The organism is Pseudomonas sp. NPDC089396, assembly GCF_044749545.1.
In the GTDB taxonomy this organism is placed as follows: domain Bacteria; phylum Pseudomonadota; class Gammaproteobacteria; order Pseudomonadales; family Pseudomonadaceae; genus Aquipseudomonas.
Genome location: NZ_JBIVIC010000013.1, coordinates 109,305 through 150,300 on the forward strand (window position 1 = coordinate 109,305; position 40,996 = coordinate 150,300).

Here is a 40,996-nt window from a genome sequence, read left to right on the forward strand (position 1 = left end):
CGAACACCTTTGCGTCGTCCGGCTCGCGGGCCAGGCGCTTCATGTTCGGCTGGTGCTCCAGGCATACCTTGTCAACCAGGCGCCGTGCCAGCCTGCGCAGATGATCAGCGCTGTCGTGAAAGCGCAGGCTCAGCGCGAAGGCCAGCGCGACCTCATCAGCACGGTACTGGCCGCCGCTGCGGGTGTTGTACAGCTTCTTGACCGGCCGATTCATCCAGGCCGGCAGGGTTACGATTCCAGAGGGTGCTTTCTGCATTTCGGTGCTCCGTGAGGCCGCTGGGCGGCAGGTGGAACTGGTCTTGCCGGCGGCGCTGGCGGACCTGATTTTTTAGACCGGACCGTCGCATCGCTTGCCCTCAACCTTGGGATAGTCGACGCCGAAGAGGTGGATGACCCGGCAGAACTTGCGATCGGAGATGCCCAGCTTTGTCTTGGCTTCGTGCCTGTTCAGTCCAGCATCGCGCAACTGGGTGATCTTGGCGGCCAGGGCCTTGTCCGCTTCGGGGTCTGCATAGGCCCTGTTCTTCTCCCCGCGACCGCGCTTGGGATCGGGCCTGAAGCAGAAGCAGCCTTCCATAGCCGCCCGGTACAGCGTGGTCTGGGCCAGGCCTGTGTGCTCCATGGCTTCGGCATAGGTCATGGTCTTGGCCAGCTTGCGCAGCTCGGCCAGCTGCTCTTGGCGCTTCTGTGCCTTCTGACTGATCGGCTCTGGCTGCACGGCTCGAACTTGCTCGATGTCGCGGTGCGGGCGGTGCGGCACGTACTGGAAATCGTCGAGCACGATGATGCTGCCTCCAGAGGCAAGGAAGGCCGCTTTTGCGGCCTCAAGGTCAATGGATTGGTTCATGCTCACCTCACTTGATGCGAATCGAGCTCTCGCCGCGCTCCAGGTGCGCCCAGGCTGGCTCGGGTCTCAGTTCGTGTTCGCAGCCTTCGCCAGCGGCCATGCGCTTGCGGACGGCGTCGTTGTGCTCGCGGTTGGCCTTGAGCTTGGCGGCGATAGCGTTCTTGTCCGGAGCGATCTTGGTCACCACCGAAGTCAGCTCATCCGGTACCGCCTGCTCGTTGTCGACGATCACCTTTTCCTTACCGGTGACCAGGCTGATGGTGAACAGAGGACGCTTGATCGACTTGATGTTGGCGGCGTCCATGTTCCGACGCAGGTAGTCAGTGATCGCCGTGACGCTGTTGGTCTTGATGCGCTTGAGCTCGCTCAGGCGATCGATCTCGGCGTCGATGGCGCCGATGTCGCCCTCAATGTTTCGCCGCAGCATGACGATGTTGTCGGCCTTCACATCGAACTCACCCTGGATGCCAGCCATGGTGTCCTGAATTGCCTGCTTCAGGCCTTCATCATCGGTGTCGCACATGGCGGCCAGTTCGGCCATTTGCCCGGTGAGCGCGTAGAGTTGGGTCATGCTGCTGCCTCCTGAGGTTTGCCCGACTCGAGGTTCTTCAGCTCGAGCGAGATCCGCGCCGCGCCTTTCTCATCCTTGCGGCCAATGAGCTTGCGCACCGCGTGGTCGTGGATCTTCTTGCGCTCATGCGGCGTAACGGCCTTCTGCATGGTCTCGATCGTGTCCTTGATGAAGTCCAGGCGCTCCTGCTGCTGCCGATCGATCTCTGCCTGCCGGTCCTCTGCCTGCTCGATCGCCTGGTCAGCTTGGAGCTGCTGGACGTAGTTCACGTCGTCGAACATGCCCAGGAACACGTCAGCGCTGAAGCCGAGCATGGAAAGGGCCTTCTTGATGGCGTCGGTCAGCGACTTCTTCGGCGCCTCGCCGTCGGTGGTGGTGCCGTACTTCGACTTGTAGAGGTATTGGGTGCACCCGTACTGCTCGATCTCGCCGCGCTGGCCATCGAGCACAAACCAGAAGTTGATCTTGATGGTGTGGTTGAGCTCGTGGCCCAGGCTGACGCGCTTGTCGCCTTCACCGCTGAACATCTCGGCGCCCTTGTCAAAGCGCTCCTCGACCACATTCCAGCCAAAGCCGATACCGGCCGGCCCGAATACCTCGGTGGCCTTCATAATCATGGCGGTGCCGTTCAGGCTGGTGATCTGCTGGCCGCCGACCTTGGCGTCCTTGGTGAATCGGGTGTCGGTCGTCTGGACCTTCTCCCAGATGCGCAAGTTGGTAGTGGACATTGGAAAACCTCGCGCCAGGCCGGCGCCGTCAGTGGAGTAGGGGAAATGCCAGGTCACCCAGGACTGGAGGTATTGCCCAGGCCCTGGCTGCGGTGGATGGTTGCGCGCTCTCGCCGCTTACGCTCCCGAAGGGGTACGGTTATCCCGAAGGCCCGCCGTGCTCGGGTGTGAATTCAGGAAGTGATGGTGCCGGCCAGGGCGCTTAGGAGGAGCCAGCCGGTGCAGAAGGTGAGGGCGATGAACGAGCCGCGCCAGGTAGCGATGCGGCGGGCGCGCTGGTAGCCGGTCATGGCCGAGGCCTCACAGCGATGCGCCCGGCCTTGATGGCGGCTACGAGCTTGGGCGGCAGGGAAGAGACAGGAACCTCGCGCGGTAGCCCTGCGCCGATGATGGCCAGGCTGCGCTCGATCTGCTCAAGCTGCTCGTCGATCAGGGACTTAACCGGTGCAGTGCTCATGCAACCTCCTTGCGCCCACCAACGATCTTGTTGAGGCGCCCGCAGTAGTGGTTGAACTCTTCGATGGTGATGCGCTGGTCGGCCATCATTTCGGTGAGCTGCTTCTGGATCATCACGGACCAGCTCACCGGAGTGGATGGATCGGCCAAGGCATCCAGCTCGTTGTCGAGCAGGACATGCGGGCTCATAGACCGGCCTCGTCAGCCTCATGCCTCAGGCCCTGCTCGACGTACTGGTCGAGCATGCCCTCGGCTATCTCGTACAGCTTGCCGTTGACGTGATCGCTCGTACCGACGATGTCCTCGACCATGCTTTTCACCGGTCCGCCGGCCTTCGCCTGGAGCAGGAGGAGGGCGAGGGCGGTGATGTCGTCCTGCTCGGCTTCCTGCAGCGACCGCAGGTGCTCGGCGACCTTGGCCACGAACTCATCCTGGCGAACCCCAACCGGGCCGCCGAAGCGCTGCGGGATCAGAACGTCGCAGCCGCCCACCAGGGCCTCGGCGTTGCTCTCGATCCAGTTCTGAGCCGCTGCCTGATACGCAGAATCATCGTCAGGCTCGGCATAGTCATACCGCCATTGTGCTGCTCGAAGTGCGCCCATGGCGTCCTCCTGTTGGGTTGTGCGGCCGCATTGGTCAGGAGCCAGGCGCGGGTGACCAAACCCACCGTGAAGGTGGCCTGGCGCCTGCCAATGCGGTCGATGTGAAGGGAAGGGGATGCAGCAGGATTCAATCGACGCTGATTTTTCCGCCGCCAGGCTTTGCGATGGTCTTGAGCATCTCGCGCTGAAGTTCGCCGATAGCCCAGGCGGCGGCCATCACAGCCACGTCACGGCACATCGCGCCTTTCACGTCGAAACCCTCAACGCTGATGCCTTCCTTGGTGATGCTCACGCGCCCGAATTTTCGGATCTTCATCTCATCGTCAGTTGCGTACATGGCTTCCTCCAGAGTTGATTCCCAAAGCACCCGGTCGCCCAGGTGCTTCAGTGAATCGTTCTGTCCCATTACCGCCGGGATGGCGGGGCGCATTGCATGCCCGGGTCGTTCTCTCAGTTAGGGCGTTTCACCTTCGTCAGCCGTACAGGGTGATCCCTGTCGTGGGCAGCCTTTCGGGGCTGTCTGGCGCCGGTCGCCGGTAGAGGCAATGCGGTCTGTTGGTTGTTGCGCTGGTTGTTAAAGAGCGGTGGCCTTTGAGGGCCTCTGCAGTCCCAGGTGAGTGACTGCTTGAAATGAAATTTAGCCAAGCGCTAAAGCTGCGTCAATAGCTGTGAGCTAAATTATTTTCGCTGGGCGACAAATTACCGCAGAGCGAAAATTTTCAGAGGCAGGGCTTTACGCGAGATTTAGCACTGAGATATGCTTCCCAAATCACTGTACGAATATACAGCATTCTAGGAGGGAGCCATGGAAAAGCGGAACAAAGTCGCATCCAATCAGCGTCATGAAATGACCGGTCTAGAGCGCCTAGGGCTGCGCGTTTCGTCGATGATCAATCATCCGATCGCGCAGATGCAGCGCTGGGTTACGATCCATCGCTTAGACACGGATGGCGAAGCAGAGTGGGAGGAGGTGATGGGATTGCTGGCCGAAACGCCAGAGCTGGACCTGACTTTCAACGACGACGAAAGCGTGACGGTTCGGTGGGAGCCGCAGAGCGCCGACGATCGAGACGACCTGATTGTGGATAAGGATTGCGAAGCGGAGAAACTGGAAGAGGAGGCGCCTTTCTGACAGGCATAAAAAGCCCGCTTTGCTGCGGGCCTCACACTTAATGCTGGTTAGTGACCGACAAATTTTGCTGCAGTGAAAGCCAAGCCAGCTAACGCGGCAGCAACACCGATGAATTTCCATGTCTGATCGTTGAGCGATTTCTGAAATGCTACCGCCAGATCCTGAATGTCCTTGCTACTCGCACGGACAAACCCGTTGAGGTCGTCTTTGGTAGCGATTGCGGCTAGGTCCGTTTTCGTTGCCATGGACGACTCTATGGAGTCGAGTCGCATCTCAATACGAACAAGCCTCTCCCGTAAGTCAGGAATTGCTTTTTCCAGTGCTGCAACGCGGGCGTCCAAGTGATCTCCTCCAGGTGGTTCTCCCCCGCCAGTGTAGCTTCCATCGCCGCGATTCCCATTTTTTCCGCCGTTAATGCCGAAAAGGGAGGGCTTTCGATCTCCGCCGCTCATTGATGATCCTTGTTCTGAAGCCAATCTAAAAGCGTGCTGCCGATGGTGAGCCGCATGTTTCCACACTTGTTGCAATGGATAGCAAAGGCTAAGGCGAAGGCAGTATCCCTGTTGAATGCGGGAAGGCGGAGCGATACTGGTCCTTCGCCATCGCCGATATGAGTCCATTCATTAGACCCACAATTATCACACGGATGTTCAGTTCCCATTTCAGCGTAGAAGGCATCGAGCTCATCAAATGTGACTGCTCTTAGCCGCGCTAGCTGTTTCGTTTCGGCCGTTTGTTCAGTGATCTGTTCATCGGTCATTTCTTACTCCACACCGTGTAGCTATAAGGCCGATCACGTTAAAAAATGATGAGCCTGTGAAAGCGTTGTAGATGCTTGGCTAAACCAAATGCGCGTTCCACACCAGCAGCACCCTGGCTTGGATGTATGTCATATCCCGGCGGATCAGCCGGTCCTTGTGCCTGGTGTTATCCGAGATCATCTCAAAATGGTCTTCATCAGCTACCTGCAGGCGCTTGATGTAGATGTGGTCATCCCAGTAGAAGAGGTAGATCCCATCGCCCACGAACTCGCGGACGTTGATGTTCACGATCAGCGGGTCGCGGTGCTTGATCGTGGGCTCCATAGACTGGCCCCAGCCGGTAACCACCTTCAGGTGGTAGTGCTCTTCGAACTCAACGCCTAACTCGCGGAGATGGCTCGGGCTGATTCGGACGTCCTTGAGTAGCTCAGGGAAGTCGTGGGCGTTCTGACCCCCGCCCATTGCCGCCCTGACGTCGTAGTGAGCGATCCACACCTCATCCCCAACCAGTCCCGGCCGATCGAAGTCGGCTTTCACTACACCGCTTTCGCCTGCTTCGGCTGTAGTAGCAGGTTCTTCCGCGGCAGCTAGAAGCCTTTGGCGCGTTTCCTCAGGAATGCCTTTTCCGCTTTTGGCCAGCATCTGTTTAACCAGCTCGGCAGCTGAAAGCTTGCTGTCCACAGCTTCGACTTGTGGCTGGAGATCGTCGCTCGCTGGAATCGAATCAAACCAACCCCGCGGCAACCCCTCGACCTCCTCGATTCTCCGGGCAACGTCATCGCCCAGGTTCTTCGCCGTCTTGTCCGAAAGGATCTGGCTAAGGTGCGCAGGCGCCATCCCCCAACGCTCAGCGCAGGATCCCTTTCTCTGGCTGCCGATCAGCTTGACCAGGTTGTGCTTGCGAATCTCATAGATATCCATGACGCGAAGAATGCCAGTGTTTAGCTCGGTGCTAAATGTGCGCAAAGCTAAATTCTCCTTGCCTGAATATTAGCCATAAGCTAAATTTCGCCCTATATGTAAGGAGAACCCACATGAATGATCACCTCCGTGATTGGTTGGGCAGGGCCACAAATGAACGACGCCAGCAGGTAGCTGCTGAAGCGAGGACCACCGTCGGCCATCTGTGGCAGCTCGCAGGTGGTCATCGGAAGGCCTCCACCGAACTCGCCGAACGACTTCAGGACGCCTCAAACGGCGAAATCACCATCGCCGGGCTGCGTCCCGACCTGATTCCGTTTGCACGTAAAGCGCTCAAGGGCGCTGCGTAACCAATTCCATAGCCGCAAGGAGCTACCCAAGCATGTACACAGACCCCAGCCAGAAGCGCGACATTCCGGTCAAGGTTCGTTTCGAGCCAGTCCTTGACCGAATCCTTCGGAAGGCTGCGAGCAGAACCCGCATGCAGCACGCCACGTATCTGTACGAAATCATCGAGTGGGCCGTCGAAAACGGCGTGATCGAGGAGCTGATGCAGCCCAAGAAACAAGATATCGCGGGCTGAGGCCCCTTTGGAGGGCCGAATGTTTTTTGAAATGAGCAAGTTGTCGCCTGGCGCCAGACGACGGATCGAGGCCCTGATGAGGGCCAATGAATGGACCCTCGAAACAGCGCTGAACGAGATGGCATTGGAAGCCGTCTCGGCTGGAGCTACATCCGCCGCCGGGCGGAGGAAAGCCAAGGTGCTACAGCTGGTGCCCCTAAAAAGGGCCTCAGAGAGGGACTCTTCAGGGTAGGGCAGAGGCCCTCTCTGAATTACAGGCACAAAAAAGCCGGGATAGCGGCCCGGCTCTCTGCAACACAAAACTCTGAGGTGAATTATGCATATGCAGACCCAAAGTGTACAGGCCCTCTCAAGGGTCGCGCCACAAAATGCGAACCACGATTCCGTGGCGCGCACGATGTCATCCCGCGAGATCGCGGAGCTGACCGGCAAGCGTCATCCGGACGTGAAGCGCGACATCCAGGTAATGGCTGATGACCTTCACGAAGATGTGAGCAGTTTTGCGCGCATCTACCTGGACAGCATGAACCGCCAGCAGACTGAGTACCTGCTGGATCGTGAGCACACCGACTGCCTACTGACTGGCTACAGCGCCGCGATGCGCATGGCGGTAATCAAGCGTTGGTGCGAGCTGGAGGAGGGCGCTGGTAGGGTGATCGCAACCTTGCCCGATTTCTCCAATCCTGCCGCCGCGGCCCGGGCCTGGGCTGAGCAGTATGAGCAACGCCAGGTCGCCCAGCAGGCCCTGGCCATCGCTGCACCTAAGGTGGAGTTTGTCGACAAGTACGTAGACTCGACCGGCCTCAAAGGCTTCCGCCAAACAGCCAAGCTGCTGAGGGCCAATGAGGCCCGCTTCCGCGAGTTCTTGCTCGACAAGAAGATCATGTACCGCATGGGCGGCGAGTGGCAGGCCTACCAGCAACATATCGATGCTGGCCGTTTCGACATCAAGACCGGTACCAGCGAAAGCGGTCACGCCTTCAATCAAGCCAAGTTCACCCCCAAGGGCGTCACCTGGGTGGCTGGCCTGTGGGCGCAGTACAACCTGGAGGTCGAATGATGGCCCGCTCAAGAAACATCAAGCCAGGGTTCTTCTCGAACGAACACCTGGCAGAGCTCGATTTTGCTACACGCCTACTGTTCATCGGCCTCTGGACCGAGGCTGACAGGGAAGGGCGCCTCGAGGATCGTCCCCGGCGCCTGAAGATGGCCCTGTTCCCCGCTGACAACGTGGACATCGATCGCATGCTCGATGACCTGGATCATTTGGGGTTCATCAAGCGTTACACCGTTGGCGACGTGAAGGCCATTCAGGTCATCAATTGGTCGAAGCACCAGAACCCGCACGTCAAGGAGGCCAAAAGCACCGTCCCTGAAATGCCCGTATTAGACGCATGCCAGGGAAAGCATGAGGAAAGCACCGTGCAAGCACCAGACTCGCACAGTTCTTTCCCTGCTGATTCCCTCTCTCTTGATTCCGGATTCCTGATTCCTGATTCCCTCAACCCGTCGCCCGCGCCGGTCGATTCCGCCGAGCTGTTCGCGCGGTTCTGGAAGCTGTATCCGCGCAAGGTTGGGAAGGACAAGGCCGAGAAGGCCTGGGCAAAGCTCAAGCTCACTGCGGACCTGTTCGACACCATCGTCACCGCCCTGGCCAAGCACCGACAGTTGCCCGGCTGGACCAAGGACAGCGGCCAGTTCATCCCGCATGCAGCCACCTGGCTCAACGGGAAGCGCTGGGAGGACGAGGTCGAGGTTCCTGCTGACAACGTCCACCATCTGCCCACCAGCCGCCACCACGGCTTTGCTGATCGCGACTACACCGCAGGCCTGAAGCAACGGGAGGACGGCAGCTATGCGCTCTGAAAAAGTCGTCCAGATCGATCAAGGCGCGGTCGTTGCCCGCATCCAGCCAGCCGAGTGCGAGAAGCACGGCGCCTTCGAGCAGAAGGTCACCATCCTGCTGGGCAAGGCTCTGCGCAGCCACTGCCCTGAATGCGCTCGCATCGCCAAGAAGGAGCGCGAGGCGCGCGCAGATGCTGAGCAGGCCCTGTACGTGCGCCTGGCGATCTCCCGCAAGCTGGGTGACTCGCTGATTCCGAAACGCTTTGCCGACCGCTCGCTGGCGAACTACAAGGCCGAGCAGAAGGGCCAGGCCGAGGCGCTGCGCTTCTGCCGCCACTACGTGAAGACCTTCGACCAGATCGCCGAGACCGGCCGGTGCATGGTCCTGCTGGGCAAGCCTGGTACCGGCAAGACCCACCTGGGCGCCGGCATGGCCAACGACCTGATGCGCAGCACGTCGCATTCGGCTGTGTACCGCACTGTCGGCTCGATCCTGCAAGCCATCCGTGCCACCTACGACCGCTCCACTGAGGCAACTGAGGCCAGCATTCTGGCCAGCCTGATCGAGCCATCCCTGTTGGTGCTGGACGAGGTAGGCGTGAGCAAGGAGCAGCCCAGCGACTTCGAACTGACGACCCTGTTCGCGATCATCAATGGCCGCTACGAGCAGGTTAAGCCAACCGTGGTGATCTCCAACCTGGACGGCAGCCAGCTCCCGATGGCCATGGGTGAGCGCTGCGTCGACCGCCTGCGCGAGGGCGGAATGATCGTGGTCCCGTTCGAATGGGAATCGCACCGCGGCAAGGAGGGTGTGTGATGACCGAGTACGCCATCCGCTGCACCCAGGACCTCAACCGGGTATACGGCGCCCTGCACGGGATCGACCTGACCAAGCCCAAGGTCATCGTGATCAAGGACGAGAAGCGCCCCGACGTCTGCAACCGGAAGATGTGGGCCATGCTCCGCGACGTCTCCCAGCAGGTGGAGTGGTACGGCCGCAAGCTCACCGACGAGGACTGGAAGCACATTTTCAGTGCGGCGGTGCAGAAGCAGGACGCGGTACCCGGGATCGATGGCGGCTTCGTCGTGCTGGGCGTCCCGACCCGAAAGCAGTCGCAAAAGTGGTTCAGCGATTTGTTCGAAGTGATGCATGCCTTCGGCGCCGAGCATGGCGTGCGCTGGACCGAGCCTGATCGGTGGGGAGGGCGGTACTGATGCTTGCCAGGGAGATCAAGCCGAAAAAGTGCCAGGCACGAGGTTGCGGTCAGCGCTTCAAGCCTGCCAGGACCACGCAGAAGGTTTGCAGCATCGCCTGTGCGCTGGCCATGTCGAAGGATTCGAAGGTGCAGAAGGTGGCTGCCAAAGCCATCACCCAGCAGAACCGCAAGGACACCCAGGAGCGCCGGGAGAAGCTGAAGACCCGTCGCGAGCACATGGCCGAGGCGCAGACCGCATTCAACGCGTACATCCGCGAGCGCGACGCCGGCCTGGCGTGCATCAGCTGCGATTCGCGGCCAAGCGATCACGACCTCATCACCGGGAGCCGCTGGGACGCCGGTCATTACCGGTCGGTGGCTGCCTGCCCAGAGCTGCGTTTCGAGCCGCTGAACGTCCACCGGCAATGCGTGAAGTGCAACCGAAACCTGTCGGGTAACGCTGTCGAGTACCGGATCCGGCTGGTGAAGCGCATCGGCGCCGACCAGGTGGACTGGCTCGAAGGGCCTCATAAGCCCCAGCGCCTGACCATCGAAGGCCTGCAGGCCATCAAGGCCACCTACAGGCAAAAACTCAAAGACCTACGGAGGGCAGCAGCATGAACTGGACACCAATCGACAGCGGCCAGCTGCTGCTTCTGGCCATGGCAGTCTTCGGTGGCTATTCCATCGTCCTGGGGATGGTCGTCAAGGCTAAGCGCAACCGCGAGGAGGGCGGCCCATGCAACTGAGCAGCGCAAGGAAGGCGTGGCATGACGCTCTCTACATCCCGCGGGACAGCCAGGGTGCGGTGATGCAGGAGATGGGCCTGCTGGGCCGCATGATCCAGAAGACCGACAAGCAGCGGAAGGCCGGCCACCAGGCTCACCAGGCGATCGCCGGCCGCATCCAGCAGGCGATCGACACGCTCCCGGCCCACCTGAAGGCGTTCGGCAACCACATGTACAGTCCGATGGCCACGGCAGACGATGCCGATGACGCGCACCAGGCGGTGTTCAACGTGGCCTATGCCGCTGGCCCGCGCATGTACGCCAAGAAGTTCGAGAAGGCGCACCTGGTCGCACTGGGCGTGCTTTACCGATACCGCCGTATGCACCAGGGAGGACAAAGCGAAGGGATTGATCCAAGCCCGACGCCTGAGGGCTTCCGCGAGTGGCTACTGCGCATGCTGGGTTTGGAGTTGAGCAGCGTGGCCTGGGCCCGGGAATGGGAGGGGTTCATCGAGGCCTGCTTTGCTGCCTGTAACGACCTCGACAGAGACGCATTGGTGCCCGTGGCGAGGGCGATTTCAGTGATGCGAGAAGTAGCTTGAAATCGCATCGTTATAACGTATTGACAAAATGCACGGCTGGCTGTAACTTTTCCCCATCGTGACAATTTTGCCTTTGCCAAACATCACCAAAGAGCCCGGCCTTAGCGCTGGGCTTTTTTGTCTCAGCCGAAATTAGCAGGGCGTGAACAATCAACCGTCTTCCCGCATGGCGCTTTCAATGTGGAGCGGCAGATCGTTGATGTAGTCGCTCAGTTCCGTCCGCAAATTGCGGATGCGGCTGTCGGACAGCAACGCGCCGCGAATGTGCAGGATATGGCCGTTCACATGCTGCCTGAACGAGCTGTACTCCCTGATTACTGAATGCGGTATCGATACAGCTTCGACCACCTCGTATGATTCGTTGAAAATTACTGCCACGAGTTCGTCGAAGTCGTTCTTGTCCAAGTTGCGTATAACGCCAAGCTGCCTGGACTTGTTGTCTGCGGTTACCCGGCGCGCTTTGATCTGTATCTTCTTGCCTGCATCCGTCTCTGCGTCATGACCCGCTGACGAGTTTTTGGCAAGCTTCATCGATAGAGCCGAAGCAACCAGCCATTCGGCATAGTCGCCGGTAGGGTTGTTCTTGGTTCTGAGAATTCCGCGGTTTTTGAGCTCGTCGATGACATCGGACTGGAGCTTCAGCAGGTCCTTGATTTCCATGCTGGCAAGATTCATTCGCTATTCCTTCAGGGTCTTTGTGATGGCGAACAGGATCATCTAGCTCACTTGCCAAACCCTTCACTGGTCGCTTTCAGCCCCGGCTGTCTCCAGCGCCACTACTAGGACAGGGCAACGGTGCGGGGCTAACTTCTCCAACCCAATTCTGCCCGGTCCCTCATTAGGGCCTCAAGCGGACCTTTTCTTCCAGGAACCATCTATGGCCGAACCAGCAAGCACGACTGCCGGCGTCTTGCTGGTGAAGTACGGCGTGATCATTGGTGGATTCGCAGGGGCGATACTCTCGCTGACCTTCCTGCGAGGCCTCACTCGGGGCCAGGCTGTAGCGGCCTTCTTCACCGGTTTCGCGTCCGCAATATTCTGCACCCCGCTAGCCATCAGCTACTTCAACCTCGGCACAAGTGGAGAAACCCAATACGGCGTGGCCTTCCTGATAGGCCTTCTGGCAATGAACATCATCCCGGTGCTTAAGTCGCTTGTGGGTCAGTTCGGAGCCAAAGGAGCTACCTGATGAGCTCGACCCTGATTTCCATCCTGATCGGCGCCAATGCGTTCCTGAGCGTGCTGGTGGTGATCGCGGCTTGTGACTATCTTCGGCGCATACGCCCGATGGATCACCCGCTGCTGGCCGTGGCGTTCTACCTGGTCGCCATTGGTGCGTTCGGTTCGTTCGTCCTGGCCATGAACGCGCATGTGCCCACTTTATACGGCGTGCTCCTCAAGCTGGGCATCGTCCTGTATGCGGTTGCCCGGCGGGGGCATGTGTTTCAAGCCAAGTAGCGCGCCACAGATTCAAGATGTGCCATTTCGTGGCGCGGAGACTTCCATGGCGAATATCACTAGCCTGCACCATGCCTTGCCGATACTGGCCTAAGTGGTCACCGTAACCAATGATTTCGAATGATGGTGGCATTGCTGTACGGGCATGCGCATGCAGAGACGCACAGGATGGTGGTCAAGTGACGATGTTCTGTTCATCGAATACGGAGCGTTTCGCAAGATCGACAGCGGCGCTGATGGCTGCTCGAGCTTGAGGGCTGTTTCTCCAGCATGTCGATCCCAATGCAGCGGATGCTCGAGCGAGGATGTCAGTGACGTTGGCCCTGCTCAGCTCCGACAACGATTCGATACCCATCTGTTCAAGCCTGGTAATGACGGTAGGGCCAACGCCCTTGAGCTCAAGTAGTGCAGCGCGTTCCTTCGGTGGAAATGGCATTTGTGAAATCCTTTTCTGATCAATGGAGCTTTTGAAGATTGCCCTATATTGGTGGTCGCCGCATGTAGGTTATAGCTTTGGAAGCGATCATACCGGCACCGGCTACTGCTTGTTCTTTTTGTCGCACTCGGCCTGGGCCTCTTCGCGATTCTTGAACACGCTCGGGAGCCTGCGGTTTTCTATCGTATCGAGAGTGTGATAGCCACGAGCTTTCCAGTGTGGCACCTCGGAAATATCGAAATCCCTCACACCCTCAAGGGGCCGAGCATTAACGACGATGAACCGATCTTGCATATCGGAATTCCGTCTGAATGTTCCATAACCAGTACTGACCCCTTTTTACCGTTTCAAGTTTCAGGGACAGCCATGACAGCCATGACAACCAAGCAACCCGACTGGGAGGCGATCGAACGTGCCTAGCAGTCAGATTTATCGTTGGGGTTGGCGTTCACGGAGAGTATTCGCGAAGATATTCGCTGATCCTTGGCGGCAATTGCGTCTATAAGGTCGAACACCCTAGTTGCATCGGCAAACACGTTGTCTCGACTCAAGGGTAAGCCGAATTCATCAAAGTCAGGCCACGGCGACTCGTCAGAATCCAGCACTGTGTAGCTGATTGACTCTGCTCCCACTTTTCCAGCAAGTGTTGCTATTCCGGGAACAAGAAGGCCGTCTTCAAATCGGGCTACAGCCAAATAGAAACGATCATGACCGTCTGCCCACTCATACCAGTAGGCTGCGATTTCTGTATGGTCGGATTCAAGCCATCCCATGCCAGAATAGACCCTAGAATTGCAGCATCCGCAGATTGCTTCGGTCTCAACTCCTTCGGGAGTTGCGTAGGTTGACTCCATAAGAGTTTGGTTCATTTAGACGCTCCAGTGTTGGAAGCGTCTAATACCGGCAACACGCCATCATTTCAAGTGCGGGGGACCTAATGAGCAGACCGATGCCTCCGGCCGACCTGCTCGAATCGCTCTGGTTGACCCTGCGTCCAGCAACAGGTGTGTGGGACTGGGTGCAAAGCGAGATCCTTGCAGTCACCGGCAGCATCCATAACCCCGAGCACGCCCATCTGATTGACGCCCACGTCGGCGTGCTGTGGGCATCCAGCGGGTTCGCCAAGCAGGGGCGGGTTGTTCTTGGTCAGGCCGAGCAGCTGATGTTCCGCGCTGGCGGATGGCAGAAGGCCCGGCAAGAGCAGCAGATGCGGGACTGGTTCGGAGAAGAGCCTTCGTTTCTCATTACTCTAGCGGGCGACTACTGCGCCCAGTGCTCTGACACCGAGTTCTGCGCCTTGGTCGAGCACGAGCTGTACCACATCGCCCAGGTGAACGATGAGTACGGCGCACCCAAGTTCACCCAAGACGGTCTTCCCAAGCTCTACCTGCGCGGCCATGACGTCGAAGAGTTCGTCGGGGTGGTGAGGCGCTACGGTGCCAGCGAAGACGTTCAGCAGCTGATCGACGCTGCAAGCCGGCCGCCTGAGGTGGCCAAGATCAACATTTCGAGGGCCTGCGGAACCTGCCTGCTCAAGTCGGCCTGATTTTGACGGGTCCTGACGGATGACAACTATATGGCAGCACTACGAAGCGAGGTCAAAGCCTTCATTGTTCAGGCTCTGGCCTGCTTCGATACGCCTTCTCAGGTGGCGGAGGCTGTCAAGAAGGAATTCGGCCTGGATGTGAGCCGGCAGACGTGCGAGGGGCACGACCCCACGAAGTACGCCGGTCGCGGCCTGGCCAAGCGCTGGGCTGACCTGTTCCATGCCTGTCGTGAGCGGTTCACTGCCGAAACGGCCGACATTCCCATCGCGCATCGTGCCTTCCGCCTCCGCGCCCTCGGCAGGATGGCCGAGAAGGCCGAGAGCATGAAGAACATGGCCCTGACTGCCCAGCTGCTGGAGCAGGCGGCCAAAGAGGTCGGCGACGTCTACGTGAATCGCCAGACCAAGAACGAGAATCCTCACGACAACGTGCCGCCTATCAGGGTGCAGGTCGACGTGGTGGACGCGAGGAAGCCTGATGCCGTCGCTTAACGTGCCTCAGGCCAACTTCCTGCGCATGGAGAACAAGTTCCGCGGCTTCGTGGCCGGGTTCGGTTCCGGCAAGACCTGGGTGGGCTGCGCGGCACTGTGCAAGCACGTATGGGAGTGGCCCCGGATCGACTCCGGCTATTTCGCCCCGACCTACCCGCAGATCCGCGACATCTTCTTCCCGACCATTGAGGAGGTCGCCTTCGACTGGGGCCTGAAGGTCAAGACGAAGGAGAGCGACAAGGAGGTCGAGTTCTACAGCGGCGGCCAGTATCGCAGTACAACCATCTGCCGCTCGATGGAGAAGCCGCAGACCATCGTCGGCTTCAAAATCGGGCACGCCCTAGTCGATGAACTCGATGTTCTGCCCGCGCTGAAGGCTGAGCACGCCTGGCGCAAGATCATTGCCCGGATGCGCTACAACGTGCCCGGGCTGAAGAATGGCGTGGACGTGACCACCACCCCCGAGGGGGTCAAGTTCGTCTACCAGCAGTTCGTGAAACAGCTGCGTGAGAAGCCGGCACTGCAGGGCATGTACGGCCTGGTGCAGGCCAGCACGTTCGACAACGAACTGAACCTGCCGCCGGATTACATTCCATCGCTGATGGAGTCATACCCGGCCCAGCTGATCATGGCTTACCTGAACGGCCAGTTCGTCAACCTCAATGCTGGCTCGATCTACCACGCTTACGACCGCAAGCTGAATACCTGCTTCGATACGGTCGAGGCTGGCGAGCCGCTGTTCATCGGCATGGACTTCAACGTCGGCAAGATGGCGGCGATCACGCACGTCAAGCGCGCAGACGGCAAGCCTAGGGCAGTGGATGAGCTGATCGATGGCTTCGACACCCCGGACATGATCCGGCGCATCAAGGAACGCTACTGGCGGCACAACGGCCGGGATTTCGAGAAAACCTGCGAGATCAGGATCTACCCGGACGCCTCGGGCGGGTCGCGTAAGTCGGTGAATGCCAGCGAGACGGACATTGCCATCTTGCGGCAGGCCGGCTTCAGCGTGATCGCGCCCGACGCCAACCCGCCGGTCAAGGACCGCATCAACGCCATGAACGCGATGTTCTGCAATGCCAATGGCGAGCGGCGTTATCTGATCAACCCGCTGCGCTGCCCGACCTATGCGGACGGACTGGAGCAGCAGGTATGGGCGCCCAATGGCGAGCCTGACAAGAAATCAGGTGTCGATCACGCGAACGACGCCGGCGGCTATTTCATCCATCTCGACTATCCGATCAGCAGGCCGGTCACTCACGTGCCGATCTCGTTCACTTTCTGAGGCCACCCATGCCGAATTTCACTCCCCGGGCAGAGTACTCGGAGGCCTTGCCCGGCTGGCAGCTAGTCAAGCGCTGCGTGGCGGGCGCCCGCGAGGTGCGCAAGCACGATCTCTACCTGCCGATGCCAGACCCTGAGAACAAGTCCCCGGAGAACCTGGCGCGGTACAAGCAGTACAAGAAGCGGGCAATGTTCCTGAACATCACCGGGCGCACGCGCACCGGCCTGTTGGGCGCGGTGTTCCGCAAGACGGCCGAGTTGGACCTGCCCGCCGGCGTTGAATACCTGAAGGAGAACGCCAGCGGCGACGGCACGAGCCTGGAGCAGCTTTCGAAGAATGCCGTAGGGGAATGCCTGGATGCTGGCCGTGGCGGCTTCTTGGTGGACTTCCCGGCCGTTGAAGGCGTGTCCTCGATGGCGGACATGCAGGGCCGCAGCGCGCTGATCCACCACTACGGCGCCGAGTCGATCATCGACTGGGACGAGCAGGTAGTCGATGGCGTGAAGCGCCTGGTGTACGTCTGCCTTGATGAGTGCGTCTCGGAGTTCAACCCGGACACCCTGGAACGGACCACTGACACCCAGTATCGGGTACTGCTGCTGGTCGGTGGCAGCTATCTGCAGCGTGTTTACGGCAAGGACGGCAACACATTCACAGAGGTCCAGCCGCTCGACAAGAACGGCCGGCCATTCGATCACATTCTGTTCAGCTTCTACGGCTCCCAGAACAACGACGCCAGCGTCGACAAGTCGCCACTAGAAGACCTGGCCGACGTGAACATCTTGCACTACGGCAACAGCGCAACAGTGGAGGAGAGCGGTTTCATCAGCAGCCAGCCTACGCTGTTCATCACAACCGACATCAGCGCAGACGAGTTCGCCAAGGTGAACCCGAACGGCATGCATATCGGCTCGACCCGCGGCTACAACCTGGGCAAGAGCGGCACTGCCACCCTGGTCCAGGCAACGGAAAGCCAACTGGCCCGCACGCTGCTGAAGGACAAGGAAGAGCAGATGCTGATGATCGGGGCTCGCATCGTCCAGAAGGCGGGTGGCGCCGAGACGGCTGAGGCGGTGCGCATCCGCTACAGCTCGGACAACAGCGTACTGGGCACCATCGCCGGCAACGTGTCAGAGGCCCTGAAGCGGGCCATCCTCGATGCCGAGCGCTTCATGATGGGCGAGCCGGATGAGGCCGGCACGGTCTTCTGGCTCAACCAATCGTTCTTCGACGAGACGATGACCGCTCAGGACATCCTGGCCCAGGTCCAGCTCTGGCAGCAGGGCTTGATTGCGAAGTCCGACCTGCGCACAAACCTGAGGCAAGGTGGTGTGCTTGAGGCTGACCGCACCGACGAGTTGATCGACGAGGAGTTGGCCCAGCAGCCGCCGGTGACCGGCAACGACACCGGAGGCGGCGATGAGCAGTGACGGCTACCTGTCCGACGCAGCGACTCGCCACCAGGTGCACGTCCAGCGCTACGCCGGGGGCAGCCTCAAGCGCCTGGCCAAGTTCATCACGAAGGCCATCAGTACCGCCAAATCTCGCGTATCAGAAGGATTGAGCCGTTACGGCACCCAGCGGTACGAAAGGCAGATCCAGGATCTCCAGGGTGAGCTGGCAGACGTATACGGCGAGATGAAGCAGCAGGCCGTGCTCGACCTGACCGAGTTCGGCGGTTACGAGGCCGAGTTCAACATGACCCTGCTGGGCAAGGTCGTGAAGACCGTCGTGCAGCTGAACAGGCCCAGCATCGAGCAGGTGGCTGCGGCGGCTCTGGCCGATCCGCTCGATCTTGAGGTCGGCAAGGGCCGCCAGCGCATCAGCATCAACGGCGCGCTAGACCAGTACGGCACCAAGAAGAGCGCCGAGATCATCAGCGAGATTCGCATGGGATCGGCACTGGGCGAGACGACAGGTCAGATCACCCGCCGGCTCACCTCGCTTGGCGTGCAACAGCGCGACCAGGCAGGCGCACTGGTTCGAACCATGACCAACCACATCGCCACATCGGCGCGTGCCCAGGTCATGGCCGACAACGACGACATCCTGAAGGGTAAGCGCCGGGTCGCCACGCTGGACGGCAGGACCACGCCGCTTTGCCGGGCGCTGGACGGCACTGTGGTGCCCATGACTGCGCCGTCGCCGCCCTTTCACTGGAACTGCCGCACCACCGAGATACCGGTGCTCAAGGATGAGTTTGCCCGGAATATCCCCGGCTCGACTCGCCCGGCGGTAGGTCCTGACGGTGCCGAGCAGGTTAGCAGCAAGACCACCTATGGCGAATGGCTTGCCCAGCAGCCAGTAGCGTTCCAGAAGGACGTACTAGGGCCCGCGCGCTATGAACTGTTCAGCAAGGGCGAGCTGACCATCGACCGATTCGTCGATGACGACGGCCGAGCCCTGACCATCAAGGAGCTGCGCGAGCGTGAGCCGATGGCTTTCGAGCGTACTGGATTGGTACCTTAAGGGGTCAGTTAGCTATGGATGGATGATGATGTTTAAAGATTTGACTGGTCACGAGATTAAGAATGTCAGGAAGCATTTCCGAAAGGCTGTAACGGTCGCTGCAAGCCCCAGAGAAGTTGATGAGCAGCGCCAGGAAATTCATAAGATCACCAGCAAAGCCTTGAAGGCAGGGCGGCTCGAAGATCACAGTCTAAACCGAGCTTTCGAGCAGGTAATTTCGAACAACTGGCTGCACGGACCGATCATGATGCGTCCGATGAAAATCATCATAGCTTTAGAAAGCGCCGACTCCGACGAGGCGCTAGCTGAGCTGCACCTTCAGCTCGACCTAAACCTCTAGCCTCGTAAACCTTCTACAGCCCGCCATTGAGCGGGTTTTTTTATGCCAGCAGGCAGGGCCTGCTCAACGTCTCTGGGAGACAGCAATGACCTTGAAATTCCAATTGGACAGCCTCGAAGGCGTCGAAGAATCGGTAGCAGCCCTGTACGTCGAGAAGGACGGCAAGTTCGTCCTGGGCATCGAGGGCCTGCCGCAGCAGGAAGACGTCACCGGCCTGAAGGCCAAGGTGGAAGAGCTCCTTGGTGAGAAGAAGGCTGCCGAGAAGGCGCGCCGCGAGGCCGAAGACAAGGCTCGCGCCGAGGCCGAAGAGGCAGCCCGCAAGTCCGGCAACGTCGAGGAGCTGGAGAAATCCTGGTCCGAGAAGTACGCCCGCCGAGAGGCGGAGCTGACCGGCCAACTCGAAAGCACCAACAGCACCCTGCAAGGCCAGATCCGGGATCTGACCGTGGGCCGCACCGCGACCGAGATCGCCACCACGCTGGCTGTTCCAGGCAGCGCCAAGGCATTGCTTCCCCACATCGAACGCCGGCTGAGCGTCGAGCATCGCGACGGTAAACCCACCGTTGTCGTGCTGGATGCCGCCGGCAAGCTCTCCGCGGCAACGCTGGACGAGCTGAAAGCAGAATTTACCAACGATCCGGCCTTTGGCCCGCTGATCGCTGGCAGCAAGGCATCAGGCGGCGGGGCCGGTGGTGCTGGAAAGGGCGGCGGGGCCGCAAAAGGAAATATCGGCGGCACCAAAGAGGAACGCACGGCGGCACTTGCCAGCCGGTTCCCAGACCTTCCATTGAAATAAGGAAATACACCCATGTCCCTGTCGCAAATGCAGGTTTTCAACGAATACATCATGCCGGCGACCATCGAGACGCTGGATCAGATGCTCGTTGCCTTCAACGCCGCCAGCCGCGGCGCAATCGTGCTGTCTCCGGACGGCTTCACTGGCGACTTCCTGCAAGAGTCGTTCTTCCAGACCTTGGCCGCTGCTCAGCGCCGTGTTGACCGCTACGCCGCCAACGGCGCCGCGCCGATCACCGACCTGACCGAGCTGAAAAACACCTCGGTGAAAGTTGCTGGTGGCTTCGGCCCGATCCGCTACGAGCCGTCGCAAATGACCTGGCTGGAGCGCCCGACCGCCCAAGGCATCGAGGTAGCGTCCCGCGCGTTCGCCGAGATCCTGCTGAAGGACCAGCTGAACACCGCCATCGCCGCCCTGGTTGCCGCGATCACCGCCCAGGCTGCTGCCGTGAACGATGTGTCGGCCACCGCCGGTATCACCTATGCCGGTCTGAACAACGCCCACGCGAAGTTCGGCGATGCTAGTCAGAACCTGATCACCCAGGTTATGCAAGGCACCACCTACCACAAGCTGATCGGTCAGAACCTGGCCAACCAGCAGCAGCTGTTCCAGGCGGGCAATGTCCGCGTGATCGACATTCTCGGCAAGGTGTCGGTGGTTACCGATGCTCCTGCCCTGATGCAGGCTGGTGTGGATCCTGCGCCGGACAAGGAAATCATCCTGTCCCTGGTCCAGGGTGCGGCTCTGGTGCACGACGGTCGCGACATCATCAGCAACGTCCAGACCACCAACGGCAAGGAGCGGATCGAAACCACGCTGCAGACCGACTACACCTTCGGCCTGGGTCTCAAGGGCTACACCTGGGATGTAACCGCCGGCGGCAAGTCCCCGACCGATGCCGAACTGGCCACCGGTACCAACTGGGACAAGACCGCCACCAGCATCAAGCACACTGCCGGTGTGGCTCTGATCGGTGACGCTTCCAAGTAACCTGATGGTGGGCTGGGCCTACGGCCTGGCCCACTGAGGACGTGAGCATGAGCAAGAACAACATCTGGTACTTGGCCGGGCCGTTCCACCAGTACCAGGAAGATGTGAAGGCCTTGGCCAAAGAGCATGGTCTGGTCATCGTCGACGCCAACGCCGCTACCAATCGCGACGGTGAGGCCAAAGACGTACCAGAGGTCAGCATTCGGCCCGAATTGAAGGCCGTGGCCGTGGTTGTCGAGGCGGGCGGTCTGAGCCAAGACGTGGTCGATGAACTGACGGCTGAGCTGGCTGCCGTTGGCGTGATCGTCGAGTCCTTCGCGGAGCAGGCCCTGGAGCGTCCGCAAGGCGAACTGGGCGAAACCGCAGGCCGCCTGTTCCAGGTGCTGGAAGCGGTCAATGCCGGAATTGCCAGCCTGCAGCGCGAGCGCGACGGCGAAGTCCAGAAGGTAATCGACCAGGAGCAGGAGAAGGCTGAACTGCTCAAGCAGATCGAATCCCTGAAGGGTGCGGCTGCCGATCCTGAGGTCGAGGCGCTGAAAGCTGCGCTGGACAAGGCCGGCGTCACCTACCGCGCCAACGCCTCGAAAGAATCGCTGCAGAAACAGGTCGTCGAGCTCAACCAGCAGTAACACCGGGGCTGCGGCCCCACTCATACAAGCGGAGGCCTGATGGCTACCTACATCAACGTGGCCGACGTGGATAGAATCCTCGGGGCTGACTGGGCGCCGGACGAGGCCAAGGAAGAGGCGGTATTCGAAGCGAACGCCTATTTGACGTCGCTCAACCTAGTCGGCATCGACATGGACGACATCCCGGACGACGTGAAGCAGGCCGGCGCCCGGCTGGCCAAGTGCGCATCCCAAGGAAAGCTGTACGTGCAGCAGACCGAGGGGGCGCTCGAGGCCAAGACGGTCAAGGCCGGCTCGGTTTCGACCAGCAAGAGCTTCGGATCGATCGACAAGACCAGCACGGCAGCCCAACCGGCCTGCGTGCAATTGGCCCTGTCCCTGCTCACGCCCTGGCGTAGCAATCCATTCGCCTTCGCAGTGAAACGGGGGTAGCCATGGGGTTGCGAGATGACATCCAGGTCGATCTGGCCGAGGCCTTCGACGACGATCTGGCTGATGCGGTATCGGCATTCACCGGTACCTACATGGGTCCAGGTGTATGGGATCCGGTAAACGAGACCACCACCGCCCAGCCGGTCACCTACACCGGGCGCGGCGTCCTCGACAGCTACGACAGCCGGCGCATCGACGGGCTGAACATCTTGGTGGGCGACGTGCTGCTGATCTGTCTGGCCAACGAGGTCACGGATCGTCCGGCAGTAGGCCACCAGATCACTGCTCAGGACCTCCTTACCGGCCAGCAGGCTGCCTACCGCATCGTCAGCCCAGGCATAGGCCCGGCCAAGGTGCATTACGAGATCCAGCTGAGGAAGTGACCCATGGCCAAGGGAAGAGGGTGGAGCACGCCACCAAGTGCATTTGCCGGCGTGGTTGAAGATGCGCTGACGCAGCGATCTAGGGCGATAGCCATGGCGATGCTTGGGGAGATCGTTCTGCGGTCACCCGTGGGCAACCCTGATCTCTGGAAGAGCCCACCGCCACCCGGCTACTCGGGAGGAAGATTCAGGGGTAGTCACATCCTCAGCATCGGGACGCCTGTCTACACCCAGACGACCAAGATCGACAAGGTAGGATCTGAAACGATCGCAGAAGGGCAGCGTCAGCTTTCCGGTCTTGAGCCTTTCACGGTCATCTACATCCAGACGAACCTGCCCTACGCCGAGAAACTAGAGGACGGCCATTCGACCCAGGCGCCTGGTGGCGTCTATGCGGTTTCGTTCAATGGCGTCTCGCAGGCCTATTCATGACCTTCGAACAAATCCGCGCCATCGTCATTGGACGCATGGCTCAATGGACCGGGATCCCTCCGGACGCAGTGGATTACCCAAACCCACCAAAGCCGTTCAATCCGGCAGGCCGGAGCATATGGGCTCGGCTTGCCGACATCCCCGGTCTGAGCAGCACGCTAGAGGTCGGAATCGGCCCCTGCGTGCGCCAGACAGGCATCGTGGTTATCCAGCTGTTCGTGCCGAGCTACAGCGGCACCCTGGCAATCACCAGGGCAGTAGACACGCTGGTCACCCAGTTCCAGTTCTACAGCGCACCAGAAGGGCCCTTCGACTTCTTCGAAGCCTCCCCGCAGGTCGTCGGCGACGACGGCAACAACTGGTACCAAGTCAACGTCCGGGTTCCATACCGGGCCTACTGAGCCCTCAACATCCACCGCCACATGGCGGTTTTTTTACGCCTATCGATAGGAGAAACCGCATGTCGAGCGGAGCCAAGGTCCAGCTGGCCTGGATCAAAGAAGTAACCCCCGGCGTGACGCCGGCCGGCGACTGGAGCGTGCTGACGCGCATCAGCAATGGCTTGATGCCGACCTTTAACTCGGAGGAGAACAACGAGATCGGCTTCACCCGCATGTCGCAGGGCACCGCCCAGACTACTGTGGATGTGGGCGGCGACATCGAGACCAAGTGGCGCTATGGCGCGCTGGACGAGTTCATGGCCTCCTGCTTCGGCAAGGCCTGGGCCAGCAACCAGCTCACCATGGGCGACGACCGCATCACCTTCTCGATCGCCTCCTACGCGACCGACATTGGTGTATCGGCCATCGCCCGCGGCGTGCAAGTCGCCACCATGAACTTCGATTTCCCTGGCGACAACGAGGTCACGGTCACCACGACCATGGCCGCGCGCGCCTGGGATGACAAGGGCGACAACACGTCGTTCATCATCAACGCCCAGCCCGAGACCAGCCAGCGCCGCTTCAGCTTCAAGGACATCAGCGGCCTGAAGATCAACGGCGTCCAGGTGGGCGAAGACAACGCCTGCGTCGACAGCTTCAACCTGCAGTTCGACAACGCCGTGCAAACCCAGCGTTGCATCGGCAACGGAAACCCGTACCCGGGTAACATCATTGCCACCACCTTCACCCCGTCCGGCGCAATCACCATCAGTTGGTCGAAGATGGCCTACCAGCTGTGGAAGGCCCAGAAGACCAACGACGCGATCAGCCTGGAATTCACCATTGGCAATGCCGACGGCGGCTACAAGTTCCTGATCCCCGAGATGGAAGTTACCGCTGACTGGCCTGATGGCGGCTCGACCGACATCATCCAGGTAGAGCTCAACTACACGGCCCGCCGCGTCGCTCCGACCATCACCCGCCTGCCGGCGCCGATCGTTGTGGCCGCCGTGGATGTCACCCCGGCCACCCTGAGCCTGGCCGTTGGCGCGACTGGCGACTTGGAAGTCGTGGTCACCCCGGCCGGTGCCAGCCAGCAAGTCACCTGGACCAGTTCCGCCCCTGCCATCGCCAGTGTGAGCGAGACCGGCCTGGTCAAGGGCCTGACAGTCGGCACCGCCACCATCACCGCGACCAGCGCTGCAGACGGCACCAAGACCGACACCTGCGCTGTCACCGTCACCGCTTAACCCTTTGCCTGGCGCGCCCTGCGGTGCGCGCCGGGCCTTTTACCGCAGAGGAATACCATGGGCATCACCATTGCAAAAAAGCCTCAGCTGGATATCAACGGCGAGCGCTGGGTGCACTTCAAGGTCGGCGCCAATGGCCTGGCCGTGAAGTGCGACAAGGGGCCGGACACTGCCTCGATTCTGGTCGCATCCATCGCCAACCCGATCTACAAGTCTCACCAGGCCGTGATCCGCCGGCACCTCGCCGCGCTGAACCAGCAGGCCGGGGTGGGCACTGCCGGTTTCACCATCGACTCCATCCCCGACGTCGAGCTCGAAACCGACGACGACCTGTTCATCGACCTGGCCGCCAAGCACCTGATCAAGGACTGGCAGGGCATCGACGTCGAAGAGCGCCCGGGCGAGCCCGCCAAGTACACCCCGCAGCTGTGCAAGGCCCTGATCGAGCAGATGCCCAGCATCTACTTCCTGGCCCTGCGTACAGCCTTGGACATTGCCAAGCGCATCGAGGAGCAGGCCCAGGCCACCGCGGAAAAGCAGTAGCGGCATATCGCTGGGGCAGGGACTGGGCCGGGCCGGAGAACGAGAAAAAGCGCTGGAAGCATGAGCGCCTCGGGCTCACCGCCCAGGATCCGCCCGAGATCGACGATGTGGTCGCCGACATCCTTGAGGCCTACGGGCATATCGGTCGGTCACGGCAGTACGTCGGCATGGTCGGTGCACCGGCGCCGATCGCGCCATCAGCGATCACCGAATACCTCGACCGCTACCCCTCGGTGATATGCCGCGAAGAGTTCGACACCGCCATCTTCGCCCTGGACGACGAGTTTCGCCGGCGGTGGGATGAGCAGCAAGAAAAGATAGGAGAGGGCAAGTCAGCCGGAAGAAGCAAGTAGAGCCCCTGCATTCATGACTGCCGCAATTGTTGATGGTAGATTGCCGCCATCAAAAAGGAGGATATGCATGAAGTTCTATCTTGCGGTACCCGTGATCGCCTTTGCTCTAGCAGGATGCATTGAGAAGGAGGCCGGGGACGACGGCTTCGCTAAGGCAGTGTCTGCAGTCAGCGAAGTCAAAATCAATGCAGAGTCGCCAGATATGGCTGTGAAGTCATGGTGGCGTTTGCGTGACGCTGAAATAGCTCTTGATAACGAGTTATGCCAATACGGCTTAAAGAGGGCTAAGAATTACTCTCAGAAGGTATCGGAACTCTCCACCGAGGAAATTTTTACAGGACCTCGATGCCCTAAGAGCGTCATGACGTTCGATAGAAAAATCACGAATGTCGAGGTCCAGTCGGATACCCGGGCGGTAGTAACGGCCCAAATCACGAATACAACGGCTCCAGAAGATGGCGCATCGCTCGACTACGACGATAGAAAAGCCAAAGAGCAGGGAGACCCCTTCCGTTATGTGCTTGAGCGTGAAGGCAAAGAAGGAAAGTGGAAGATTTCCCAAGTCCTGAACATGCCTTCCTACGCTAGGAAATGGGAGGAGGTTTTCAAGCAGCCTGCGCCTTTGAATAATCGTTGGGTGTATGAAAACTACCAGTGATTACTGAAACCCAATGAGCCGCCTCCGGGCGGTTTTTTTATGCCTGGAGAAAGGTATGACGCAGGAATCCCGCCTGGCGGTAACGATCGACTCACGGGGCGCCAGGCGCAATGCGGACGACCTGACCACTTCCCTTGAACGGATGGAGCGCGCCGGGGAGAGCGCAACGTCAACAACTGACGGGTTTTCTTCGAGTCTTGACGAGCAGCGCAAAGAGCTGTCGCAGTTGCTAGGCCAGATCAACCCTACGGTTGCCGCCCTCGGTCGCCTCGACGACATGCAGGAGAAACTGGGCAAGTTCAAAGGCACCAAGTTACTCGATGGCGACACCTTCACCGAGTACAGTCAGCGTATCAACACCATGCGCGACGCCTTGGGCGATACATCCGAGGACATGAACAAGGCCGGTATGTCGGCCAAGGCCTACCAGGCCGCCCTGCGCGGCTTGCCGGCCCAGTTCACCGACATCGCGGTCAGCCTTCAGGGCGGGCAGGCCCCGCTGACGGTGTTCTTGCAACAGGGTGGTCAGCTCAAGGATATGTTCGGCGGGGTTGGCGCTGCGGCCCAGGCCATGGGCGGCTACATCCTTGGTCTAGTCAACCCGTTCACAGTCGCGGCCGCTTCGGCAGCGGCACTCGGCCTGGCCTATTACAAAGGCTCGGAGCAGACCGACGCGCTGCGCGACAGCCTCATTCTGACTGGGAATTTCTCCAAAACCTCTGAAGCGCAGCTTCTTGCTCTGGCAGACTCGGCCGATCAGGTCACCGGCACCTTCGGCCAGGCTGCCGGAGCGCTGGCTCAGCTGACGACCGCTGGCGCTAATACCACAGGCAACTTGAGTCTCATCACTACCACCGCCGTCGAGATGCAGCGGGTGACCGGTAAGGCCGTCGAGGATACGGTGGCCGAGTTCATCAAACTCGGCAAGGATCCGGTAGCTGGCATCGTCGAACTGGACGAGAAGTACCGATTCCTGACGGCGTCGGTGTATGCGCAGATCAAGGCGCTGACAGACCAAGGTAATGCGGTAGCGGCCGCTGACCTGGCCGAGCGCACCTATGCCGAAGCCATGGGACAGCGCACCTCGAAGATCCGTGAGAATCTCGGTTCGATTGAACGTGGCTGGCTCAACATCAAAGACGCGACCAATGAGGTGCTCGACGCATTCGCTAGTATCGGCCGCAAGAGCGTAGAGAGCGAAAACGCTGCTATTACACGTCTACAGCAAGAATTAGCTTACCGAAACAGTATCCTTGATACCGGATCTGAAGATAACAGTACCCGGGAGCGGATTGCAGAGATTCAGCAAGAGCTGAGTAAGCGTCGTGAGATCCTTGAGGTTAGCCAGAAAACACTTGAGGAAGAGGAGAACCGTCGGAGGATTCAGGAAGAGGGACGCAAAGGTCTGCAGGATCTTGATGCCAGCTACAAGAGCGCACTGACTCAGACGCAGCGGCTGAACAAGGACCTGGCCGACCTCGACAAGGCCAGAGCAAAGGCGGTGGCTGCTGGCGTTTTCACGGCTGCCGAGGAAGCGAAGTACGCTCAGTCGCGCAAGAACATCGAAAACGAGATCGCGGACATCAAAGGCCGTGAAGCGAAAAAGGATCGTCCACGGGCAGCTCGTGAAGACAATCGTGGGTTGGCTGAAGCTCAGAACGTTTTCGCTCGCCTGTATGGAAAGTACGACCCGGCGGCCCAGGCCGCCCGGGCTCTGACCAAGGAGCAGGGCCAGCTCGATCTGGCGCTGAGCAAGGGCAAGATCACCCAGGAGGAGTACAGCAAGGCTCTGGCGCAGGCCTCGATAAACTACGCGGCCGCGCTGAAGGGCGCCCAAGGTCTGACCGCCGTTGAGCAGTACCGCGCCCAGTTGCAACGCCAGTTGGTGAACGAGCAGGCTCAGTACCAGCTTGATGCCGCGAGCGTTGGCATGGGAGACCTGCAGACCTCGCGCATGCAGCAGCGGCTGAACTTGGAGATGCAGACCAACGACCGCCTGCTGCAACTGCAGACCGAACTGGCCAATGCCACGGACGAGAAGCAGCGACAGGCTCTCCAAGGCCAGATCGACGCCATCAACGAGTTTCTGCCCCAGCAGCTTGCAGCAATGCAGGCCGGCTGGGCGCAGATCGACCAGGCCATGCTCAACCCGATCAACGGGTGGACGGCAGCAGTGCAGAACTTCGGCAACCAGGCGCGCGACATTGCTGGGCAGACCGAGTACATCTTCTCCAGCGCGTTCAACAACATCTCGACCGATATCACCGATGCGATCATGGATGGCCAGCTCTCGTTCAGCACGCTGGGCGACATTGCCAGCAACGTAGTACGCGAGATAATCACGGGCTTCGTGAAGATGGGCGTGCAGATGGCGCTGAATGCGGCGCTGAACGCCACCCTGGGTACGGCAGCGGCAGGTCAGAGCATGATCCTGGCTGGCACCACCGCCACGGCCTGGGCGCCGGCTGCGGCTATGGCATCCCTGGCAACCCTAGGCGCCAACTCCGTGCCTGCGGCGGCGGCGTTGACTTCGACCACGGCCTTGGCCACCAGCCTGGCCGTGATTCCCGGCTTCGCCACCGGCGGCTATGTGTCCGGTGCCGGTACCGGTACTTCGGACAGCATCATGGCCAGGCTGAGCGACGGCGAATTCGTCGTAAATGCCGCGGCCACCAAGCGCAACCGGGCGTTGCTGGAGGTGATCAACTCGAATGAGCGGGTATCGGTGGCAGGCGGATCGAGCGGAGCTGTTTCGACTTCGCCCAGCAGCAGCCCGGCAGTAGTTGCTGCGGCGCCCCAGCCGAACGTAACGGTGAATCTGATCGAGGACCGGTCGCGTGCTGGAACAGTCGACCAGCGCACTGGCGACGACGGTCAGCTCGAGATAGATGCTTTCGTGGCTGATATCTGGGGCGGTGGGGAGCGGGCCCAAGCTCTTGAAGCGGCATACGGGATTTCTCGAAATCCAACCTAAATGGGCGACCTATGAGCACCAGCAAAACCGGTACAGATGAGGCTCAGGAGACCGGCATCGAGCCAGAAACACCAGTGCCCATCGATGAGAAAGAACTTCTCCTGCAAAGACGGCTTGCTCGTATCGAGGAGGCGCTGGGCCTCAGCCCTTTCACCTAACCCCAACAGCGCATCAGCTGAGGAATGGCAATGATTCAATACCCGGCAGAATTGCCACTTCCTCTGCAAGAGGGGTATGGCCTGAGCACGGTGGATCCGATGCGGGCTACGCCGATGGTTACCGGCCGAAGGCGGTACCGCATCGAGCGCAAGTGCACCCCAACCTCGGCGACATTCAACTTCAACTTCAGCGAGAAAGAGGCTGCCCTCTTCGAGGGATGGTATGAGTGGGCCCTCAACAGTGGCTTTGAGTGGTTCGAAATGCCACTTCAGACGCCACTTGGCCTGCAAATCCACCAGGTGCACTTCAAGAAGATGTACACCGGTGGCGAGTTGGTGCAGATCAAGCGCTGGCGATTCTCGGCGGAACTGGAGTTCAAAAAGCGGCCAATTTACACCGAGGACCAGTACCTCGGTGCCGCGCTGGGCATGCCGCTCAACCAGTTCAACGCGAAGCTGTCCGATCACCTGGACAAGTGGTACACGAGGTACTTCGGATGAGCCTGATCGAAGAGTGCTACGCCTCGGGGCGTGGGGAACTGGTCGACACGATCGAGGCGCGGGAGGAGGGCGGAACCGTCTCCCACCTCTACTGCTCTGGTTGGGAAGACCGGATCTGCACCACGGAGGATGGGCGCACGCTTACCTTCATCGCGATGGCCATGGACCTGGCGTTGCCTAAGAACGACAACAGCGCGTTCCAGAACCTGGTGCTGGGATTGGACAACGTCAGCGGCGAAGTTCAGGAGGTGGTGGAGGGGGCCAAGGCGGACGACAAGCGTTTCATCATCACCTTCCGGCGCTACCTGGCCGAGGACCTGTCGTTCCCGCAAGAGCGGTACCGCATGACGCTACTGAGCCGGGAGTATGAGGACGACGTGGCCAAGCTCACCGCCGGCTTCTTTGACCTGCTCAATACCAATGGTCTGCGCACCGTGCTGACCACCAATCTGGCACCTGGCCTGAAGTACATCTGACCATGATTGATAAATTCATGCGCGCCCCGTATCGCGAGGGTGCACGGGGGCCTATTGCCTTCGATTGCTGGGGACTGTGCATCGCAGTGCGCCACAAGGTGTTCGGCTTGCCACTACTGCCCAGCCTGGGCGCTGTGGGCAAGAACAAGCTCAAGGCCAACACCACGGCCTACCACGATCTTCGCCAGGGCATGGAGGAGTGCTCCCCGGAACCCGGGGCCATTGCCGCCGTGCTCCGCGGCGCGCTGTGCCTGCACGTCGGCGTGGTGGTGGAAAGCGAAGGCCGGCTGAAGGTGCTGGACACAAACCCCGGTGGCGCATGCCTCCGGACAACTGGCGAGTTCGAAGCCGCTAACCCAAAGGTGGTGTATTACCGTGACCGTCGAGTTCTATCCGAACAAGCTGTCTGACACAGCGCCCCTGGGCACCTGGAAGACCGATCGCCGCATGACCATCGAGGAGTGGCTGAAGTCCCAGGCCCCGTCCTACGAGCGCCGCGAAAGCCCTCCCATCAGCATTGTCCTCAATGATGAGGTGATCGAGCAGCAGGACTGGCACAAGGTCACATTCAAGCCTTCTCACCTGCTCCAGATCTACCGCGAGCCGAAAGGAACCGACCCGTTCTCCATTACCTTCGCTCTGTTCAAGGGCGTCAAGGCGGTGGCCAAGGCGATCATGCCGAAGATGCCGGGTATGCCCTCCAGCGCCGGCACCCAGCAGGGCGACCCCCTGACGGAAGCCAGCGCCAAGGGTAACAAGGTCAAGTTGGGCGAACCGGTGCGGCAGATCGCCGGCCACCAGCGGGTGTACCCGGCCTACCTGTGCCAGCCTCGGCGCCGATTCCTTGCCCCCCGCGACCAGCGCGTGCAGATGATCCTGTACTTTGGCGAGGGCGAGTACGACATACCCCTGTCGACTGTGCGTGTCGGCGAAACGCCGCTGATCTCCCTCGGCTCGGACGCGACCTTCACCATTTACCCGCCTGGAGCTGATCTCTCAGCAGATCCGGCGCATATCAACTGGTTCAACGTTCCCGAGGTTGGCGCAAGCTCAAGCGGATCTGCCGGCCTCGAGCTGACTACGGCCACAGAGCTGACCAAGTCTTCAACTGCTTCAGCCTATCTGTTCGATGGGAACACGATCTCTATTCCCCTGGGGGCTGGCACCTTTCCGGCAGACTGGGAAGCCGGCCTCATAATTCGGGTTCTGTCGCCATACGAATACACGGTTGTGGATGGCGGTGCGGGTCGCGACATTATCCGCGGCCCGCTGGAGATGCTGAATCCAGTTACGGCCATGCAGATCGAGGTTCAAGGCGCGAACTCCGGGCTCTATGTGGTCAGCTCGTACACCCCAGCTACGCCCGCTGTCCCGCCGTCTGCCGGTTCTCCGTCGACGGTCCTGGCCTCCAGCACTCCAGCGCGCTACGACTTCAACGTCACGCCCGTGACCTTTTTGGTCGGCGGCGGCTCAATCCTGAATCGCGTGGTGGACACCTACAGCTGGCTCGGCGCATCGCTGCCAACCGTTAACAAGTCCGCAGACATCAACGTGTCGTCTCTCGCGTTGGCTGCGAGCGCATCGGGCTACGCCTATCGGTGCGACACGACCACGAGCGCAACGGGTGGGTATGTTCGCCTGAACCCAACCAGCGGTGCGGGCAGCTCCTATCTGGAACCGGGTACCTACAGGGTCAGCGTTTACGCTTCATCTGCCACCGCCGGAGCCACGCTCCAATGCGGTGTATTCGACGGCACGACCAACGTCACCGGGGCTGCGCAGGCCATCACCACCACGCGGTCTCGCTATGTGTTCACGATAACAGTTGCTACTGCCATGAACGCCTCGTTTGTGGCGTACGTGAACCGAGCGGGGATTGCTGGCAACACCCTAATCATCGACAGCCCCATGATCGAGAAGACGTCGGGAGCAGCTTCGGCCTTTGAAAGAGGCACCAGGTCACTGACCATCAACACGGCCGTGTCTGACCTGATCGGCCTGGTCGCGGCGATCAACACCGCCAAGGGGAGCGCACCGTTCGAAGCCAGGGCATCGGCAGGAAAGGTGTTGATCACGCAAACCGGCACCTACAACGGCCTGGCCTTGATCACCTCAGGTGGGGCTGACTTGCTGGGGGCCAGCCCGGTCAACACTGCCGGCACTGCCACCACCAGCGGAACGCCAGGCCAGTCGGCGGAGATGACACTGAACTACGACGGCGGCCAGCCTGCCTCTGGTTTGGCCATCGGTACAGGCCTGGCAACTATTGGCCCGCGCGGGCTTCGATATCGCATCACCGCCTTCAGCGCATCGCTGATTACAGTCGAGCGCCTAACCTCCAGCGGATCGGTTGATACGGGATGGCCTGGATTCAACAGCATGCAGACCGTGAACGGCCTCATCACGCTGGATGCCTCCAACCTGCAAGGCGGCTACCGTGGCCCGTTTGCCTGCTGCCCAAAGGGCGAAAAGGTCACCGAATTGGAGTGGAGCGTGTTCTTTGCCAGCGGCCTGTGCGGCGTTGGTCGAGAGGGTCAGATCTATCCGATTACCGCTTTCCACACCTTCGAGTATCGGGACATGGATGTGGCCGGCCCGTGGACGGTCATCGACATGCAGCACATCGGCGGATCCCTTGATGCTCAAGGCTTCACCAATCGCATCACGCTGCCATACCCGATGCGCGCGGAAGCCAGAATCAAGAAACGCTGGGTTCAGCTCGGCGGACGGGCCAATGAAGAGGCGAAGGACGATACGACGTGGTACGACCTGCGCGGCCGGATGGAGAATTCTCCAACCAGCTACCCGAACCTCACTGTCATAACCTGCGATATCCGTGGTGGTGACAGACTTTCAGCTCAGTCCGAGAGCCAGATCAGCGGCGAGCCGACAAGGGTCCTTCCGCTCATGGAGGGCGGTACCGGGCCCACCCGAGATATCGTGCCCTGGTGCATCTACCAGCTGAAGCAACGCGGCTACACCGATGATGATCTGGATCTTCCCGAGTGGCATGCCTTCCACGACACGTGTGTGGCCCGCGGCGACACCTACGACGAGACGCTTGAGTCTACGATCACGGTCAAGGACATGGTCAACAATGCACTGGCCTGTGGTTTCGGTGAGCTGGTGACGTTTCGGGGCCTACTTCGCCCGGTTCGTGACAGCCTGCGGGCGGCGTTCGACGTGAGCTACGGTCCGAAAACCCAGACTTACTCGCCGCAGAACATGACCAAGATGCTGAAGATCAGCGGCGCCATGCCGTCGATCAACGACTTCGATGGCGTGGATGTGGAGTATTTCTCTCGCCAGACCTGGGCCTGGGAGACGGTCGAGTGCCGCTGGCCGGGTGACGTGGGCACCAAGGTCGAGAAGGTCAAGATGCCGGGGTTCAGCGACAAGACCCGGGCCTGGCGCTTCGGCATGCGCCGGCGCGGTCACCAGAAGTTTCGGACCGATGTGTACACCTGGGAAACCGAGATGGACGGCAGTAACAGCGGCTACCTGAGCTTGGCAGCCGTTGCGGACGATGCGCCGAAGCGATGCCAGAGCGCGATTCTGCTGGACTTCCGGGTGACCGGATCGGGAACCCTGCTGACCTCGTCGGAGCCGCTGGACTTCAGCGCCGGCGGCGAGCATCTGGTCGGCGTGCGCAAGCTGGATGGCACGCTGTCCGGTCCCTGGACTGCCACGCAGGTGGATCAGTACACGGTGCGGGTGGACGCGCTCGACTTCACGCCAGTGGTCGACGGCCCGCTGGAGCCGCCGCACATCCTGTTCGGCCCGGCCTCTCGCTGGGCTTACCCGGCGCTGATCACCAGCTCAGACCCGGCCAACGGCAACACGGCGTTGAAGGGCATGCCCTACGACGCCCGCGTGTACACCTACGACGACCAGTTCCCGCCGGCCTGAGGCCGAAGAGGATGCCAAGCCCGCCTAGTGCGGGCTTTTTATTGAGGAATCACAATGACCGGCGCAGAGTCTCTGCAGCTCTTCATGGGGCTCGTGGCCAATGGCAATGAGCTCTTCTTGTCCGATGAGGACTATGTCGTCATCAATGGTGTAGCCAAGCCGACACTCAAGAAAATCTACTCTGATTTCCTTGCCAGCAAGGGCGTATACCTGACCATTGCTGATGGCCTGGCAGACACAAGCGGGTCTGGAACCCAGAACAGGTTTTTCACCGTGGCTGGCGTCAACAGCACCTACGAAAGCCGCTACCGTAACGATGCCGGCACTGCGGTGCTGGTCGGAAGTGTTTTGAGCGCAAGCGCTGTAAACGAACTGCTTGCCGTGCTGGAAGAGAAAACCAAGAACCTGCTGAGCAGGAAGATCCCCAACACCGGGCTTTTGGTCATCGACTCCAGGTCTGGCAAGTGCCTTTGGACTGACGGGCAGGGCAAGACTCACAGCATTTCCCACGACACGCTGCAGCAGCTCATCAACGGGGTCGAGCAAATACCGCAAGTGAAAACCAGAATCAAAGGCTTCACCCAAACCTATGGCGGGGCAAATGGCCTGGCCCTGGCAGGGGTTCGGGATGATGGCACGATCGAGGTAGCCAAGCTCAACGTGCTGGACCTTCTGATCGGTGGAAAACCCGTCTCGGCGGGCGCGGGGGTCAACCTCAAAGACACCTACATGCGGGATGGTCAGCTCTTCAAGTACCACGCCAACCCACTCAGCGTGTCAGGCTGGGGCAGCTCCAGCATGGAGCGCATGGCTTCTCAGTTCACCGCCATGGTGGCCGAGCTCGACCCAGACGCCACCTATTACAACGGCGGGAAAGGCGGGGAGAGCTCAACCCATATCGCTGGGCGCCTGGGCTCTATACCGTTCAAGCTCACGGTGGCCGGCGGCAGCATCCCGGCGAGCGGGGGCGTGACGGTCACCGGCAGCAACGTCCTTCCGAGCTCGTCGCTGAAGCCATTCACTGGATGGCTGAATGGGGTGTACGGCACGGTATCGTCGACCGGTTCGGTAATGACCTTCACCCGCAGCGCATCGGGTAGCGCGGTGCCTTCGGCCGGTGAGTACTCGTTTGTTCCAGAGATCGGCCCTCAGCATCGCGGTGACGTCATGCTGCTGTGGATGGGTAAAAACGACCCGGCGCCGTACACCGCCCAGGACATCATCGATCGAACGAACAAGTCATTCGACTGGCTTTCACCCTTCATCAAGCGCTGCCTCGTACTTGGCCACTTCCATGACTCGGACTGGGCCCCCACTGATGCGAGGTCGGTGCTGATCGATGCAGTGAACCAGGCTTACAAGGACCGGTACGGCGACCTGTATATCGACGTCCAGGGTTACATCACGTCACCCCAGGTGTGGATAGACACTGGCATCACACCGACCGCAGACGACCTTGCACAACAGGCGCTCGGCCAGAAACCAGCATCCCTTTCGGTTGACGCCGGTCACCTCAACGATGCCGCGTATCTGGCGCTCAACAAGAACGTTATTCAGCCGCGTATACGCCAGTTCGGCTGGTATTAAGGAGTTTCGATGACTACCACTATCAGGGTTCCCGACCATACCTTCCCTGTGCACATCCCGTTGTTCGATATCCCCAACCTGGCCAACAACAAGGTGTTCTCCATCTTCGGTGGGACCCAGTTCGAAAGCCTGGTCAACCATTCCGGCAACGGCAATGGCGTCGTGGTTGGGCAGCTCAACGTAGAGCCCATGGGGGTTCGGCAGTTCGGCATGGAAAACTACATCAGGTTCTCCAATCTGGGTGCGCTGTCGCCGGCTGGGTTCACCTTGATCGTTGCATTCCGATCTCCGGTTTCGAATCTGGTTTCGGGACTGGTCAACCTCTGGTCGCAATCCACCAAGAACTCAGACTCCTTGCGCCGCCGGATCTTCGTCGACGGCTCCGCAGGTGGTACCGGTCCGCTCCGCGCCTACAGCCTCCCTGCGCCATCCGGGAACGGCGTCAACTGGGAGATCGAGGCGGATAAGCCGTATCTGATCTCCATGGTCCGTGCAGGCAACGGAGCGACGGGGAACCTCCGACTTCATAACGCTGACGGCAGCATCATCACCGGCAACACGTTCGCCACACAGGCGACGCCTATCACCTATGCCGCAGACGTGGCGCTGGAGGTCGGCAACGGTTCGTCCGAAACCTCTGGCGGAAGCCTGCTGCAGGGGGTGGGGCTCTGGAGTGGGGTGATGTCGTCGGCGGCGGTATCAGAAGCCGCAGCAGCCCTGGCTTATGCCTCAGGCGTATTTGACTGAGCGTCGTCGACCCGCGTGCCGGGGGCATTTTGGTACTTGCGCCGAACGATGCGCTACAAGACCTAGGCCGGTACGCCCGGCCAGGTTTAATCTGCTCGGAAAGGTAGCCGCACAATCAAGTGCGGCGGTCAGGCGTTAAGAGAATTTTTTCGAAAAGTCGCCGGTAGCAACCATTTTATTTAGCTCTGCGGAGAAGTGGTCTTTGCTCTTTCCAGGAGTTGAATAAGTAAACGGTTTTGGGGCGTCATTGCCGATTAAGCTTGTTAGCTTAAAGTTGAATGTGTGGTTTTTTATGTAAAATGTTGCGCAGTAAAGGATGCTTTGATCAAGCCACCAGGTTTTGGGGCTTGCAGGGTCGAATGTGTCGAGCATTAGGTGTGACATGGTCTCGGCATATTGTAGTCCGAGGCGAGTGTTATTTATGTATAGGTAGCAACCACTTATAGCGTTCCAGGGGAATTTTCGGAATGCATCAACGTTATAGGTGGCATCTACGCCTGCGTCACTTTCTCCCACATATGATTTGACCGAGTGTAGGTTGCCGGTCACCGCCGCGTCAATATCTCCAATTACCACGCCACATTTGTAGTGGTTCATTATCTGGTGTGCAATAATGAACCTGCTTAGTGCGTAGTAAGTTTTGTTTTCGTGAGTCGGTTTGTTCTCGAATGAGTATTCAATTGGTATTTTTCGATCTTTGCGTAGTTCCCGTACTAATTTCTTTTGCTGTTCAGATACGCTGCTCTCATTTCCAATGATATGGAAGTGCACTGTTAGGTTGTCGTTTGTTTCAAAAAGCGTCCCCAAAAAGCTTGAGGAAAATCTATTGAAATATCCGTCATCGCAACCTATAAGCATAACCAAGTCACGACCCTTTTTTTCGCCTAGTGAAATTTCAGGCTCAGGAACTCTTCTCGGCCGAGAAAGGATTGAGTTCAATGTAATGAATGACTTGGTTGAGTAGCAGCCGTAAGCGCTTTTGAAAAGGAATGGCTTGTTTGCTGCCATCGGGTCTGCAAGGCTCGCTGCCATTTCAAATGTTTTTAAAGCATCTTTTACACTATTTGAATAGAACTGAATTGCGCCAGCGTAAAGCAGGGACCAAGGCTGCTCCCCATGGATTTCTATATTATTGTCGCAGATGGCCTGCAATTCCTTGATGATGCCGTCTCTGAGAGACTTGTCCCTTTCTCTTCGCGCCATTATGAAGTAATGATCAGCAAGAGCTTCAAATGTTTTTGAGTATTCTTCAATGTCATCCTTGTAGTCAAGGTTAAGGATTGCCTTGAAGATGGATAGGGCTTTTTGTTCGCTGCCGGTTCTTAGGTGGCAGGCACCTAAGTGGTATAAGGCTGATATCCACTTGGGGTGCGCTTCGGTGCAGTCTAAAAAATACTGAAGTGCTTCGCTATGCTTTCCCAGTCGGATAAGGGACATTCCATATTGATATTTGGCGGTTGTCCAAGAAGGGTCAAAATTTACGACTTTTTTAAGCGCGTCAGCAGCCTCTATTTTTTTGTTGGCTCGCTTAATTTGCAGGAAGAAGGCGCTGGCATCGCTATTTCTTTCCCGGGCATAAATTATCTGGTTTACCTGTGCTTTAAACATACGTTTACCTTTGCACGTGTCATTGCATATTCCTTGCAGCTTCCATGAATAGTCCAGCTATTGGATCGAATGTTATCGGTTCAATAGACCCTCCATGGTACTCATTTTTTTAGACATGCTAGGCAGAGATTCGTATCAAATTCTTTCCGATGAATCCGGGTTTATCTGAGAAATGGTGTTTATGAGGTGAGCGAGCCTCAATTCAAAGCGACCAAATTCAGCCCTGCTCGTTCTGCATGGGCTTTGAATGGAGATCTTTATGTCACTCAACGAGCAGCAGCTGCTGCAGATCCTTCCCAATGCCCGCCCAGTCGCGGGCATTTTTTTGCCTGCGCTGAACCGGGCCATGGCGCGCCACAAGATCGATAGCCGTATCCGGCAGGCAGCCTTCCTAGCCCAGGTCGGCCATGAATCCGGCCAGCTGCGCAATCTGGTCGAGAACCTGAACTACAGCGCCGATGCGCTGGTGCGCGTGTGGCCAAGCCGGTTCACTGCGCAGTCCAGCGCCGCCTATGCCCGGCAGCCTGCGAAGATCGCCAACAAGGTGTACGGCGGCCGAATGGGCAACGGCCCGGAGGCATCTGGCGATGGCTGGCGGTTCCGTGGGCGCGGGCTGTTGCAGATCACAGGCCGCAGCAACTATCGAGAGGCGGGCGCGGGCCTTGGCCTTCCGCTTGAAGACGAGCCGGAGCTGCTTGAGCAGGCCGAGCACGCCGCCCAGTCCGCCGCCTGGTGGTGGGCGAAGCGTGGGCTGAACGAGTTGGCCGATGCTGGCCGCGTCCAGGAAATCGGCAGTGTCATCAACACAGGCCAGCCTGGCCGTGTCCCGCATGGTGCCACCGAGCGACGGGCGCTGTACGAACTGGCGCTGCGGGTGCTGGTATGAATTCCTGGGTTATGAGGTCAATCCTGCTGTTGGCGCTGCTGGGCTCCTACTGGTTGGCTTACCAGCATGGACGGTCGGTAGAGCGGGCAGAGGCGGGTCAGGTATCGGCGCAACGGGACAGCGGTGACCGGCAGGCCGAAGTGATCGGCGAGCGGGCCGCGCGCCAAGAAGAACAACGACGCGCCGAGGCGCAAGAGGAGGCGAGAGCCCATGCCCAGGAGGAACGAACGACTGCTGACGCTGGTGCTGCTGGCGCCGATGCTGCTGGTCAGCGGATGCGCGACAAGGCCAGCAAGCTCGCCGCCACCGTCAGTTGCCCCAGCACGGATACCGCCGCTATCGCCCGAGGCCAGGCAGCCACCCGCGCCGCCATGGTGCTATCCGACCTGCTCGCACGGGCTGATGAACGAGCGGGAGAGCTGGCGAAAGCTTATGACCGTGCCAGGACCGCAGGCCAACAGTGCGAGCGTGAGTACGATGCGCTGAATCAAGGTCATTCGGTTCATCCCTCTGGCTGAAGGCTAACTAAATGACTGCTTTCGACTCAAAGCGGACGATAACGACAGGCCGCTTTCGGCCATAAGCGGTCAGTCATGACAGATACTGACAGATACAATCTCGCAGTCGCACTTTGCTGCGGCTCCTGATCATCGCCCTGAGTGGGGGGCGGGCGTATTGGGTTCACCCCTTATCCTTCTCAATGCAACACCCAGCGCATGTCATGTCGCAGATAATTTGAGTGCCTGCAACAGACTTACGCGACATCGTAAAGCCGTTACCTTCAGGTACGAATGAGTCGTCGCATAACTTAGGGGTAAAGCGACGACTGTAGATTTGAGCGAAGGACATGTTAGCGATGACGCCGAATTACCCCACGGGGGATGCGGAAAAAACTTGGACTGGTTATGCCGCGAGGCCCAGGCTCTTTCGTTGTATCAGCGAATGTATGAATCCAGGGCCTGAATGAACTGCTCGATGCTCGTTGACTACCAATTGCGAGGATAGAGCAGCTCCGTTTTCAACCGGCCGAAGAAGCCCTTACAAGCCGCGCTGTCTGGCGAGCAGACCTTACGCGACATCGAACGAATCAGCTTCGCATCAGCGATGCGCGATAACCAGCCGGGCCAGCGGTACTGTGCGGATTACTCGTGGTCGAACGCTGAGCTAACAGCGGCAAGGAAGCAGCCCAGAGCGGCGCCATAGCTGGCGAAAGTGAAGGCGGTGTGGTGGTCCGGGTACAAGGTCGCGCAGCTTTGCAGCGCAACGACGGCGAGAAAGGACGCCAAGAAAATCAGCCCTTGATGCCGGTGGATGAAACGCATGGTGTGGTGCTCCGTAGTGTGCTGGATGTTTCAAGTCTGCGCGCTACTTGGAAGGCGCAGAGTTCAAACATCACTGATAGGATTCGGCCAGCGCTTAGGCCCCTTGAAACAGGGCGAGGATGGCTTCGTTGTTGCTGCAATCACTTATCAGTTCGCAGTCGTTGACATAGACCAGCCAGATCACACCGAGTACCTTGTCGTCTGCGTCTCTAAAGCTGTTGGTGAATGGGAGCGCCACTCGAAGAGACAGCAGCAATGGCAGGCATGGAGTCAGCCAGTTGGCGTTGGCAGAAATTGGTCAATTTGGCGTCTGCGCTAACACGCATAGGTATAAAAGGCCTGGATCGTGCGTAGTTGCGCCGCAGGGGTATTGTAAGCCCGGTGTTTGAGTTTGGGTTGGACGTAGATAAACGGAACGAGTATGGGCAATGGCGCCGCATTACCAGCGTGCACGAGTAGCGGCACACGCTGACTTGATGAGAAACGGCACTGAATCAGCTTCATCGGCAGCCACCTCACTCAATGACCAGCCATGAACACAAAACACATGGCCCGTTGAGAGAGTGGACGTCAGAAGCGGATTTGTCGAATCTGCAATCTCGTTCACTTGCATTGGTTCGGCTTACCGGCCGCTTTGGGTCGAAAATGGTCATTTACGACTGGCTGCTATCGATCCGAAGCAGGCACCGCTCCAACGCTCTGTAGTCAGTACCGGCCTCATCGCCGGCAAGCGCGGTTCCCACAGGCATAACGCGCAAGCCTGGGGGCTGGTGCTACTCCTGTGGGAGTCGGCTTGAACTGGCCTAATGATCCCGGACACCTCTTAAGGGCGATATGATTCGCCCAATCAGGAGGTTCCATGCAAGAACGAAAGACCTATACCCGTGAGTTCAAGCAACGTGCTGCAAGCATGGTTCTTGATGACAACTGCTCGATCCCTGACGTCTGCGCATCGATGGATGTCGGCCCAACGGCGCTGCG

General features: G+C 59.5%; 56 protein-coding genes and 1 pseudogene (1 of these 57 running past the window's edge). 40 read left to right on the top strand and 17 right to left on the bottom strand.

Translation table 11 applies throughout. The features are described from left to right. The 8 genes from ACIPZB_RS21775 to ACIPZB_RS21810 form a co-directional block, all read right to left on the bottom strand. Positions 1–256, bottom strand: partial view of a hypothetical protein gene (locus ACIPZB_RS21775; protein ID WP_400642583.1) — the 5' portion only. It extends 110 nt beyond the left edge of the window; 256 of the gene's 366 nt are visible here — the first part of the coding sequence; it begins with the start codon at positions 254–256; its stop codon lies beyond the left edge, outside the window. Positions 257–328: 72 nt separating this feature from the next. Continuing rightward, complete coding sequence (locus ACIPZB_RS21780; protein WP_400642584.1) at positions 329–847, bottom strand: hypothetical protein; 519 nt, start codon at positions 845–847, stop codon at positions 329–331. Between the two features lie 7 nt (positions 848–854). Further along, entirely contained in the window at positions 855–1,418 is a 564-nt protein-coding gene (locus ACIPZB_RS21785; RefSeq protein WP_400642585.1) for a siphovirus Gp157 family protein, read from the bottom strand. Then, positions 1,415–2,146, bottom strand: a complete 732-nt coding sequence (locus ACIPZB_RS21790) for a hypothetical protein (RefSeq protein WP_400642586.1) — start codon at positions 2,144–2,146, stop codon at positions 1,415–1,417. Before ACIPZB_RS21790 ends, ACIPZB_RS21785 begins: the two co-directional genes overlap by 4 nt. A 286-nt stretch (positions 2,147–2,432) precedes the next feature. Next, positions 2,433–2,603, bottom strand: coding sequence for a hypothetical protein (locus ACIPZB_RS21795; RefSeq protein WP_008100344.1), 171 nt, complete (start codon positions 2,601–2,603; stop codon positions 2,433–2,435). After that, positions 2,600–2,791, bottom strand: a complete 192-nt coding sequence (locus ACIPZB_RS21800) for a hypothetical protein (RefSeq protein ID WP_008100343.1) — start codon at positions 2,789–2,791, stop codon at positions 2,600–2,602. The genes ACIPZB_RS21795 and ACIPZB_RS21800 overlap by 4 nt, the downstream gene beginning before the upstream one ends. Further along, entirely contained in the window at positions 2,788–3,204 is a 417-nt protein-coding gene (locus ACIPZB_RS21805; protein ID WP_400642587.1) for a hypothetical protein, read from the bottom strand. The genes ACIPZB_RS21800 and ACIPZB_RS21805 overlap by 4 nt, the downstream gene beginning before the upstream one ends. A gap of 127 nt (positions 3,205–3,331) precedes the next feature. Further along, complete coding sequence (locus ACIPZB_RS21810) at positions 3,332–3,634, bottom strand: hypothetical protein (protein ID WP_400642588.1); 303 nt, start codon at positions 3,632–3,634, stop codon at positions 3,332–3,334. Positions 3,635–4,009: 375 nt separating this feature from the next. Between ACIPZB_RS21810 and ACIPZB_RS21815 the strand changes: the two genes are divergently transcribed. Then, on the top strand, positions 4,010–4,336 hold the full coding sequence (locus tag ACIPZB_RS21815) for a DUF1654 domain-containing protein (RefSeq protein WP_400642589.1): 327 nt from the start codon (positions 4,010–4,012) through the stop codon (positions 4,334–4,336). Positions 4,337–4,383: 47 nt separating this feature from the next. Here the strand turns inward: ACIPZB_RS21815 and ACIPZB_RS21820 are convergent, their stop codons facing one another. The 3 genes from ACIPZB_RS21820 to ACIPZB_RS21830 all read right to left on the bottom strand — a co-directional run bounded on the left by ACIPZB_RS21820 (position 4,384) and on the right by ACIPZB_RS21830 (position 6,018). Then, a complete protein-coding gene (locus tag ACIPZB_RS21820) occupies positions 4,384–4,788 on the bottom strand; it encodes a hypothetical protein (RefSeq protein WP_400642590.1) in 405 nt (134 codons plus the stop codon). Then, positions 4,785–5,096, bottom strand: coding sequence for a hypothetical protein (locus tag ACIPZB_RS21825; protein WP_400642591.1), 312 nt, complete (start codon positions 5,094–5,096; stop codon positions 4,785–4,787). Before ACIPZB_RS21825 ends, ACIPZB_RS21820 begins: the two co-directional genes overlap by 4 nt. 79 nt (positions 5,097–5,175) lie before the next feature. Next, complete coding sequence (locus tag ACIPZB_RS21830) at positions 5,176–6,018, bottom strand: helix-turn-helix transcriptional regulator (protein WP_400642639.1); 843 nt, start codon at positions 6,016–6,018, stop codon at positions 5,176–5,178. Positions 6,019–6,131: 113 nt separating this feature from the next. Between ACIPZB_RS21830 and ACIPZB_RS21835 the strand changes: the two genes are divergently transcribed. The 9 genes from ACIPZB_RS21835 to ACIPZB_RS21875 all read left to right on the top strand — a co-directional run bounded on the left by ACIPZB_RS21835 (position 6,132) and on the right by ACIPZB_RS21875 (position 10,972). Then, positions 6,132–6,368, top strand: coding sequence for a hypothetical protein (locus ACIPZB_RS21835; protein ID WP_400642592.1), 237 nt, complete (start codon positions 6,132–6,134; stop codon positions 6,366–6,368). Between the two features lie 32 nt (positions 6,369–6,400). Continuing rightward, positions 6,401–6,601 carry a hypothetical protein gene (locus tag ACIPZB_RS21840; RefSeq protein WP_400642593.1) on the top strand — a complete coding sequence of 67 codons (201 nt, stop codon included), beginning with the start codon at positions 6,401–6,403 and terminating at the stop codon, positions 6,599–6,601. Between the two features lie 316 nt (positions 6,602–6,917). Then, the gene (locus tag ACIPZB_RS21845) at positions 6,918–7,661 is read left to right on the top strand and encodes a phage antirepressor KilAC domain-containing protein (protein WP_400642594.1); all 744 of its coding nucleotides are present in this window, start codon (positions 6,918–6,920) and stop codon (positions 7,659–7,661) included. Next, a complete protein-coding gene (locus tag ACIPZB_RS21850) occupies positions 7,661–8,467 on the top strand; it encodes a hypothetical protein (protein WP_400642595.1) in 807 nt (268 codons plus the stop codon). Before ACIPZB_RS21845 ends, ACIPZB_RS21850 begins: the two co-directional genes overlap by 1 nt. Next, entirely contained in the window at positions 8,457–9,263 is an 807-nt protein-coding gene (locus ACIPZB_RS21855) for an ATP-binding protein (RefSeq protein WP_400642596.1), read from the top strand. Before ACIPZB_RS21850 ends, ACIPZB_RS21855 begins: the two co-directional genes overlap by 11 nt. Continuing rightward, complete coding sequence (locus ACIPZB_RS21860) at positions 9,263–9,661, top strand: recombination protein NinB (protein WP_400642597.1); 399 nt, start codon at positions 9,263–9,265, stop codon at positions 9,659–9,661. Before ACIPZB_RS21855 ends, ACIPZB_RS21860 begins: the two co-directional genes overlap by 1 nt. Beyond that, the gene (locus ACIPZB_RS21865; protein ID WP_400642598.1) at positions 9,661–10,263 is read left to right on the top strand and encodes a recombination protein NinG; all 603 of its coding nucleotides are present in this window, start codon (positions 9,661–9,663) and stop codon (positions 10,261–10,263) included. The genes ACIPZB_RS21860 and ACIPZB_RS21865 overlap by 1 nt, the downstream gene beginning before the upstream one ends. Then, positions 10,260–10,391 (top strand): hypothetical protein, encoded by a 132-nt coding sequence (locus ACIPZB_RS21870; protein ID WP_400642599.1) that lies wholly within the window; start codon positions 10,260–10,262, stop codon positions 10,389–10,391. The genes ACIPZB_RS21865 and ACIPZB_RS21870 overlap by 4 nt, the downstream gene beginning before the upstream one ends. Next, positions 10,382–10,972: a hypothetical protein gene (locus ACIPZB_RS21875; RefSeq protein WP_400642600.1), complete on the top strand. Its 591-nt coding sequence runs from the start codon at positions 10,382–10,384 to the stop codon at positions 10,970–10,972. The genes ACIPZB_RS21870 and ACIPZB_RS21875 overlap by 10 nt, the downstream gene beginning before the upstream one ends. Before the next feature lie 150 nt (positions 10,973–11,122). On the opposite strand, the gene ACIPZB_RS21880 is transcribed toward ACIPZB_RS21875, so the two are convergent. Next, positions 11,123–11,647, bottom strand: a complete 525-nt coding sequence (locus ACIPZB_RS21880; protein ID WP_400642601.1) for a DUF6998 domain-containing protein — start codon at positions 11,645–11,647, stop codon at positions 11,123–11,125. A 202-nt stretch (positions 11,648–11,849) separates the two neighbouring features. Here ACIPZB_RS21880 and ACIPZB_RS21885 point away from each other — a divergent pair, with 202 nt between their 5' ends. Together ACIPZB_RS21885 and ACIPZB_RS21890 are read left to right on the top strand one after the other, a co-directional pair. Then, a complete protein-coding gene (locus ACIPZB_RS21885) occupies positions 11,850–12,161 on the top strand; it encodes a peptidase M48, Ste24p (protein WP_400642602.1) in 312 nt (103 codons plus the stop codon). Then, positions 12,161–12,430: a hypothetical protein gene (locus ACIPZB_RS21890; RefSeq protein ID WP_400642603.1), complete on the top strand. Its 270-nt coding sequence runs from the start codon at positions 12,161–12,163 to the stop codon at positions 12,428–12,430. The genes ACIPZB_RS21885 and ACIPZB_RS21890 overlap by 1 nt, the downstream gene beginning before the upstream one ends. A 175-nt stretch (positions 12,431–12,605) precedes the next feature. Here the strand turns inward: ACIPZB_RS21890 and ACIPZB_RS21895 are convergent, their stop codons facing one another. Further along, complete coding sequence (locus ACIPZB_RS21895) at positions 12,606–12,866, bottom strand: helix-hairpin-helix domain-containing protein (protein ID WP_400642604.1); 261 nt, start codon at positions 12,864–12,866, stop codon at positions 12,606–12,608. A gap of 416 nt (positions 12,867–13,282) precedes the next feature. Next, a complete protein-coding gene (locus tag ACIPZB_RS21900) occupies positions 13,283–13,735 on the bottom strand; it encodes a hypothetical protein (RefSeq protein WP_400642605.1) in 453 nt (150 codons plus the stop codon). Between the two features lie 80 nt (positions 13,736–13,815). Between ACIPZB_RS21900 and ACIPZB_RS21905 the strand changes: the two genes are divergently transcribed. From ACIPZB_RS21905 to ACIPZB_RS22025, 25 genes are all read left to right on the top strand, one after another. Then, entirely contained in the window at positions 13,816–14,412 is a 597-nt protein-coding gene (locus ACIPZB_RS21905) for a putative metallopeptidase (protein WP_400642606.1), read from the top strand. 30 nt (positions 14,413–14,442) lie between these two features. Beyond that, positions 14,443–14,904, top strand: a complete 462-nt coding sequence (locus tag ACIPZB_RS21910; RefSeq protein ID WP_400642607.1) for a DUF2280 domain-containing protein — start codon at positions 14,443–14,445, stop codon at positions 14,902–14,904. Then, positions 14,891–16,192 carry a terminase large subunit domain-containing protein gene (locus ACIPZB_RS21915; protein WP_400642608.1) on the top strand — a complete coding sequence of 434 codons (1,302 nt, stop codon included), beginning with the start codon at positions 14,891–14,893 and terminating at the stop codon, positions 16,190–16,192. Before ACIPZB_RS21910 ends, ACIPZB_RS21915 begins: the two co-directional genes overlap by 14 nt. A gap of 8 nt (positions 16,193–16,200) precedes the next feature. Continuing rightward, a complete protein-coding gene (locus ACIPZB_RS21920; protein WP_400642609.1) occupies positions 16,201–17,622 on the top strand; it encodes a DUF4055 domain-containing protein in 1,422 nt (473 codons plus the stop codon). Continuing rightward, the gene (locus ACIPZB_RS21925) at positions 17,612–18,661 is read left to right on the top strand and encodes a minor capsid protein (protein ID WP_400642610.1); all 1,050 of its coding nucleotides are present in this window, start codon (positions 17,612–17,614) and stop codon (positions 18,659–18,661) included. Before ACIPZB_RS21920 ends, ACIPZB_RS21925 begins: the two co-directional genes overlap by 11 nt. Before the next feature lie 25 nt (positions 18,662–18,686). Next, positions 18,687–19,001: a hypothetical protein gene (locus ACIPZB_RS21930; protein WP_400642611.1), complete on the top strand. Its 315-nt coding sequence runs from the start codon at positions 18,687–18,689 to the stop codon at positions 18,999–19,001. A gap of 85 nt (positions 19,002–19,086) precedes the next feature. Then, positions 19,087–19,797: a hypothetical protein gene (locus ACIPZB_RS21935; RefSeq protein ID WP_400642612.1), complete on the top strand. Its 711-nt coding sequence runs from the start codon at positions 19,087–19,089 to the stop codon at positions 19,795–19,797. A 12-nt stretch (positions 19,798–19,809) separates the two neighbouring features. After that, entirely contained in the window at positions 19,810–20,787 is a 978-nt protein-coding gene (locus ACIPZB_RS21940; protein WP_144000257.1) for a major capsid protein, read from the top strand. Between the two features lie 47 nt (positions 20,788–20,834). Next, positions 20,835–21,416: a hypothetical protein gene (locus ACIPZB_RS21945; protein WP_400642613.1), complete on the top strand. Its 582-nt coding sequence runs from the start codon at positions 20,835–20,837 to the stop codon at positions 21,414–21,416. A 39-nt stretch (positions 21,417–21,455) separates the two neighbouring features. After that, the gene (locus tag ACIPZB_RS21950; protein ID WP_400642614.1) at positions 21,456–21,848 is read left to right on the top strand and encodes a protein singed; all 393 of its coding nucleotides are present in this window, start codon (positions 21,456–21,458) and stop codon (positions 21,846–21,848) included. Positions 21,849–21,850: 2 nt separating this feature from the next. Next, positions 21,851–22,231, top strand: a complete 381-nt coding sequence (locus ACIPZB_RS21955) for a glutamate 5-kinase (RefSeq protein ID WP_400642615.1) — start codon at positions 21,851–21,853, stop codon at positions 22,229–22,231. A 3-nt stretch (positions 22,232–22,234) separates the two neighbouring features. Beyond that, positions 22,235–22,663 (top strand): HK97 gp10 family phage protein, encoded by a 429-nt coding sequence (locus tag ACIPZB_RS21960; protein ID WP_400642616.1) that lies wholly within the window; start codon positions 22,235–22,237, stop codon positions 22,661–22,663. Continuing rightward, a complete protein-coding gene (locus tag ACIPZB_RS21965; protein ID WP_400642617.1) occupies positions 22,660–23,064 on the top strand; it encodes a phage tail terminator-like protein in 405 nt (134 codons plus the stop codon). Before ACIPZB_RS21960 ends, ACIPZB_RS21965 begins: the two co-directional genes overlap by 4 nt. 59 nt (positions 23,065–23,123) lie before the next feature. Beyond that, entirely contained in the window at positions 23,124–24,293 is a 1,170-nt protein-coding gene (locus ACIPZB_RS21970) for a phage tail tube protein (protein ID WP_400642618.1), read from the top strand. A gap of 57 nt (positions 24,294–24,350) precedes the next feature. Continuing rightward, positions 24,351–24,836 (top strand): hypothetical protein, encoded by a 486-nt coding sequence (locus ACIPZB_RS21975; protein ID WP_400642619.1) that lies wholly within the window; start codon positions 24,351–24,353, stop codon positions 24,834–24,836. 107 nt (positions 24,837–24,943) lie between these two features. Then, on the top strand, positions 24,944–25,189 hold the full coding sequence (locus ACIPZB_RS21980; protein ID WP_400642620.1) for a hypothetical protein: 246 nt from the start codon (positions 24,944–24,946) through the stop codon (positions 25,187–25,189). A 67-nt stretch (positions 25,190–25,256) separates the two neighbouring features. Then, entirely contained in the window at positions 25,257–25,847 is a 591-nt protein-coding gene (locus ACIPZB_RS21985) for a hypothetical protein (RefSeq protein WP_400642621.1), read from the top strand. A 55-nt stretch (positions 25,848–25,902) separates the two neighbouring features. Continuing rightward, complete coding sequence (locus tag ACIPZB_RS21990) at positions 25,903–28,821, top strand: phage tail length tape measure family protein (RefSeq protein ID WP_400642622.1); 2,919 nt, start codon at positions 25,903–25,905, stop codon at positions 28,819–28,821. Positions 28,822–28,832: 11 nt separating this feature from the next. Next, a complete protein-coding gene (locus tag ACIPZB_RS21995; protein WP_400642623.1) occupies positions 28,833–28,979 on the top strand; it encodes a hypothetical protein in 147 nt (48 codons plus the stop codon). 30 nt (positions 28,980–29,009) lie between these two features. Continuing rightward, positions 29,010–29,480, top strand: a complete 471-nt coding sequence (locus tag ACIPZB_RS22000; RefSeq protein WP_400642624.1) for a transposase — start codon at positions 29,010–29,012, stop codon at positions 29,478–29,480. Continuing rightward, positions 29,477–29,956: a DUF1833 family protein gene (locus tag ACIPZB_RS22005; protein WP_400642625.1), complete on the top strand. Its 480-nt coding sequence runs from the start codon at positions 29,477–29,479 to the stop codon at positions 29,954–29,956. The genes ACIPZB_RS22000 and ACIPZB_RS22005 overlap by 4 nt, the downstream gene beginning before the upstream one ends. Positions 29,957–29,958: 2 nt before the next feature. After that, complete coding sequence (locus ACIPZB_RS22010; RefSeq protein ID WP_400642626.1) at positions 29,959–30,366, top strand: hypothetical protein; 408 nt, start codon at positions 29,959–29,961, stop codon at positions 30,364–30,366. Then, entirely contained in the window at positions 30,332–33,865 is a 3,534-nt protein-coding gene (locus tag ACIPZB_RS22015) for a host specificity factor TipJ family phage tail protein (protein ID WP_400642627.1), read from the top strand. The genes ACIPZB_RS22010 and ACIPZB_RS22015 overlap by 35 nt, the downstream gene beginning before the upstream one ends. 54 nt (positions 33,866–33,919) lie before the next feature. After that, entirely contained in the window at positions 33,920–35,452 is a 1,533-nt protein-coding gene (locus ACIPZB_RS22020; protein ID WP_400642628.1) for a hypothetical protein, read from the top strand. A 9-nt stretch (positions 35,453–35,461) separates the two neighbouring features. After that, entirely contained in the window at positions 35,462–36,199 is a 738-nt protein-coding gene (locus ACIPZB_RS22025) for a hypothetical protein (RefSeq protein ID WP_400642629.1), read from the top strand. A gap of 135 nt (positions 36,200–36,334) precedes the next feature. On the opposite strand, the gene ACIPZB_RS22030 is transcribed toward ACIPZB_RS22025, so the two are convergent. Further along, positions 36,335–37,807 (bottom strand): tetratricopeptide repeat protein, encoded by a 1,473-nt coding sequence (locus ACIPZB_RS22030; protein WP_400642630.1) that lies wholly within the window; start codon positions 37,805–37,807, stop codon positions 36,335–36,337. Between the two features lie 259 nt (positions 37,808–38,066). On the opposite strand from ACIPZB_RS22030, the gene ACIPZB_RS22035 reads away from it, so the two are divergent. Together ACIPZB_RS22035 and ACIPZB_RS22040 are read left to right on the top strand one after the other, a co-directional pair. Next, positions 38,067–38,693: a glycoside hydrolase family 19 protein gene (locus tag ACIPZB_RS22035; RefSeq protein WP_400642631.1), complete on the top strand. Its 627-nt coding sequence runs from the start codon at positions 38,067–38,069 to the stop codon at positions 38,691–38,693. Beyond that, a complete protein-coding gene (locus tag ACIPZB_RS22040; protein WP_400642632.1) occupies positions 38,690–39,211 on the top strand; it encodes a DUF2514 domain-containing protein in 522 nt (173 codons plus the stop codon). Before ACIPZB_RS22035 ends, ACIPZB_RS22040 begins: the two co-directional genes overlap by 4 nt. A 471-nt stretch (positions 39,212–39,682) precedes the next feature. Here ACIPZB_RS22040 and ACIPZB_RS22045 read toward each other — a convergent pair. Further along, positions 39,683–39,832, bottom strand: a pseudogene (locus ACIPZB_RS22045) (IS3 family transposase); the annotation flags it as partial. A gap of 3 nt (positions 39,833–39,835) precedes the next feature. Beyond that, positions 39,836–40,015 (bottom strand): hypothetical protein, encoded by a 180-nt coding sequence (locus ACIPZB_RS22050; RefSeq protein WP_400642633.1) that lies wholly within the window; start codon positions 40,013–40,015, stop codon positions 39,836–39,838. A gap of 859 nt (positions 40,016–40,874) precedes the next feature. On the opposite strand from ACIPZB_RS22050, the gene ACIPZB_RS22055 reads away from it, so the two are divergent. Continuing rightward, a partial coding sequence (locus tag ACIPZB_RS22055; protein ID WP_400639370.1) for a transposase occupies positions 40,875–40,996 on the top strand: 122 nt, incomplete at its 3' end.

Excerpts from the sequence above, each read along its gene's own strand:
- ACIPZB_RS21830 (WP_400642639.1), bottom strand. The coding sequence starts at position 6,018 with ATGGATATCTATGAGATTCGCAAGCACAACCTGGTCAAGCTGATCGGC.
- ACIPZB_RS21840 (WP_400642593.1), top strand. The coding sequence starts at position 6,401 with ATGTACACAGACCCCAGCCAGAAGCGCGACATTCCGGTCAAGGTTCGT.
- ACIPZB_RS22010 (WP_400642626.1), top strand. The coding sequence starts at position 29,959 with ATGATTGATAAATTCATGCGCGCCCCGTATCGCGAGGGTGCACGGGGG.
- ACIPZB_RS21850 (WP_400642595.1), top strand. The coding sequence starts at position 7,661 with ATGGCCCGCTCAAGAAACATCAAGCCAGGGTTCTTCTCGAACGAACAC.
- ACIPZB_RS21990 (WP_400642622.1), top strand. The coding sequence starts at position 25,903 with ATGACGCAGGAATCCCGCCTGGCGGTAACGATCGACTCACGGGGCGCC.
- ACIPZB_RS21870 (WP_400642599.1), top strand. The coding sequence starts at position 10,260 with ATGAACTGGACACCAATCGACAGCGGCCAGCTGCTGCTTCTGGCCATG.
- ACIPZB_RS21945 (WP_400642613.1), top strand. The coding sequence starts at position 20,835 with ATGAGCAAGAACAACATCTGGTACTTGGCCGGGCCGTTCCACCAGTAC.
- ACIPZB_RS22000 (WP_400642624.1), top strand. The coding sequence starts at position 29,010 with ATGATTCAATACCCGGCAGAATTGCCACTTCCTCTGCAAGAGGGGTAT.
- ACIPZB_RS21900 (WP_400642605.1), bottom strand. The coding sequence starts at position 13,735 with ATGAACCAAACTCTTATGGAGTCAACCTACGCAACTCCCGAAGGAGTT.
- ACIPZB_RS21835 (WP_400642592.1), top strand. The coding sequence starts at position 6,132 with ATGAATGATCACCTCCGTGATTGGTTGGGCAGGGCCACAAATGAACGA.
- ACIPZB_RS21930 (WP_400642611.1), top strand. The coding sequence starts at position 18,687 with ATGATGTTTAAAGATTTGACTGGTCACGAGATTAAGAATGTCAGGAAG.
- ACIPZB_RS21950 (WP_400642614.1), top strand. The coding sequence starts at position 21,456 with ATGGCTACCTACATCAACGTGGCCGACGTGGATAGAATCCTCGGGGCT.
- ACIPZB_RS22040 (WP_400642632.1), top strand. The coding sequence starts at position 38,690 with ATGAATTCCTGGGTTATGAGGTCAATCCTGCTGTTGGCGCTGCTGGGC.
- ACIPZB_RS21815 (WP_400642589.1), top strand. The coding sequence starts at position 4,010 with ATGGAAAAGCGGAACAAAGTCGCATCCAATCAGCGTCATGAAATGACC.
- ACIPZB_RS21785 (WP_400642585.1), bottom strand. The coding sequence starts at position 1,418 with ATGACCCAACTCTACGCGCTCACCGGGCAAATGGCCGAACTGGCCGCC.
- ACIPZB_RS22050 (WP_400642633.1), bottom strand. The coding sequence starts at position 40,015 with ATGCGTTTCATCCACCGGCATCAAGGGCTGATTTTCTTGGCGTCCTTT.
- ACIPZB_RS21865 (WP_400642598.1), top strand. The coding sequence starts at position 9,661 with ATGCTTGCCAGGGAGATCAAGCCGAAAAAGTGCCAGGCACGAGGTTGC.
- ACIPZB_RS22020 (WP_400642628.1), top strand. The coding sequence starts at position 33,920 with ATGACCGGCGCAGAGTCTCTGCAGCTCTTCATGGGGCTCGTGGCCAAT.
- ACIPZB_RS22035 (WP_400642631.1), top strand. The coding sequence starts at position 38,067 with ATGTCACTCAACGAGCAGCAGCTGCTGCAGATCCTTCCCAATGCCCGC.
- ACIPZB_RS21910 (WP_400642607.1), top strand. The coding sequence starts at position 14,443 with ATGGCAGCACTACGAAGCGAGGTCAAAGCCTTCATTGTTCAGGCTCTG.
- ACIPZB_RS21810 (WP_400642588.1), bottom strand. The coding sequence starts at position 3,634 with ATGCGCCCCGCCATCCCGGCGGTAATGGGACAGAACGATTCACTGAAG.
- ACIPZB_RS21935 (WP_400642612.1), top strand. The coding sequence starts at position 19,087 with ATGACCTTGAAATTCCAATTGGACAGCCTCGAAGGCGTCGAAGAATCG.
- ACIPZB_RS21805 (WP_400642587.1), bottom strand. The coding sequence starts at position 3,204 with ATGGGCGCACTTCGAGCAGCACAATGGCGGTATGACTATGCCGAGCCT.
- ACIPZB_RS21825 (WP_400642591.1), bottom strand. The coding sequence starts at position 5,096 with ATGACCGATGAACAGATCACTGAACAAACGGCCGAAACGAAACAGCTA.
- ACIPZB_RS21890 (WP_400642603.1), top strand. The coding sequence starts at position 12,161 with ATGAGCTCGACCCTGATTTCCATCCTGATCGGCGCCAATGCGTTCCTG.
- ACIPZB_RS21975 (WP_400642619.1), top strand. The coding sequence starts at position 24,351 with ATGGGCATCACCATTGCAAAAAAGCCTCAGCTGGATATCAACGGCGAG.
- ACIPZB_RS21820 (WP_400642590.1), bottom strand. The coding sequence starts at position 4,788 with ATGAGCGGCGGAGATCGAAAGCCCTCCCTTTTCGGCATTAACGGCGGA.
- ACIPZB_RS21875 (WP_400642600.1), top strand. The coding sequence starts at position 10,382 with ATGCAACTGAGCAGCGCAAGGAAGGCGTGGCATGACGCTCTCTACATC.
- ACIPZB_RS21790 (WP_400642586.1), bottom strand. The coding sequence starts at position 2,146 with ATGTCCACTACCAACTTGCGCATCTGGGAGAAGGTCCAGACGACCGAC.
- ACIPZB_RS22025 (WP_400642629.1), top strand. The coding sequence starts at position 35,462 with ATGACTACCACTATCAGGGTTCCCGACCATACCTTCCCTGTGCACATC.
- ACIPZB_RS21895 (WP_400642604.1), bottom strand. The coding sequence starts at position 12,866 with ATGCCATTTCCACCGAAGGAACGCGCTGCACTACTTGAGCTCAAGGGC.
- ACIPZB_RS21920 (WP_400642609.1), top strand. The coding sequence starts at position 16,201 with ATGCCGAATTTCACTCCCCGGGCAGAGTACTCGGAGGCCTTGCCCGGC.
- ACIPZB_RS21940 (WP_144000257.1), top strand. The coding sequence starts at position 19,810 with ATGTCCCTGTCGCAAATGCAGGTTTTCAACGAATACATCATGCCGGCG.
- ACIPZB_RS21860 (WP_400642597.1), top strand. The coding sequence starts at position 9,263 with ATGACCGAGTACGCCATCCGCTGCACCCAGGACCTCAACCGGGTATAC.
- ACIPZB_RS21955 (WP_400642615.1), top strand. The coding sequence starts at position 21,851 with ATGGGGTTGCGAGATGACATCCAGGTCGATCTGGCCGAGGCCTTCGAC.
- ACIPZB_RS21925 (WP_400642610.1), top strand. The coding sequence starts at position 17,612 with ATGAGCAGTGACGGCTACCTGTCCGACGCAGCGACTCGCCACCAGGTG.
- ACIPZB_RS21965 (WP_400642617.1), top strand. The coding sequence starts at position 22,660 with ATGACCTTCGAACAAATCCGCGCCATCGTCATTGGACGCATGGCTCAA.
- ACIPZB_RS21985 (WP_400642621.1), top strand. The coding sequence starts at position 25,257 with ATGAAGTTCTATCTTGCGGTACCCGTGATCGCCTTTGCTCTAGCAGGA.
- ACIPZB_RS21915 (WP_400642608.1), top strand. The coding sequence starts at position 14,891 with ATGCCGTCGCTTAACGTGCCTCAGGCCAACTTCCTGCGCATGGAGAAC.
- ACIPZB_RS21795 (WP_008100344.1), bottom strand. The coding sequence starts at position 2,603 with ATGAGCACTGCACCGGTTAAGTCCCTGATCGACGAGCAGCTTGAGCAG.
- ACIPZB_RS21995 (WP_400642623.1), top strand. The coding sequence starts at position 28,833 with ATGAGCACCAGCAAAACCGGTACAGATGAGGCTCAGGAGACCGGCATC.
- ACIPZB_RS21905 (WP_400642606.1), top strand. The coding sequence starts at position 13,816 with ATGCCTCCGGCCGACCTGCTCGAATCGCTCTGGTTGACCCTGCGTCCA.
- ACIPZB_RS21800 (WP_008100343.1), bottom strand. The coding sequence starts at position 2,791 with ATGAGCCCGCATGTCCTGCTCGACAACGAGCTGGATGCCTTGGCCGAT.
- ACIPZB_RS21970 (WP_400642618.1), top strand. The coding sequence starts at position 23,124 with ATGTCGAGCGGAGCCAAGGTCCAGCTGGCCTGGATCAAAGAAGTAACC.
- ACIPZB_RS22030 (WP_400642630.1), bottom strand. The coding sequence starts at position 37,807 with ATGTTTAAAGCACAGGTAAACCAGATAATTTATGCCCGGGAAAGAAAT.
- ACIPZB_RS21885 (WP_400642602.1), top strand. The coding sequence starts at position 11,850 with ATGGCCGAACCAGCAAGCACGACTGCCGGCGTCTTGCTGGTGAAGTAC.
- ACIPZB_RS21845 (WP_400642594.1), top strand. The coding sequence starts at position 6,918 with ATGCATATGCAGACCCAAAGTGTACAGGCCCTCTCAAGGGTCGCGCCA.
- ACIPZB_RS21960 (WP_400642616.1), top strand. The coding sequence starts at position 22,235 with ATGGCCAAGGGAAGAGGGTGGAGCACGCCACCAAGTGCATTTGCCGGC.
- ACIPZB_RS21855 (WP_400642596.1), top strand. The coding sequence starts at position 8,457 with ATGCGCTCTGAAAAAGTCGTCCAGATCGATCAAGGCGCGGTCGTTGCC.
- ACIPZB_RS21780 (WP_400642584.1), bottom strand. The coding sequence starts at position 847 with ATGAACCAATCCATTGACCTTGAGGCCGCAAAAGCGGCCTTCCTTGCC.
- ACIPZB_RS22005 (WP_400642625.1), top strand. The coding sequence starts at position 29,477 with ATGAGCCTGATCGAAGAGTGCTACGCCTCGGGGCGTGGGGAACTGGTC.
- ACIPZB_RS21880 (WP_400642601.1), bottom strand. The coding sequence starts at position 11,647 with ATGAATCTTGCCAGCATGGAAATCAAGGACCTGCTGAAGCTCCAGTCC.